The sequence below is a fragment of the Pseudomonas sp. B392_1p genome (genome assembly GCF_052245235.1).
Taxonomy (GTDB): domain Bacteria; phylum Pseudomonadota; class Gammaproteobacteria; order Pseudomonadales; family Pseudomonadaceae; genus Serpens; species Serpens gallinarum.
On sequence record NZ_JBQPXM010000009.1, the window covers coordinates 1 to 56,133 of the forward strand.

The 56,133-nt window shown below is 61.8% G+C and carries 52 protein-coding genes and 1 tRNA gene (1 of these 53 only partly in view); 18 read left to right on the forward strand and 35 right to left on the reverse strand.

From position 1 onward, the window contains the following. Window position 1: 1 nt before the first annotated feature. A tRNA-Ala gene (locus ACTV8E_RS13455) sits at window positions 2-77 on the reverse strand. 331 nt (window positions 78-408) lie between these two features. On the opposite strand from ACTV8E_RS13455, the gene ACTV8E_RS13460 reads away from it, so the two are divergent. Together ACTV8E_RS13460 and ACTV8E_RS13465 are read left to right on the forward strand one after the other, a co-directional pair. Continuing rightward, window positions 409-1,116 (forward strand): endonuclease, encoded by a 708-nt coding sequence (locus ACTV8E_RS13460; protein ID WP_443199804.1) that lies wholly within the window; start codon window positions 409-411, stop codon window positions 1,114-1,116. Between the two features lie 61 nt (window positions 1,117-1,177). Further along, window positions 1,178-2,056, forward strand: a complete 879-nt coding sequence (locus tag ACTV8E_RS13465; protein WP_251836851.1) for a carboxylate/amino acid/amine transporter — start codon at window positions 1,178-1,180, stop codon at window positions 2,054-2,056. Between the two features lie 60 nt (window positions 2,057-2,116). Here the strand turns inward: ACTV8E_RS13465 and ACTV8E_RS13470 are convergent, their stop codons facing one another. The 5 genes from ACTV8E_RS13470 to ACTV8E_RS13490 form a co-directional block, all read right to left on the reverse strand. Further along, the gene (locus tag ACTV8E_RS13470) at window positions 2,117-2,902 is read right to left on the reverse strand and encodes an amidohydrolase (RefSeq protein WP_443199805.1); all 786 of its coding nucleotides are present in this window, start codon (window positions 2,900-2,902) and stop codon (window positions 2,117-2,119) included. Window positions 2,903-3,064: 162 nt separating this feature from the next. Continuing rightward, window positions 3,065-4,474 (reverse strand): threonine synthase, encoded by a 1,410-nt coding sequence (thrC, locus tag ACTV8E_RS13475; RefSeq protein ID WP_443199806.1) that lies wholly within the window; start codon window positions 4,472-4,474, stop codon window positions 3,065-3,067. Between the two features lie 99 nt (window positions 4,475-4,573). Further along, on the reverse strand, window positions 4,574-5,878 hold the full coding sequence (locus ACTV8E_RS13480; RefSeq protein ID WP_443199807.1) for a homoserine dehydrogenase: 1,305 nt from the start codon (window positions 5,876-5,878) through the stop codon (window positions 4,574-4,576). An 87-nt stretch (window positions 5,879-5,965) separates the two neighbouring features. Next, the gene (locus ACTV8E_RS13485) at window positions 5,966-6,475 is read right to left on the reverse strand and encodes a GFA family protein (RefSeq protein ID WP_443199808.1); all 510 of its coding nucleotides are present in this window, start codon (window positions 6,473-6,475) and stop codon (window positions 5,966-5,968) included. A 61-nt stretch (window positions 6,476-6,536) separates the two neighbouring features. Then, window positions 6,537-7,262 (reverse strand): DsbC family protein, encoded by a 726-nt coding sequence (locus ACTV8E_RS13490; protein ID WP_273538672.1) that lies wholly within the window; start codon window positions 7,260-7,262, stop codon window positions 6,537-6,539. A 270-nt stretch (window positions 7,263-7,532) separates the two neighbouring features. On the opposite strand from ACTV8E_RS13490, the gene ACTV8E_RS13495 reads away from it, so the two are divergent. Continuing rightward, entirely contained in the window at window positions 7,533-8,201 is a 669-nt protein-coding gene (locus ACTV8E_RS13495; protein WP_443199809.1) for a hypothetical protein, read from the forward strand. 56 nt (window positions 8,202-8,257) lie between these two features. Here ACTV8E_RS13495 and ACTV8E_RS13500 read toward each other — a convergent pair whose 3' ends face one another. The 6 genes from ACTV8E_RS13500 to ffh form a co-directional block, all read right to left on the reverse strand. Then, the gene (locus ACTV8E_RS13500; RefSeq protein WP_443199810.1) at window positions 8,258-8,674 is read right to left on the reverse strand and encodes an acyl-CoA thioesterase; all 417 of its coding nucleotides are present in this window, start codon (window positions 8,672-8,674) and stop codon (window positions 8,258-8,260) included. 130 nt (window positions 8,675-8,804) lie between these two features. Beyond that, window positions 8,805-9,155 carry a 50S ribosomal protein L19 gene (gene rplS, locus ACTV8E_RS13505; RefSeq protein WP_251836859.1) on the reverse strand — a complete coding sequence of 117 codons (351 nt, stop codon included), beginning with the start codon at window positions 9,153-9,155 and terminating at the stop codon, window positions 8,805-8,807. A 44-nt stretch (window positions 9,156-9,199) separates the two neighbouring features. Continuing rightward, window positions 9,200-9,943 carry a tRNA (guanosine(37)-N1)-methyltransferase TrmD gene (gene trmD, locus ACTV8E_RS13510; protein WP_251836860.1) on the reverse strand — a complete coding sequence of 248 codons (744 nt, stop codon included), beginning with the start codon at window positions 9,941-9,943 and terminating at the stop codon, window positions 9,200-9,202. A 2-nt stretch (window positions 9,944-9,945) separates the two neighbouring features. After that, window positions 9,946-10,482, reverse strand: coding sequence for a ribosome maturation factor RimM (gene rimM / locus ACTV8E_RS13515; protein WP_251836861.1), 537 nt, complete (start codon window positions 10,480-10,482; stop codon window positions 9,946-9,948). Between the two features lie 9 nt (window positions 10,483-10,491). Next, window positions 10,492-10,743 carry a 30S ribosomal protein S16 gene (rpsP, locus tag ACTV8E_RS13520; RefSeq protein ID WP_251836862.1) on the reverse strand — a complete coding sequence of 84 codons (252 nt, stop codon included), beginning with the start codon at window positions 10,741-10,743 and terminating at the stop codon, window positions 10,492-10,494. Window positions 10,744-10,937: 194 nt separating this feature from the next. Beyond that, the gene (gene ffh, locus ACTV8E_RS13525; RefSeq protein ID WP_443199811.1) at window positions 10,938-12,317 is read right to left on the reverse strand and encodes a signal recognition particle protein; all 1,380 of its coding nucleotides are present in this window, start codon (window positions 12,315-12,317) and stop codon (window positions 10,938-10,940) included. A gap of 141 nt (window positions 12,318-12,458) precedes the next feature. Between ffh and ACTV8E_RS13530 the strand changes: the two genes are divergently transcribed. Together ACTV8E_RS13530 and ACTV8E_RS13535 are read left to right on the forward strand one after the other, a co-directional pair. Beyond that, the gene (locus ACTV8E_RS13530) at window positions 12,459-13,262 is read left to right on the forward strand and encodes a cytochrome C assembly family protein (RefSeq protein WP_251836864.1); all 804 of its coding nucleotides are present in this window, start codon (window positions 12,459-12,461) and stop codon (window positions 13,260-13,262) included. A 13-nt stretch (window positions 13,263-13,275) separates the two neighbouring features. Beyond that, window positions 13,276-14,565, forward strand: a complete 1,290-nt coding sequence (locus ACTV8E_RS13535) for an HlyC/CorC family transporter (protein WP_443199812.1) — start codon at window positions 13,276-13,278, stop codon at window positions 14,563-14,565. On the opposite strand, the gene ACTV8E_RS13540 is transcribed toward ACTV8E_RS13535, so the two are convergent. The 5 genes from ACTV8E_RS13540 to ACTV8E_RS13560 form a co-directional block, all read right to left on the reverse strand. Next, window positions 14,531-15,268 carry an SGNH/GDSL hydrolase family protein gene (locus tag ACTV8E_RS13540; protein WP_443199813.1) on the reverse strand — a complete coding sequence of 246 codons (738 nt, stop codon included), beginning with the start codon at window positions 15,266-15,268 and terminating at the stop codon, window positions 14,531-14,533. The two genes, ACTV8E_RS13535 and ACTV8E_RS13540, sit on opposite strands and share 35 nt — an antisense overlap. A 3-nt stretch (window positions 15,269-15,271) precedes the next feature. Then, window positions 15,272-16,453 (reverse strand): formate-dependent phosphoribosylglycinamide formyltransferase, encoded by a 1,182-nt coding sequence (gene purT / locus ACTV8E_RS13545; protein ID WP_443199814.1) that lies wholly within the window; start codon window positions 16,451-16,453, stop codon window positions 15,272-15,274. Window positions 16,454-16,518: 65 nt separating this feature from the next. Further along, window positions 16,519-16,710, reverse strand: coding sequence for a DUF1289 domain-containing protein (locus ACTV8E_RS13550; protein ID WP_443199815.1), 192 nt, complete (start codon window positions 16,708-16,710; stop codon window positions 16,519-16,521). After that, window positions 16,710-17,234, reverse strand: a complete 525-nt coding sequence (locus tag ACTV8E_RS13555; protein WP_443199816.1) for a gamma carbonic anhydrase family protein — start codon at window positions 17,232-17,234, stop codon at window positions 16,710-16,712. Before ACTV8E_RS13555 ends, ACTV8E_RS13550 begins: the two co-directional genes overlap by 1 nt. A 65-nt stretch (window positions 17,235-17,299) precedes the next feature. Next, window positions 17,300-17,899 carry a CoA pyrophosphatase gene (locus ACTV8E_RS13560; RefSeq protein WP_273535895.1) on the reverse strand — a complete coding sequence of 200 codons (600 nt, stop codon included), beginning with the start codon at window positions 17,897-17,899 and terminating at the stop codon, window positions 17,300-17,302. Between the two features lie 142 nt (window positions 17,900-18,041). Here ACTV8E_RS13560 and ACTV8E_RS13565 point away from each other — a divergent pair, with 142 nt between their 5' ends. Beyond that, window positions 18,042-18,611, forward strand: a complete 570-nt coding sequence (locus ACTV8E_RS13565; protein ID WP_443199817.1) for an NUDIX hydrolase — start codon at window positions 18,042-18,044, stop codon at window positions 18,609-18,611. A gap of 19 nt (window positions 18,612-18,630) precedes the next feature. Continuing rightward, window positions 18,631-19,128 (forward strand): L,D-transpeptidase family protein, encoded by a 498-nt coding sequence (locus ACTV8E_RS13570; RefSeq protein WP_443199818.1) that lies wholly within the window; start codon window positions 18,631-18,633, stop codon window positions 19,126-19,128. 28 nt (window positions 19,129-19,156) lie between these two features. Here ACTV8E_RS13570 and ACTV8E_RS13575 read toward each other — a convergent pair whose 3' ends face one another. Together ACTV8E_RS13575 and purL are read right to left on the reverse strand one after the other, a co-directional pair. Next, on the reverse strand, window positions 19,157-19,468 hold the full coding sequence (locus ACTV8E_RS13575; RefSeq protein WP_443199819.1) for an NGG1p interacting factor NIF3: 312 nt from the start codon (window positions 19,466-19,468) through the stop codon (window positions 19,157-19,159). A gap of 180 nt (window positions 19,469-19,648) precedes the next feature. After that, window positions 19,649-23,545 carry a phosphoribosylformylglycinamidine synthase gene (purL, locus tag ACTV8E_RS13580; RefSeq protein ID WP_443199820.1) on the reverse strand — a complete coding sequence of 1,299 codons (3,897 nt, stop codon included), beginning with the start codon at window positions 23,543-23,545 and terminating at the stop codon, window positions 19,649-19,651. A gap of 168 nt (window positions 23,546-23,713) precedes the next feature. Here purL and mltF point away from each other — a divergent pair, with 168 nt between their 5' ends. From mltF to cysW, 4 genes are all read left to right on the forward strand, one after another. Then, complete coding sequence (gene mltF / locus ACTV8E_RS13585) at window positions 23,714-25,174, forward strand: membrane-bound lytic murein transglycosylase MltF (RefSeq protein ID WP_443199821.1); 1,461 nt, start codon at window positions 23,714-23,716, stop codon at window positions 25,172-25,174. Between the two features lie 233 nt (window positions 25,175-25,407). Further along, window positions 25,408-26,421 carry a thiosulfate ABC transporter substrate-binding protein CysP gene (gene cysP, locus ACTV8E_RS13590; RefSeq protein ID WP_443199822.1) on the forward strand — a complete coding sequence of 338 codons (1,014 nt, stop codon included), beginning with the start codon at window positions 25,408-25,410 and terminating at the stop codon, window positions 26,419-26,421. 95 nt (window positions 26,422-26,516) lie between these two features. Beyond that, window positions 26,517-27,365: a sulfate ABC transporter permease subunit CysT gene (cysT, locus tag ACTV8E_RS13595; protein WP_443199823.1), complete on the forward strand. Its 849-nt coding sequence runs from the start codon at window positions 26,517-26,519 to the stop codon at window positions 27,363-27,365. Further along, a complete protein-coding gene (cysW, locus tag ACTV8E_RS13600; RefSeq protein WP_443199824.1) occupies window positions 27,362-28,192 on the forward strand; it encodes a sulfate ABC transporter permease subunit CysW in 831 nt (276 codons plus the stop codon). The genes cysT and cysW overlap by 4 nt, the downstream gene beginning before the upstream one ends. Window positions 28,193-28,491: 299 nt before the next feature. Here cysW and ACTV8E_RS13605 read toward each other — a convergent pair whose 3' ends face one another. The 8 genes from ACTV8E_RS13605 to ACTV8E_RS13640 all read right to left on the reverse strand — a co-directional run bounded on the left by ACTV8E_RS13605 (window position 28,492) and on the right by ACTV8E_RS13640 (window position 39,419). After that, on the reverse strand, window positions 28,492-29,676 hold the full coding sequence (locus tag ACTV8E_RS13605) for a hypothetical protein (RefSeq protein ID WP_443199825.1): 1,185 nt from the start codon (window positions 29,674-29,676) through the stop codon (window positions 28,492-28,494). Between the two features lie 49 nt (window positions 29,677-29,725). Next, window positions 29,726-30,199 carry a tRNA adenosine(34) deaminase TadA gene (gene tadA / locus ACTV8E_RS13610; protein ID WP_443199826.1) on the reverse strand — a complete coding sequence of 158 codons (474 nt, stop codon included), beginning with the start codon at window positions 30,197-30,199 and terminating at the stop codon, window positions 29,726-29,728. A gap of 129 nt (window positions 30,200-30,328) precedes the next feature. Then, window positions 30,329-31,699: a multicopper oxidase family protein gene (locus ACTV8E_RS13615; RefSeq protein ID WP_443199827.1), complete on the reverse strand. Its 1,371-nt coding sequence runs from the start codon at window positions 31,697-31,699 to the stop codon at window positions 30,329-30,331. A gap of 150 nt (window positions 31,700-31,849) precedes the next feature. Next, window positions 31,850-33,814 (reverse strand): BCCT family transporter, encoded by a 1,965-nt coding sequence (locus ACTV8E_RS13620; protein WP_443199828.1) that lies wholly within the window; start codon window positions 33,812-33,814, stop codon window positions 31,850-31,852. 469 nt (window positions 33,815-34,283) lie between these two features. Further along, complete coding sequence (locus ACTV8E_RS13625; RefSeq protein ID WP_443199829.1) at window positions 34,284-35,267, reverse strand: LLM class flavin-dependent oxidoreductase; 984 nt, start codon at window positions 35,265-35,267, stop codon at window positions 34,284-34,286. 362 nt (window positions 35,268-35,629) lie between these two features. After that, complete coding sequence (guaA, locus tag ACTV8E_RS13630; RefSeq protein WP_443199830.1) at window positions 35,630-37,210, reverse strand: glutamine-hydrolyzing GMP synthase; 1,581 nt, start codon at window positions 37,208-37,210, stop codon at window positions 35,630-35,632. 86 nt (window positions 37,211-37,296) lie between these two features. Beyond that, window positions 37,297-38,766: an IMP dehydrogenase gene (gene guaB / locus ACTV8E_RS13635; protein ID WP_443199831.1), complete on the reverse strand. Its 1,470-nt coding sequence runs from the start codon at window positions 38,764-38,766 to the stop codon at window positions 37,297-37,299. A 104-nt stretch (window positions 38,767-38,870) separates the two neighbouring features. Beyond that, window positions 38,871-39,419: a sugar ABC transporter ATPase gene (locus ACTV8E_RS13640; RefSeq protein ID WP_443199832.1), complete on the reverse strand. Its 549-nt coding sequence runs from the start codon at window positions 39,417-39,419 to the stop codon at window positions 38,871-38,873. A 103-nt stretch (window positions 39,420-39,522) separates the two neighbouring features. Here ACTV8E_RS13640 and xseA point away from each other — a divergent pair, with 103 nt between their 5' ends. The 3 genes from xseA (at window position 39,523) to ACTV8E_RS13655 (ending at window position 43,265) form a co-directional block, all read left to right on the forward strand. Beyond that, the gene (gene xseA, locus ACTV8E_RS13645) at window positions 39,523-40,902 is read left to right on the forward strand and encodes an exodeoxyribonuclease VII large subunit (RefSeq protein WP_443199833.1); all 1,380 of its coding nucleotides are present in this window, start codon (window positions 39,523-39,525) and stop codon (window positions 40,900-40,902) included. Window positions 40,903-41,114: 212 nt separating this feature from the next. After that, the gene (locus ACTV8E_RS13650; RefSeq protein WP_443199834.1) at window positions 41,115-41,933 is read left to right on the forward strand and encodes a peptidoglycan DD-metalloendopeptidase family protein; all 819 of its coding nucleotides are present in this window, start codon (window positions 41,115-41,117) and stop codon (window positions 41,931-41,933) included. 36 nt (window positions 41,934-41,969) lie between these two features. After that, window positions 41,970-43,265: a mechanosensitive ion channel family protein gene (locus tag ACTV8E_RS13655; protein WP_443199835.1), complete on the forward strand. Its 1,296-nt coding sequence runs from the start codon at window positions 41,970-41,972 to the stop codon at window positions 43,263-43,265. 210 nt (window positions 43,266-43,475) lie between these two features. Here the strand turns inward: ACTV8E_RS13655 and ACTV8E_RS13660 are convergent, their stop codons facing one another. Further along, window positions 43,476-45,596 carry a TonB-dependent copper receptor gene (locus ACTV8E_RS13660; protein ID WP_443199836.1) on the reverse strand — a complete coding sequence of 707 codons (2,121 nt, stop codon included), beginning with the start codon at window positions 45,594-45,596 and terminating at the stop codon, window positions 43,476-43,478. Window positions 45,597-45,652: 56 nt separating this feature from the next. Beyond that, complete coding sequence (locus ACTV8E_RS13665) at window positions 45,653-46,027, reverse strand: DUF2946 family protein (protein WP_443199918.1); 375 nt, start codon at window positions 46,025-46,027, stop codon at window positions 45,653-45,655. A 345-nt stretch (window positions 46,028-46,372) separates the two neighbouring features. On the opposite strand from ACTV8E_RS13665, the gene leuA reads away from it, so the two are divergent. Next, window positions 46,373-48,043 carry a 2-isopropylmalate synthase gene (gene leuA, locus ACTV8E_RS13670; protein WP_443199837.1) on the forward strand — a complete coding sequence of 557 codons (1,671 nt, stop codon included), beginning with the start codon at window positions 46,373-46,375 and terminating at the stop codon, window positions 48,041-48,043. Between the two features lie 180 nt (window positions 48,044-48,223). Here leuA and ACTV8E_RS13675 read toward each other — a convergent pair whose 3' ends face one another. Next, complete coding sequence (locus tag ACTV8E_RS13675; RefSeq protein ID WP_443199838.1) at window positions 48,224-48,781, reverse strand: nitroreductase family protein; 558 nt, start codon at window positions 48,779-48,781, stop codon at window positions 48,224-48,226. A 150-nt stretch (window positions 48,782-48,931) separates the two neighbouring features. Between ACTV8E_RS13675 and ACTV8E_RS13680 the strand changes: the two genes are divergently transcribed. After that, a complete protein-coding gene (locus ACTV8E_RS13680) occupies window positions 48,932-50,752 on the forward strand; it encodes an acyl-CoA dehydrogenase C-terminal domain-containing protein (RefSeq protein ID WP_443199839.1) in 1,821 nt (606 codons plus the stop codon). A gap of 86 nt (window positions 50,753-50,838) precedes the next feature. Here the strand turns inward: ACTV8E_RS13680 and ACTV8E_RS13685 are convergent, their stop codons facing one another. Next, window positions 50,839-51,582, reverse strand: coding sequence for an adenosylcobinamide-GDP ribazoletransferase (locus tag ACTV8E_RS13685; RefSeq protein WP_443199840.1), 744 nt, complete (start codon window positions 51,580-51,582; stop codon window positions 50,839-50,841). Window positions 51,583-51,695: 113 nt separating this feature from the next. Here ACTV8E_RS13685 and ACTV8E_RS13690 point away from each other — a divergent pair, with 113 nt between their 5' ends. After that, a complete protein-coding gene (locus tag ACTV8E_RS13690; RefSeq protein ID WP_443199841.1) occupies window positions 51,696-52,772 on the forward strand; it encodes a DUF2157 domain-containing protein in 1,077 nt (358 codons plus the stop codon). Continuing rightward, on the forward strand, window positions 52,762-53,601 hold the full coding sequence (locus ACTV8E_RS13695) for a DUF4824 family protein (RefSeq protein WP_443199842.1): 840 nt from the start codon (window positions 52,762-52,764) through the stop codon (window positions 53,599-53,601). Before ACTV8E_RS13690 ends, ACTV8E_RS13695 begins: the two co-directional genes overlap by 11 nt. Window positions 53,602-53,629: 28 nt before the next feature. Here ACTV8E_RS13695 and cobC read toward each other — a convergent pair whose 3' ends face one another. From cobC to bluB, 4 genes are all read right to left on the reverse strand, one after another. Beyond that, window positions 53,630-54,199: an alpha-ribazole phosphatase family protein gene (cobC, locus tag ACTV8E_RS13700; protein ID WP_443199843.1), complete on the reverse strand. Its 570-nt coding sequence runs from the start codon at window positions 54,197-54,199 to the stop codon at window positions 53,630-53,632. Continuing rightward, a complete protein-coding gene (cobT, locus tag ACTV8E_RS13705) occupies window positions 54,196-55,248 on the reverse strand; it encodes a nicotinate-nucleotide--dimethylbenzimidazole phosphoribosyltransferase (protein ID WP_443199844.1) in 1,053 nt (350 codons plus the stop codon). Before cobT ends, cobC begins: the two co-directional genes overlap by 4 nt. Next, a complete protein-coding gene (gene cobU / locus ACTV8E_RS13710) occupies window positions 55,245-55,766 on the reverse strand; it encodes a bifunctional adenosylcobinamide kinase/adenosylcobinamide-phosphate guanylyltransferase (protein WP_443199845.1) in 522 nt (173 codons plus the stop codon). Before cobU ends, cobT begins: the two co-directional genes overlap by 4 nt. A gap of 107 nt (window positions 55,767-55,873) precedes the next feature. Then, a protein-coding gene (gene bluB / locus ACTV8E_RS13715; protein ID WP_443199846.1) for a 5,6-dimethylbenzimidazole synthase crosses the window boundary here: on the reverse strand, window positions 55,874-56,133 show its final stretch. It continues 391 nt past the right edge of the window; only the last 260 of its 651 coding nucleotides appear in the window; its start codon lies off the right edge, out of view; the stop codon is at window positions 55,874-55,876.

Here is a 56,133-nt window from a genome sequence, read left to right on the forward strand (position 1 = left end):
TTGGTGGAGCTAGACGGGATCGAACCGTCGACCTCTTGCATGCCATGCAAGCGCTCTCCCAGCTGAGCTATAGCCCCGTGTCGTGGACGGGGCGCATATTAGGTGTGTACCGCTTAGCTGTCAACAATATTTTTCCCCGCATTGCGATTTTTTTTACCGCTAGAACAAACACTTATGAAAGGCGCCGGGATTAAGCGATCGCTCGGCGCAGCCGTTGCGCATGCGCTTGATTATGCGTTGCCCAGCCCGAACGCCGGTCCCCAGCGCTGCTTTGGCCCGCACTGACATCCTTCAACCAGTTTCTGCAATATGCCTTCAAACTGCTGCTGTACATGACTTTTGCTTTAGAAACGATAGAATCGGTCACCACGCAAGGATGCCTTTCTCAGTTTGTAGTCGAGAGCCATCATGCGCCTGCTGTCCGTTCTGCTATTTGCCCTGCTGTCCTTCTCCACCGCCCATGCCGATGCGCCACGCACCTTTGTCGAAGCCAAGAAGATCGCCTGGAAGCTGTACGCCGATCATCCCGTTGATTTCTATTGCGGCTGTACCTACAAAGGCAATCGGGTTGACCTCGATAGCTGCGGCTACACGCCTCGCAAGCAGCTCAAGCGCGCCCAGCGGCTGGAGTGGGAGCACATCGTCCCCGCCTGGACGATTGGCCACCAGCGCCGGTGCTGGCAAGAAGGCGGACGCAAGAATTGCACCGCCAACGACCCGGTTTTCAGCCGCGCTGAAGCCGACCTGCACAACCTGGTGCCTGCCGTCGGCGAGGTGAATGGCGACCGCAGCAACTACGGCTTCGGCATGCTCAGTCAGAAACCCAGCCAATACGGCGCCTGCCCCTTTGTGGTCGATTTCAAGCAGCGCACCGCCATGCCGCCGGACTACACACGCGGCGCGATCGCACGTATCTATCTGTACATGAGCGATCGCTACAGACTGCGTCTGTCCCGGCAGGACCAGCGCCTGTACGACATCTGGAATCGCCAGTACCCGGTCAGCGACTGGGAGCGCTGGCGCAACCGCAACATTGCATGCGTGCAGGGCAATGCCAATCCTTACGTGGGCGAAGTCGATTTGCGCAGCTGCACCAAGACCCTGGCCAGCAATTGACGAGCATCTGTTACCTATCGCCGCAAACGGGTAATGTCAGCGCCCTGCTTGGGAGCCATGCATGGCCTATCTGATTTTCGTCACCCTGCTGTGGGCGCTGTCCTTCAACTTTATCGGTGCCTACCTGGCCGGTCAGGTGGACAGCTACTTCGCCGTCCTGACCCGTGTGGTGCTGGCCGGACTGGTATTTTTGCCACTGACTCGCTGGCAGGGCGTGGCGCCGCGCTTTATCGGCGGCGTCATGCTAGTGGGTGCCCTGCAGTTTGGCGTGACTTATATCTGCCTGTACCTCAGCTTCAACGTGCTCAGCGTACCGGAGGTGCTGCTGTTCACCGTGCTCACCCCACTGCACGTGGCGCTGATCGACGACGCCTTGAACCGCCGCTTCAACCCCTGGGCACTGCTCGCCGCCGCTGTGGCTGTATTGGGCGCCGCGCTGATTCGCTACGACAACGTGGGTAGCGAGTTCCTCGGCGGTTTCTTACTGCTGCAGATCGCCAACGCAACCTTTGCTGCTGGGCAGGTACTGTATAGACGCCTGGTGGTGCGTTACCCCTCGGACGTGCCCTTGCACCGTCGTTTCGGCTATTTCTTCCTGGGTGCACTGATCGTCGTGCTGCCGGCATGGCTGGCATTGGGTGATCCAGAGCGCTTGCCCACGACCGACCTGCAGTGGGGCGTCTTGATCTGGATGGGATTGCTGGCCACGGCACTCGGCCAGTTTTGCTGGAACAAGGGTGCCACCCTGGTGGATACCGGCACCCTGGCTGTGATGAACAATCTCAGCGTACCGGTCGGCCTGTTGATCAATCTGCTGGTGTGGAACACCGATGAGAACCTGCTGCGCCTGACCATTGGCGGCCTGATCATTGTTGGTTCGCTGTGGATCAACCGACTGGGCCGCCGCTCAGGCGCCCCGACTTGCACCAAGCCTGCATAGCGGGGATATCGTACTAACCCTGCAGGACCCAAGCTGCTCGCGCAGCGTTGGTCCTGCATCTCAGCCCTTGAGGACGAACTCATCGGCATCCATATAGGCTGGGAAACGCGTGCGGAAGCTCTCCAGCGCGGCGGCCTTCAGACCGACCCGAAATACGCCGTCACCCTCTCCCACACTCAGCAGGCTGTCGCCCATGTAATCCAGCACCTGACTGTCACCGCTGTACGCATAGCCCTTACCGTCGATGCCCACGCAATTCACCGCAGCGACATAACACAGGTTTTCGATGGCCCGTGCCGGCAACAAACGATTCCAGGCATTGCGTCTGGCCGCCGGCCAGTTGGCGACGTACAGCAACAGATCGGTACCCTCGGGATCTCGGCTCCACACCGGAAAGCGCAGGTCGTAGCAGATCAATGGGCGCACCCGCCAACCCTTGAGCTCGAATACCACCTGCCGATCGCCTTCCGTGAAATGCTCATGTTCGCCGGCCATGCGAAACAGATGACGCTTGTCGTAATGCAGCACCTCGCCATCCGGCTGCGCCCAGAGCAAGCGATTACGGTAACTCCCGTCTGCGGCCTGCACAATCAGGGTGCCGGTAATGACCGCATTCAACCGCGCAGCCTGCTCGCACAGCCAAGCGTGGGTTGGCCCTTGCTCCGACTCGGCCAGCGCGGCGGACTCCATGGAAAAACCGGTGGTGAACATCTCCGGCAGGATCACCAGATCGGCGCCGCGCGCCTGCTCCAGCAACGCGGTGAAACGCGCGCGGTTGGCGGCAGCGTCGTGCCAGGCCAGGCTGGTTTGCACCAGAGCCAGTTGCAGGTCGGGTTTATCGCTCATCTCGACTCCTTAACAGCAAAGACAACCGGCAATCACGGCTGTCGGAACCATCGGGCCAAATCTACACAGGAAACGCCCGCCGCACACCGTCCAGGCGAACGACCATCGCATGGCAAAAACAACAAGGCCCGCCAAAAGCGGGCCTTGTACAGGGCGCAGTGCTTACAGCGGCTTGCCGCGGTTGCCGTGCTGGCTGACGAACGCCTGTATTACTTTAAGATCGTTGGCCAGTACGTGAAGGCGCTCTTCACGCTGGAACAGATCGGTCAGGTGCGGCGGTAGTTCCGGCGCTTGGCCGACACCGGCCTTGATCACCGCATCGGGGAATTTGACCGGATGCGCGGTACCCAGGGTGACCATCGGTATCGCCAGGCTGCGACGGCACTCACGCGCAGCATGCACGCCAATCGCGGTGTGCGGATCGAGCAGTTCGCCGCATTCCTTGTACACCTGAGCAATGGTCTCGCAGGTCTGTTCGTCATTCACGGCCAGGGAGTCGAACAGCTTGCGCGCTTCAGTCCAGCGGTCCTGTTCGACGCTGAAGCCGCCACCCTGCTTGAAGGTGTCCATCAGCTCGGCAATCGCCGCGCCGTTACGACCGTGCAGGTCGAACAGCAAACGTTCGAAGTTCGAGGACACCATGATGTCCATCGACGGCGATAAAGTCGGATGCAGGGTGTCCTTGACGTACTGGTTGCCGCTCATGAAGCGGTGCAGGATATCGTTGCGGTTGGTGGCGACGATCAGCTGGCTGATTGGCAGACCCATGTTACGCGCCAGATAGCCGGCGAAGATGTCACCGAAATTGCCGGTCGGCACCGAGAAGGCCACGGAACGCGCCGGGCCGCCGAGCTGGATGGCGGCGTGGAAGTAGTAGACGATCTGGGCCATGATCCGCGCCCAGTTGATCGAGTTGACCGCCACCAAACGAGTGCCCTTCAGGAAGCCCTGATCGGCGAAGCTGGCCTTGACCATCTCCTGGCAGTCGTCGAAGTTGCCGTCGATGGCGATATTGTGGATGTTGTCGCCCTGGATGGTGCTCATTTGGCGGCGCTGCACCTCTGACACGCGGTTGTGCGGGTGCAGGATGAAGATGTCAACGTTCTCGCAGGCCTTGCAGCCTTCGATGGCCGCCGAGCCGGTGTCGCCTGAGGTGGCGCCAATGATCACCACGCGTTCGTTGCGCTTGGCCAGCACATAATCGAGCAGACGACCCAGCAGTTGCAGGGCGAAGTCCTTGAACGCCAGGGTCGGGCCGTGGAACAGCTCCAGCACCCACTCATTGCCGTTCAGCTGCCGCAGCGGCGCCACAGCGCTATGGGCAAACACACCGTAGGTGTCTTCGAGGATCTTCTTGAAATCGGCATCGGGAATGCTGCCGGCCACAAACGGGCGCATCACCCGGAAGGCCAGCTCGTGATACGGCAGGCCAGCCCAGGACGCGATTTCTTCCTGGGTAAAGCGCGGCAGGTTTTCCGGCACATAGAGACCGCCGTCGCTGGCCAGTCCGGCGAGCAGCACATCTTCGAAATTCAAGGCCGGTGCCTGGCCGCGGGTACTGATATAACGCATATGTTCAAACCTTCGGCTTGAGCTGCACGCTAAGCTGGACGCTGCAAGAAAGCTCACCTGCTCTCTTGTGGCTAGCAGCCTGTGGCGTGCAGCTGCTGTTTAATTGAGTTGCTCGACCCGGATACGCACCACATTGCCGCTGATATCGGCCAGGGCTTCCAGGGCGGAGATAGCATCGTCGATGCGTTGCTCCTGCACGCGGTGGGTCACCAGGATCATCGGCACCAGGCCATCCTGCTCCTCGGCTTCCTTCTGCATGATCGACTCGATATTGATGCCGCGATCAGACAGGATGCTCGCCACCTGGGCCAGCACGCCGGGACGATCCTTGGCCTGGATGCGCAGGTAGTAGGCGCTCTCGCAATCGGCAATCGGCAGGATCGGGTGCGCAGACAAGGCAGCGTCCTGAAAACCCAGCGCCGGCACGCGATGCTCGGGCGAAGTCGCCAGCGCACGGGCTACATCCACCAGGTCAGCCACCACAGCCGAGGCGGTGGGCTCCATGCCGGCGCCAGCGCCGTAATAGAGGGTCGAACCCACGGCATCGCCATTGACCATCACCGCGTTCATCACGCCATTGACGTTGGCCAGCAGGCGGTCGGCGGGGATCAGCGTCGGGTGCACGCGCAGCTCAATGCCCCGCTCGGTGCGGCGGGCAACGCCCAAATGCTTGATGCGGTAGCCCAACGCTTCGGCATAGTTGACGTCGGCGGTGGTGAGCTGGGTGATGCCTTCGGTGTAGGCCTTGTCGAATTGCAGCGGAATACCAAACGCAATGGACGCCAGGATGGTTAGCTTGTGAGCGGCATCGATGCCTTCCACGTCGAAGGTCGGGTCTGCTTCGGCGTAGCCCAGGTCTTGGGCTTCCTTGAGTACATCCCCGAAGGCGCGGCCCTTTTCACGCATTTCGGTAAGAATGAAGTTGCCGGTGCCGTTGATGATGCCGGCCAGCCAGTTGATGCGGTTACTGGCCAGCCCCTCGCGGATCGCCTTGATCACCGGGATACCGCCCGCAACGGCGGCCTCGTAAGCGACGATCACGCCCTTTTCGCGGGCTCGGGCAAAGATCTCGTTGCCATGTACGGCAATCAGCGCCTTGTTGGCGGTGACTACGTGCTTGCCATTGTCGATGGCCTTGAGCACCAGCTCGCGTGCAATGGTGTCGCCGCCGATCAGTTCGACGACTACATCGATGTCCGGGTTGCTGACCAGCTCGAACACATCGGCCGTAATGGGGGTTGCACCGGTGTCGCACTTCGGATTGGTGTCGCGCGCGGCAACCTGGGCGACTTCAATGCTGCACCCGACACGGCGGGCGATCTCCTCGGCGTTGCGTTTGAGAACATTGAAGGTACCGCCACCGACGGTGCCCAATCCACAGATGCCTACTTTCACCGAATTCACGCTTGACTCCCCATGGTTGCCGCGCCGAGCGCCCGAAAAAACCGGGCGCACAAAAGAGTTGCACATTACGAAGCGCACGGCTTTTAGTCAATTGGCGCGGTCCGGGCGGCGCTTACTCCGCTCATTTTTTTCCAGGCCAAGACGCTCGTGCCAGCCTGCCAGCGATTCATCCGGATAGTCGAGGAACGTCTTGTCGCCCGGCACACGCTGCACCTCCACCCAGCCAGCCTTAGAGCCGAGCATCATGTGCACATGCTGGGGCGGCACCGGTAATTCGCTATCGATGGCCGAAGCGTGCGGATGGACCAGTTCCGGCCAGGTGGGATCCCAAAGCCACAAGGCGCTGCCACAGTGCCGACAGAAATGCCGCCGCGCACTGCTCAGTTGCCCATCAGCCAACCGCGCCTGATAAACGCTCAGATGCTCTTCGCCACTGATCTGCAGGCTGGCGTAGTCGCCGCCCAGGTTGATCGCGTAGCCGCCTCCACCCGCCGTCTTGCGGCAAATCGAGCAGTAGCAGCGCATGAAGGGATAAGGTTGATGCGACGTCAGGGAAAAACGCACCGCACCGCAATGACAGGAGCCCAGCAGTTTCATCACACCCTCCACAAGGCAAAGCACCTGTGGAGTGGAGCGAAAACCCATGCAAAGGGTTCAGTCAGTTGGCCTGCAGCGCTACCTTGGCCAGCTGCGCCGCCGGCTGATAGCCGGGGATCATCTGTCCATTGGCGAGAATGATAGCCGGCGTGCCTTGCACCCCGATCATCTGGCCCAGTTGGTACTGCTTCTCAACAGGGTTGTCACAACTGGCAGCCGGCACGGACTTGCGCGACTTGGCCTGAGTCATGGCGGCCTGCCGATCCTTGGCGCACCAGACATTAACCATGGTCTGGTAGGTAGGCGAATTGATGCCTTGGCGGGGGAAGGCTACATAACGCACTTCAACGCCCAAGCGATTGAGCTCCGCCACTTCACTGTGCAGTTTCTGGCAGTACCCGCAATCGGTGTCGGTAAATACGGTGATGTGGGTTTTGGGCTGCTTGGGTGCGAAGACCACCATCTCGTCGCGCGGCAAGGCGTTGATCTGCTTGGCGATCGCCGCCGCTTCAGCCTGCTCGGTCAGGTTGCTGACCGCACCGTCCTTGATTTGGTAGAGGTAACCCTGCAGCAGAAACTCGCCACTCTCACTGGCATACAGCACCCGCCCACCCTTGAGCTGAACCTGGTAGATACCCTTGAGCGGGCTTTCGGCTATGGATTCGATCGGCAGATCCGGTTGCAGCGCGGTCAGCGACTGGCGGATTGCGTGATCAGGATCACCAGCCAGAGCCAACGGAGCAGCAGCCACCAGGGCCAAGGCAGCAAAAAAAGAGGAAACGCGCATGGATACTCCAGGAAAAGGGCGTTACAAAACAGGCAAAGCCTACCACAGCATCCCCACTGAGCATTAACTGCACGTCCAGATGCTCTTGTGTAGAACTTCGTCAGCAAACGGCGCAGCCCACTGCCCGACCGACGGTAACTGCGTCAGTAAGCTCTAGCGCAGGGCTTACATGATGCACCCAATTCACCCCTAACTTTCAGTCGGTGACAGAGATCACAGTTTCCAGCCAGCATGATCGCACCAAGCCAGCATTTATCGGACGTAGCGACCATGGCCAACCAACAGCATTCATGCCTCGGGCATATTCTGCTCACCAAAGGGCTGATCAATCAGGCGCAGTTGGATTCTGCCATCCGGATGCAAACCGAGAGCGGCCGGCGATTGGGCGAAATCCTGGTCCAGCAGGGCCTTCTGACCAACCGGCAGTTGAGCAGCTCGCTGAGCAAACAGAGCCGCCTGCGCCTGGCTGCGGGACTGATAGCCGTCCTATTGACACCGCTGCAGCCAATCCTGGCATCGCCACGACTCACCTCGCCTACTCCAGCGCCTGCAGCGCAAGGCCTACAGCCTTTGAGCGAGGAACAAATGCGCGCTGCTGCCGCACAAGGCCTGGAAGATGGTCTGCCCCTGCTGCTGATGCAGGCCGAAAGCAATAAGGGGACATCCACCCCCAAGCAACTGTCCAGTTGGCTGCCCCCGATTCTCGACATCCTGGAAGCGCAAACCAGCCTGCACGATATCCGCTACGACACGGACCAACTGAGCACGTCACTCAATGCCGACGGCTCACTGAATGTGCGCCTGCCCAGTTCAATCGGGGAAGTACGCTTCGATAACATCCGCGTGGCCGGCGCGCCAAGCAGCCGAAGCTTCGGCTGCATCAGCTTGCAGAACATCGACCTGTCAGGATCCAGCCTGAAAATTCAGCTGCGCCACTAAAATATCACTGCCCTCAGTCGTGGCCAGCCTGCGCTCAGCAGAAGGCCACCCTGCAGTTACTCGTCGCCATTGACCGGCAGTACCGCCACCGGGCGATTATCCTCGCCAACCGCCACGAAGCTGAACACACCCGTAATCGCATGCTCGCGACCATCGGAGTACATGCTCTCCACGTATACATCCACCTGCACCTTGAGGCTGCTGTTGCCAACCTTAACGACACGCCCCACCAGATCCACGATGGAACCGGCCGGGATGGGGTGCTTGAAGTCGATGCGATCGGAAGACACTGTCACCAGCGCCTTGCGGCAAAAGCGCGTGGCTGTGATGAACGACACCTCGTCCAGCCATGCCAGGGCAGTACCGCCGAACAGCGTGCCATGGTGGTTGGTGGTCGGCGGGAATACCGCCTTACTGATGCTGGTGACCGACAATTCGATGCGACGCTGGATTTCTTCATCTCGGGTAGTCATGGCAACCTCTTCGCAAAGACACAGGGACTGCCAACCTTGGCGTACGCCAAGAGCCGGACATTGTTTAGACAGAAAAAGCACAAACGAAAAAGCAGCCCGCAGGCTGCTTTTTCGTGGAGAAAAGGGGCTGTTAAGCCAGCTTTTCCTTGATGCGTGCTGCCTTGCCGGACAGGTCGCGCAGGTAGTACAGCTTGGCCTTGCGCACATCGCCGCGACGCTTGACGGTGATGGTTTCAACAAGCGGAGAGTAGGTCTGGAAGGTACGCTCCACGCCCACGCCGCTGGAAATCTTGCGCACGGTGAACGCGCTGTTCAGGCCGCGGTTACGCTTGCCGATGACCACGCCTTCGAAGGCCTGGAGACGGGAACGGTCGCCTTCCTTTACTTTCACTTGCACGATCACGGTGTCGCCCGGGGCGAAGGCCGGAATCTCTTTGCTCATCTGTTCAGCTTCGATCTGCTGAATAATCTTGTTGGTCATCTCTGTGCTCCTAAGACAAGCTGCTGTAGCCTGCCATCGATACGTCATCTATCGTCCCGCTGGCGAAGGAATTCCGCCAACAGCTTTTGCTCTTCTCCAGAAAGCGAGCGGCTTTCCAGAAGATCGGCGCGTCGTTCCCAGGTCCGCCCAAGGGCCTGCTGCAAACGCCAGCGCCGGATGTGCTCGTGATTGCCGCTTAGCAGCACATCAGGAACACGTTTGTCCGCATACACTTCCGGTCGCGTGTAGTGCGGGCAGTCGAGCAGGCCGTCGGTAAACGAATCCTCCTCAGCGGAATCTGCGTGGCCCAAGGCCCCCGGCAGCAACCGCGTGACTGCATCGATCAGCACCATGGCCGGCAGTTCGCCACCGGACAGTACATAGTCACCAATCGACCATTCCTCATCGACGTGCTCTTCAATGAAGCGCTCATCGATGCCTTCGTAACGACCAGCGATAAGGATCAATGCATCCTCATTCGCCAGCTCGCGCACGGCCGCCTGCTTCAGCTGACGTCCCTGCGGCGAGAGGTAGATTACCTTCGCCCGCTCCCCGGTGGCTTGCTTGGCCGCAGCCAGCGCGCGCTCCAGGGGTTGTATCTTCATCACCATCCCAGGGCCGCCACCGAAAGGACGATCATCCACCGTTTGATGGCGATCTTCGGTAAACGTGCGCGGATTCCAGCAGTTGAGCTTGAGCAATCCCTGCTTGACCGCACGACTGGTGATGCCGTATTCACTGATGGCGGAGAACATCTCCGGAAAGATGCTGATGACTTCGACCTGCATGGTCAGAAGTCCGCATCCCAATCGACTCGCATTTCGCCGGCATTCAGGTCAATCGTCAGTACGCACTGCTCCGTATAGGGCAACAGGCGCTCACGATCATCCAGACTGTCCACGCAAGGCTTGACGACCATCACGTCATTCGCGCCGGTTTCCAGCAGATGGTCGATACGACCGAGCAATTGCCCCGCCTGATCAATCACCTTGAGCCCTTCGAGCTGGTACCAGTAGTACTCACCCATGCTCAGCTGTGGTAGTTGGCTGCGAGGAACACAGATCTCGAATTCGGCCAGTAGACGCGCCTCTTCTCGATCATCGAGCCCTTTCAGCTTGGCCACCAGGATCTTGCCTTGCAGGCGACCCCAAACCAGCTCTGCCTGTCGTACATCGGCACCGCGCCGCAGCGTCCAGTGGCGATAGTCCAGCAGGTTGTCTATTGGATCGGTAAAGGAATAGACCTTCACGTCACCCCGCACACCGTGCACCGAAACAATTTTGCCAAGAACGATCAGGTCCTCGGCCGGAGCCGGCGTCGTATTCATAAGGAGTGCTTAGGCAGCAGCCTGAGCAGCTTCCTTCAGCAGCTGAGCAACGCGCTCAGACGGCTGTGCGCCCTGGCTCAGCCAGTAAGCAACGCGCTCCTGGTTGACGGACAGCTTCACTTCGGCGCCCTGTGCGACCGGGTTGAAGAAACCAACGCGCTCAACAAAGCGGCCATCGCGCGCATTGCGGCTGTTGGTTACGGTCAGGTGGTAGAAAGGGCGCTTTTTGGAGCCGCCACGGGCGAGACGGATGGTTACCATATGAACTTCGTTCCTGTAGTCGGTGCTGCAAAACTAGAATGCAACTTGGGCACATGGCCCGAAAGGCCGCATATTCTAAGTATTCTCCGGGGTTTTGCAAATATTCTTTGCACTGCCCCGGCAAGTCGACCTGCTGCAGCGTAAGCAGATCGGCAAGGCTGTGATGCATTGCCGGCGAAACCGCCGGCAATGCATCAGAACTTGGGCATTCCGCCGCCGGGCAACATGCCACCCATGCCGCGCATCATTTTCGCCATGCCGCCCTTAGCGGTGAATTTTTTCATCATCTTCTGCATCTGCTTGTGCTGTTTGATCAGCCGCCCGATGTCCTGCACCTGCGTGCCGGAGCCCATGGCGATGCGCCGCTTGCGCGAGCCGCTGATGATTTCCGGATCGCGACGCTCGGCCGGCGTCATGGAGTTGATGATCGCCTCCATCTGCTTGAACTGTTTCTCGGCCGCGCCCTGTTGGGCATTACCCATCTGCGCCAGGTTGACGCCCCCCATCGACGGCAGCTTGTCCATCAAGCCACCGAGGCCGCCCATATTCTTCATTTGCTGCAGCTGGTCGCGAAAGTCTTCGAGGTCGAAGCCCTTGCCTTTCTTCAGCTTCTTGGTGAGTTTTTCGGCCTTTTCCCGGTCCAGGGTCTGCTCGGCCTGTTCGATCAGGCTGAGCACATCGCCCATGCCAAGAATGCGCGAGGCAATGCGGTCGGGGTGAAACGGCTCCAGGGCGTCGCTTTTTTCGCCCATGCCGAGGAACTTGATGGGCTTGCCGGTGATATGGCGAACCGACAGCGCGGCACCGCCACGGGCGTCACCGTCGACCTTGGTCAACACCACGCCGGTCAGCGGCAGCGCATCGCCAAAGGCCTTGGCGGTATTGGCGGCGTCCTGGCCTGTCATTGCGTCGACGACAAACAAGGTTTCCACCGGTTTGATCGCCGCATGCAACGCCTGGATTTCGCCCATCATCTCGACATCGACGTGCAGGCGGCCGGCGGTATCCACCAGCACCACGTCGATGAATTTGAGCTTGGCTTCGCGAATGGCCGCTTCGGCAATCGCCACCGGCTTCTGGCTGATATCGGAGGGGAAGAAGGTCACCCCGACTTCGCCGGCCAGGGTTTCCAGCTGCTTGATCGCAGCGGGGCGATAGACGTCAGCCGAAACCACCATGACGGATTTTTTCTTGCGCTCCTTGAGGAAGCGCGCCAGCTTGCCAACCGTGGTGGTCTTGCCCGCACCCTGCAAGCCCGCCATCAGCACCACCGCTGGAGGTGCGGCGTGCAGGTCGAGGTCCTCGTTGGCCGCACCCATGAGCTGCTCCAGCTCGGCGCGGACAATCTTCACGAATGCCTGGCCCGGCGTCAGGCTGCGCGACACCTCGGTACCGACTGCCCGATCCTTGACCTTGTTGACGAAGTCTTTCACCACCGGCAACGCGACGTCGGCCTCGAGCAAGGCCATGCGCACCTCGCGCAGGGTGTCCTTGATGTTGTCCTCGGTCAGCTTGGCCTTGCCGGTGACGGTACGCAGGGTATGCGAAAGGCGGTCGGTAAGATTTTCGAACATGCGCGGTCCTTCGAAGGGCGGTTGCGGCAGGCCGGGGAGTATATCAAGTGCACGGCTTCCCATCACCACCAGCGGTCTTTCGTGTTCGAGGCGTTCTATGCCACACTCACATCCTTCTCAGGCCAGCTTTTAACGGATCTAATGCAACCTCTGCTGCCCAGCCTCGCCGCTGCCTGTCTTTATGCCGGAGCTACCGCTTATCACGGTTTGCGCGTCGGCCAGCGCGGCACCCCCGCCCAAGCACTGTTGACCCTGCTTGGCGTCCTCGCCTTGCTCGCTCACGGCGCCAGCCTGTTTCAACAATTGTTCACCCCCCTGGGACTTACGCTGGATTTCTTCCGCGCCGCCAGCCTGATTTCCGCGGCAGTCATTGCGGTGATCCTGCTTGCCGCCCAGCTCATTCCGGTGCATAACCTGCTACTGCTGCTGTTCCCGCTCGGTTGCCTGACGGTCCTGCTGGCACAGTTTGCACCAACCGGCACAGCCCAACTGGTTAACGCCTCCACCGGCATCTTCAGCCATATCCTGCTGTCCATCCTCGCTTACGGCTTGCTGACCATTGCCATGTTCCAGGCATTGCTGCTGCTTTTGCAGGATCACCAGCTCAAGCACAAGCACCCCAGTGCACGATTGATTCGCAGCTTCCCGCCCCTGCAAACGATGGAAAGTCTGTTGATCGGCTTCATCTGGGCCGGTTGGACGCTGCTCAGCCTGTCGCTACTGACGGGTTGGCTATTCGTTGAAAACCTGTTCGCCCAGCACCTGATGCACAAAACCTTGCTGTCTTGCTTCGCGTGGGTGGTATTCGGCGTTCTGCTGTGGGGTCGGCACCAGTTGGGTTGGCGCGGCCACAAGGCGATTCGCCTGACCCTGGCAGGTTTCTGCCTGCTGATGTTGGCCTACTTTGGCAGCAAACTGGTTCGCGAATTCATTCTGCATATCTAAGGCCTGACAACGCTTGGAAAATCTACACCCTGGTTTTCTCGTCGGCCTGCTGGTTTTTCTTCTGCTGTGCTCGGCGTTTTTCTCCAGCGCCGAAACCGGCATGCTCAGCCTGAACCGCTATCGCCTGCGCCACCTGGCCAAGCAAGGGCATAGGGGTGCGCTACGTACAAGCGCTTTACTGGCACGCCCCGACCGCCTGCTGGGCACCATTCTGGTCGGTAACAATTTCGTCAACATCCTCGCCTCGTCCATCGCCACCGTGCTGGCCATTCAGCTATGGGGCGAAGCGGGTATTGCCATCGCCACCCTCGGCGTCACGCTGCTGCTGCTGATATTTGGAGAGATCACTCCAAAGACCTTGGCCGCCCTGCACCCGGAGCTTATTGCATACCCCGTCAGCCGGCCCCTGTCAGCACTGCAGAAAGTGCTTTCCCCAGTGGTCGCACTGCTCGGCTGGATAAGCAACGGCCTGCTTCGGCTTAGCGGTCTAGACCCGACCCGCAAGCGCAGCGACAACCTGTCCAATGAAGAACTGCGCAGCGTGGTGCGCGAGGCTGGCCAGGGCCTGTCGCTGGATCGGCGCAACATGCTGCTAGGCGTGCTGGATTTGGAAACCATCAATGTCGATGACGTTATGGTCCCACGCAACGAAGTGCTCGGCATCGACCTGGAAGACAGTCTCGATGAAATCCTTGAGCAGCTGCGTCAGTCCACCCACACCCGCCTGCCGTTGTTTCGACGCGATATCAACCAGGTCGAGGGTGTGGTGCACATGCGCCATATAGCCGGCTTGCTCAGTCAGGGTCGACTGACCAAAGAGAGCCTGCTGGCCGCCAGCCTGGAACCTTACTTCGTACCCGAAGGCACGCCACTGGCCACTCAACTGCTGAATTTCCAACAATTGAAACGCCGCTTTGGCCTGGTGGTCGATGAATATGGCGACGTGCTGGGTGCGGTAACGTTGGAAGATATTCTTGAAGAGATCGTCGGTGAGTTTCACAGCCGCGACAATCAGCGCGACAACGAGGTCACCTTACAGGCAGATGGTACGCGCATTATCGAAGGCGCCGCCTCGATTCGCGACCTGAACCGCTTGCTTGGTTGGGCACTGCCCTGTGAAGGACCCAAAACACTCAACGGCTTGATCACCGAAGCCCTTGAAAGCATTCCGGACTGTGCCGTTTGTTTGCAGATTGGCGATTACAGGTTGGAAATCCTGTCCACCGAAGATAATCGGGTAAAGCGCGTGCGCGCCTGGGAAAGCAGCCTCAAGCTGATGGCGGACAACGACACTCCGCTATGAATTGATCGGCCAGCATTTCGGCCCAAACCCGGTAGCCCAGCGCTGAGGGGTGGTAGCCATCCTCGGCCAGATACTCCGCGCTAAAACTCAAACCCCCAGGGAAATGGTGCGCCGACAGTCGAGCAGCGAGCCGGCGAGCCCAGCCATCCATCAAGGCCGCACGCCAACCGAGCACGGTACGCAACAGCCAGGGCAGCGCTTGGAAATGCTGCAAGGGCGGCACAGCGCTGAGGGCCACCTGTGCCCCACCGCCCTGCAAGGCGACAATCATCCGCCCCAACCCCGCAGCCCAGCGGCGGCGACTGCTCAGCCCGGTGGTGTCATTGACGCCGAACACCAACACCGCCCAGTCCGCAGGTTCACTGAGCGCGCGCGGCAGCAGACGCTGGACGGCCAGGTGAACCCCAATGCCGTTTTCACCACAAACCCGCCACGCCACCGGGTGCTCCAGGCGAGCGGCAAGCGCTTGAGCCAACTGCCCCGCCAAGGCATTTTCCAGGCATGCCACACCCACGCCCACCACCGTCGATTCACCCACCAGCAACAGACGCAACGGCTGGCCGGGTAGAGAATCACCCGCCAGCCCCTGGGGTTCACCGCTCGCCACTGGCAATCGCAAGGCGGTGCGCCGCGTATACCAGGCCTGCGGTAGCAGCAACGGCAATAACGGCACCGTCACGGCCCACCACAACAGGTTACGCATTCATCAAAGCTCGACGTCGACCGCCTGAGCCGCGCGGGTAGCCTTGGCTCGCGCCAGCTCCACCGACTCATCGCGGGCCAGGGCCACACCCATACGCCGCTGCCCGGCGACTTCCGGCTTGCCGAACAGGCGCAGTGCAGTATCGGGCTCACTCAGCGCAGCGGCCAGGTTGCCGAAGCTGGCTTGCCGCGAATGACCATCCACCAGCACCACGGCCGAAGCTGACGGGCCGAACTGGCGAATCGCAGGAATCGGCAGGCCAAGAATGGCCCGCGCATGCAAGGCGAACTCGGAGAGGTCCTGGGAAATAAGCGTAACCAGACCCGTGTCATGGGGGCGCGGCGAGACTTCGCTGAACCACACCTGATCGCCCTTGACGAACAGCTCAACGCCAAACAACCCGCGACCGCCCAGCGCCTCGGTCACCCGACTGGCGATGCGTTCGGACTCGGCCAGCGCCTTGGGGCTCATGACTTGCGGCTGCCAGGACTCGTGGTAATCGCCTTTGACCTGGCGATGCCCGACCGGGGCGCAGAAACTCGTGCCGCCGACATGGCGCACGGTGAGCAGCGTGATTTCGTAGTCGAAGTCGATAAAGCCTTCGACGATCACTCGCCCCTTGCCCGCACGGCCGCCTTCCTGGGCATAGTCCCAGGCGGCCTGCACATCGCCGGCGCCTTTCAACAGGCTTTGCCCTTTACCGGACGAGCTCATGATCGGCTTGACCACGCAGGGGAACCCCAACGCCTCGACTGCCGCGCGGTACTGCTCAACCGAATCGGCGAAGTAATACGGCGAGGTGGGCACACCCAGCTCTTCTGCGGCCAGGCGGCGAATGCCTTCGCGGTTCATGGTCAACTGCGCGGCCCGGGCAGTGGGGATCACTGTGAAGCCTTCCTGCTCCAACTCCACCAGGGTCGCGGTGGCAATCGCCTCGATCTCCGGCATCACATAGTGCGGTTGTTCTTGTTCGATCACTTTCCGCAACGCCGCGCCATCGAGCATGTCGATGACATGACTGCGGTGGGCAACCTGCATGGCTGGGGCATCGGCGTAGCGGTCCACAGCGATGACCTCAACGCCCAGGCGCTGCAATTCAATGGCTACCTCCTTGCCCAGCTCACCAGAGCCACACAGCAAAACACGGGTCGCACTTGGCGAGAGCGGAGTTCCAATACGGGGCATGGGGTTTCCTTCAACTGATGGTGCGTATCAGGCGCCCGGCTCAGCCAGTGCGCCAGACACCTCTACTAGAGTAACTGCCCGCTGGCACGGGCACGCTCGTGACAACGCGCCAGTACGGTGCGGCGCTCTTCGTCATCCAGCCAATTCCAACGAGTGATTTCGGCAGCCGTACGCTGGCAACCGATACAAATATCCTCGTCATCGAGTGCGCAGATATTTACGCAAGGCGAGGCAACGCGGCGTTCGGGTTGGGACATCATTCTTCCTGTTCAAGCAGCTCGCGGGCGTAGCGCTGAGCATTGTGTACATAGTGGGCTGCGCTGGCTTCCAGCATCTTTTTCTGCTGCTCGGTCAATTCACGGATCACCTTGCCAGGCGAACCCATGACCAACGAACCATCGGGAATCACCTTGCCTTCGGGGATCAACGTATTGGCACCGATCAGGCAATACTTGCCGATCTTCGCGCCATTGAGAATCACCGCGTTGATGCCGATGAGGCTGTAGTCACCCACCGTGCAGCCGTGCAGCATGGCCTTGTGGCCGATGGTCACGCCAGTACCGAGCGTCAGCGGATAGCCCATATCGGTGTGCATCACGCTGCCGTCCTGCACATTGCTGTTTTCGCCGATCTGAATCAATTCGTTGTCGCCACGCAGCACGCAATTGAACCAGACACTGGCCCCGCGCTCCAGGCGCACCTTGCCAACCAGCGTGGCATTGGGGGCGATCCAGCTTTCAGGGTCGGCTTCCACACCAAATTCCCCCAGGCGATAGTTCACGGCAATGCTCCTTTTTGTTGTTGATGTTTTGGCAGGTCAATTTTTTGTCGCTTGGCGAAAGCACATCAGGCAATCACATAGGATGCCGGCGCCTCAAGCAGGTCGATATTGGCGTCGTACAGCACGTTGATCAGCTCGACGATCATGATTGCCGTCAGGCCCCAAATCTTGAACTCGCCATAGCGGTAGCAGGGTACGTAAAAGCTCTCACCACGAAAATCGATGCGGTGGGTAACTTCAGTGGGTGTATCGAGAAAAAAACGCAACGGCACGGAAAACACGGCGGCAATTTCGCCGTCGTTGGGCCGGTATTCAACATAATCCGGCACCAGACCGACGTAAGGCGTGACCTTGATGCCATGGCGCGACACCAGTGTGCTCAACGGCCCGACCATCTCCACCAATCCGGGAGGCAGCCCTACTTCCTCCTGAGCTTCGCGTAGCGCCGTGTGCATAAGATCGCGGTCTTCCGGGTCGCGCCGACCACCGGGAAAAGCCACTTCGCCGCCGTGAGTCGACAGCCCGCTGGCACGCAACGTCAAGACCAGTTCGGGCTCATCGCCACGGGTTATGGGCATCAATACCGCAGCCTCGGGAAAACTGCCTGAGGTCATCAATAATTGCGGGCTGTAGCCGCGTATACGCTGGAGCAATTTGTCCTGCATGTTCGCCCTCGTCCTCTTATTCCGGGTCCATCATGGCATGAAGCACAAACGCGCCCAAGACCCTTCTCATCCACGGGTCGCCTACGCTTGCTGCGCCGGGCATGCAAGGCCAAGATTGCAGACAGACCCTAAAGGAGAGACCATGAAGTTCTGCCCAGAGTGCGGTGACGTGGTGACCCTGCGCATTCCCCTCGGCGATAACCGCCTGCGTTTTGTCTGCACGAGTTGCGAGACGATCCACTACCAGAATCCGCGTATCGTCGCTGGCTGCCTGCCCGTATGGGGCGAGCAGGTGCTACTGTGCCGGCGCGCCATCGAACCGCGGCGCGGCTTGTGGACACTGCCGGCCGGCTTCATGGAAAACGGTGAAACCGTGCAGCAGGCCGCCGAACGAGAAACCCTTGAGGAAGCCTGCGCGCGGGTACGCAATCTCAGGCTGTATACCCTGTTCGATCTGCCGCATATCAATCAGGTGTACATGCTGTTTCGCGCCGAACTGAGCGATCTTGATTTTGCCGCTGGCGAAGAAAGCCTGGACGTACGGCTTTTCCATGAGCGTGACGTTCCTTGGTCGGATCTGGCTTTTCCGACCATAGGCCGCACCTTAGAATGCTTTTTTGCCGATCGGCATCTCGCCGAATTCCCCGTGCGCAACGAGCCGATCGAGCCGCTGCTGGCCTACCTGCAGAAACACCACCGAATCTCTTCATAACGCTGTGGAATCGATCTCGATGCGCTGGATGCTCACCCTGTTGCTTTGCTGCAGCCCCCTGGCCTTTGCCTCCTTGACGATCACCCACATTCCACGCATCGATAAGGTGCTGGTGATCAAATCCGACCGTCAGCTGCATTTGATCAGCCGCGGCAAAACCTTGAAGAGCTACAAGGTTTCACTGGGCAAGCAACCCGTCGGCCATAAACTGTACGAAGGCGACAAGCGCACCCCTGAAGGCTTGTATTGGCTCGACTGGCGCAAGCACAGTGATAAATTCAACCTGGCCATGCATATCTCCTACCCCAACATCCGTGACTCGGCCCGAGCACGACGCGAGGGCGTTCAGCCTGGCGGGGCGATCATGCTGCACGGCACCCCGCTGGATGACGACTATCCGGAGTGGTATTTCCATGGCCTGGATTGGACCGAAGGCTGTATTGCCCTGAAAAACGACGACATGCGCGAGATCTGGGACCTGGTCAGCGATGGCACGTTGATTGAAATCAGGCCTTGAAACACGTGAACCCGTCTTCAACGGCCGGCTAGAACACCTCGAGCCGGTACACTTCGTAGGCCGGGGTTTCATAGGGGTGGGTTTGCTTCAGGGCCACCACCGCCGACTGGATTAGCTCATCGGCGACGACCATTTCCACCTTCCATTCCTCGACCGCTTCAACTACCCCGCTTTCGCCAAGGGAAGGATTACTGCCTGGCAATGGACGGAACTGGCCCTGGCCCAGCACCTGCCAGCAACACTGCTCGTAATTGCCGATGCGCCCGGCGCCGGCGGTGAACAGAACGTCCTTGACCGCCTGCACATGGCTGTCCGGCACGAAGAAGCAGAGTTTGTACATGCGTCGTTCTCCTCGATGAATTTCTGCTGGCGTCAGCGGCACCGTTCTGTAGCGCGGCCCCGCCCGTAGCAGGACGCTGTCCGGCAGCCCGCCGCCATTTTGCCAACGGGCTTGTCGCCTCCAAAAAACAAAAGGCCATATTTTTCAATATGGCCTTTGTTGTGACTCAGGATCGGGCGATCAGTCCACCCATACCCGCGCATTGCGGAACATGCGCATCCAGCCGGCGTCTTCCTGCCATTCATCCGGGCGCCAGGAGTTCTGCACAGCGCGGAACACGCGCTCCGGGTGCGGCATCATGATGGTGACGCGACCGTCCTTGTTGCAAAGGCCGGTGATACCGCGCGGCGAGCTGTTCGGGTTCGCCGGGTAGCTTTCGGTGACCTTGCCGTGGTTGTCGATGAAGCGCAGCGCCACGTTGCCGGAAAGGTCCGCCTGCAACAGGGCCTCTTCACTCTCGTACTCGGCATGGCCTTCACCGTGGGCGATGGCGATCGGCAGGCGCGAGCCAGCCATGCCCTGCAGGAAGATCGATGCCGATTCCTGCACTTGAACCATGGCCAGGCGCGCTTCGAACTGCTCGGAGCGGTTGCGCACGAAGCGCGGCCAATTTTCGGTGCCGGGAATCAACTCGTACAGGTTGCTCATCATCTGGCAGCCATTGCACACGCCCAGAGCAAAGCTGTCCTTGCGTTCAAAGAACGCCTGGAAACCATCACGGGCACGGGCATTGAACAGGATCGACTTGGCCCAGCCTTCACCGGCCCCCAGTACGTCGCCGTAAGAAAAGCCGCCGCACGCCACCAGACCCTTGAACTGCTCCAGGCTGATGCGTCCAGACAGGATATCGCTCATGTGCACATCGATGGTGCTGAAGCCTGCACGATCGAAGGCCGCGGCCATTTCCACCTGACCGTTGACGCCCTGCTCGCGCAGGATGGCCACTTGCGGGCGCAGGCCCTTCTTGATGTAGGGCGCAGCGATGTCCTGATTCACATCGAAGGACAGCGTGGCGGTCAGGCCCGGATTCTCCTCGTCGAGAAGGACCTCGAATTCCTGATCAGCGCAGTCGGCGTTATCGCGCAGGCGCTGGATCTGATAGCTGGTTTCGCTCCACTGACGCTGCAACAGACGACGCTCGCCGCCAAATACCGGCTGGCCGTTGTAACTGATGGCCACGTGCGGACCGTTGACCGGTTTGCCGATCACCGCCACGCAGTCGCCCAGGCCAGCAGCGCTGAACTGCGCCAGCACTTCGGCGGTGTGGTCCTGATGCACCTGGATCACTGCGCCGAGTTCTTCGTTGAACAGCACGGCGGCCAGTTCTTTGGCGTCGTCGACCAGTGCATCCAGGCACAGGTCCAGGCCGCAGTGACCGGCGAAGGCCATTTCCAGAGCGGTGGTCAGCAGACCGCCGTCGGAGCGGTCGTGATAGGCCAACAGGCGGTCGTCCTGGTTCAGTCCCTGGATCACCGCGAAGAACGCTTTGAGATCTTCTGCATCATCGACATCCGGTGTCTGGCGACCGAGCTTGCCGTACACCTGGGCGAGGATCGAAGCGCCCATACGGTTCTGGCCACGACCCAGATCGATCAGGATCAGGTCGGTTTCGCCCTTGTCCAGGCGCAGTTGCGGTGTCAGGGTCTTGCGAATATCGGTGACCGGCGCAAACCCTGTCACGATCAGCGACAGCGGCGAGGTCACGCTCTTCTCCGCGCCCTCATCCTGCCAGCGGGTCTTCATGGACATCGAGTCCTTGCCCACCGGGATGGTGATGCCCAGCTCCGGGCACAACTCCATGCCGACTGCCTTGACGGTGTCGTACAGGCGGGCATCTTCGCCCGGATGACCGGCAGCGGCCATCCAGTTGGCGGACAAACGGATGTCGCCGAGCTTGCCAATGCGCGAAGCCGCCAGGTTGGTGACGGTTTCACCAATGGCCATACGCCCGGAAGCCGGTGCGTCCAGCAGTGCCAGCGGCGTGCGTTCGCCCATGGCCATGGCTTCGCCGGTGTAGACATCGAAACTGGTCGCAGTCACAGCGCAGTCGGCGACCGGTACCTGCCAGGGGCCGACCATCTGGTCGCGCGCCACCAGACCGGTAATGGTGCGGTCGCCAATGGTGATCAGGAAACTCTTGCTCGCGACAGCCGGGTGGCGCAGCACACGGCTGGCCGCTTCTTCGATATCCACCTGGGCAGCAGCGAAATCGTCGCCCTGCTCCGCTTCGCGGTTGGCGCTGCGGTGCATGCGCGGCGCCTTGCCGAGCAGCACGTTGAGCGGCATGTCCACGGGCTTGTTGTCGAAGTGGCTGTCGGCCACGGTCAGGTGAGGCTCCTCGGTGGCCTCGCCAACCACTGCGAAGGGGCAGCGCTCGCGTTCGCAAATGGCAGCAAAACGCTCGAGATCAGCGGCATCCACCGAGAGCACATAACGCTCCTGGGATTCGTTGCACCAGATTTCCAGCGGGCTCATGCCCGGCTCATCGTTGGGCACGTTGCGCAGTTCGAAGCGACCGCCGCGGCCGGCGTCGTTGACCAGCTCCGGGAAGGCATTGGACAGACCGCCCGCGCCGACGTCGTGGATGAACTTGATCGGGTTGTTTTCGCCCAGCTGCCAGCAACGGTCGATGACTTCCTGGCAACGGCGTTCCATTTCCGGGTTTTCGCGCTGCACCGAGGCGAAGTCCAGATCAGCGGCACTGGCGCCGGTGGCCATCGAGGACGCAGCACCGCCGCCCAGACCGATGAGCATGGCCGGGCCGCCGAGGACGATCAGCTTGCCGCCCACCGAAATCTCGGCCTTCTGCACGTGGTCTTCACGGATGTTGCCCATACCGCCAGCCAGCATGATCGGCTTGTGGTAGCCGCGCACTTCTTCGCCGCGCGGGCTGTTGACCGCCTGCTCGAAAGTACGGAAATAGCCGGTCAGCGCCGGACGACCGAATTCGTTGTTGAACGCAGCGCCGCCCAACGGGCCTTCGATCATGATGTCCAACGGCGTGACGATGCGCTCGGGCTTGCCATAGGGCACTTCCCAGGGCTGTTCGAAACCGGGGATGTTCAGGTTGGAGACGGTGAAACCGGTCAGGCCAGCCTTCGGCTTGGCACCGCGCCCGGTGGCGCCTTCGTCGCGAATCTCGCCACCCGAGCCGGTGGAGGCACCGGGGAACGGCGCGATGGCTGTCGGGTGGTTGTGGGTTTCCACCTTCATCAGGATATGGACGGGTTCCTGATTGGCGGCGTACTCGCCGGTCTGCGGGTTCGGGTAGAAACGCCCGGCGGTGTGGCCGACGATTACGGCGGCGTTGTCCTTGTACGCGGACAGCACACCCTCGCTGTTCATCTGGAAGGTGTTCTTGATCATGCCGAACAGGGACTTTTCCTGACTTTCGCCGTCGATGTCCCAGCTGGCATTGAAAATCTTGTGACGGCAGTGTTCGGAGTTGGCCTGGGCAAACATCATCAATTCGATGTCATGGGGATTGCGGCCCAGGTCACCAAAACTCTTGACTAGGTAGTCGATCTCGTCTTCCGCCAGGGCCAGGCCCAATTCGGCGTTGGCCTTTTCCAGCGCGGCGCGACCGCCGCCCAGCACATCCACGACGGTCAGCGGCTTGGGCTGGGCATGACTGAACAGGCCGGCGGCTTCTTCGAAGCGCTGCAGCACCATTTGCGTCATGCGGTCATGCAACAGTGCCGTTACCTGGGCAATATCGGCGGTGCTCAGATCGCCGGCCACGTAGTAGGCGATACCACGCTCCAGGCGCTGAATCTTGCCCAGGCCGCAGTTGTGGGCGATATCGCTGGCCTTGCTCGACCAGGGCGACAAGGTGCCGAAGCGCGGCACGCTGAGGAACAGCCGACCCGCAGGCTCCTGCACCGGAACACTGGGACCGTACTTGAGCAGACGTGCCAATACGGCCTGCTCAGCATCGGTCAACTCACCGGCCACATCGGCAAAGTGTGCGAACTCGGCGTACAGCCCAGTCACCGCTGGAACCTTGCTGGTCAGTTGCTCAAGCAATTTGCCGTGGCGGAAGGCAGAAAGGGCGGGAGCGCCGCGCAGGATCAACATTGTCGGAACAGCCTCGGAAGGGGGAGCGGGAAACGACGCATTCTACCCTATGCCGACGCTCTAGGCTAAAGCCTGCTACAGGCGGATTCGAAATCGTGCTGCCGCTATCAGAGGGTTTTTCCGCTGTCTAGATATGGCCCACCGCCGGCATTGCGTATAATGCGCGTCATGTTTGCCCAATCTGCGTTCAGCATGCGCTACACCTGCCGGCTATTGGCAACCAGTCTCTTCCTGATACTCATGGGCTGCGAGGCCAAACAGCCTCCTACCCTTGAGCGCGTAAAGGGGGAAGGCATGCTGCGCGTGATTACCCGCAACAGCCCTTCCACCTATTTCCAGGACCGCAACGGCGGCAGCGGTTTCGAATACGAATTACTGGAACGCTTCGCCAACGACCTGGGCGTCGAGCTGCGCATCGAAACCGCCGAGAACCTGGACGACCTCTATACCCGTCTCAACGAACCCGGCGGTCCGGTTCTGGCCGTTTCCGGACTGATCACGGGCAAGTCCCGCCTCTCCCAAGTTCAGTTGTCGCGCCCTTACCTGGACGTCACCTCGCAGGTCATCTACCGCAACGGACAGACTCGCCCCAGACGCCCCCCTGAGCTGGTCGGCCTGCCTATCATGGTGGTCAAAGGCAGCAGCCATGCCGAACAGCTGGCTGAGCTCAAGACCTTGCTGCCGAGACTGGAGTACGAAGAATCCGATGCAGTTGAGGCCGTCGACCTGCTGCGCATGGTGGATGAAGGTCAATTGGCGCTGACCGTGGTGGACTCCAACGAGCTGGCCATCAATCAGGTGTACTTTCCACGCATTCGTGTGGCTTTCGACCTGGGCGACACCGGCACCCTGAACTGGGCAGTGGCCGCAGGCGAAGATCGCAGCCTACTGAACCGGATCGATGCCTTTCTCGAGCGCGTCGAAAAAGAAGGCTTCCTGCAGCGCCTGAGTGAACGCTACTACGGGCATCTTGAGGTACTCGGCTTTGTCGGCGCGAATACCTTTGCCAAACACCTGCAGCAACGGCTGCCGCGCTATGAGCAGCAATTTCGCCGCGCGGCCGACGAATACCGTATCGATTGGCGCCTGCTCGCCGCCATCGGCTATCAGGAATCCCATTGGAAGCCCAACGCCGTGTCCAAGACCGGCGTACGCGGCCTGATGATGCTGACCCAGAACACCGCCAAGGCCATGGGTGTCTCCAATCGACTCGACCCCACGCAGAGCATCCAGGGCGGCGCCAAGTATTTCGCCCACGTCTATCACGGCCTCCCCGACAGCATCGTCGAGCCGGACCGCACCTGGTTCGCCCTTGCCGCCTACAACGTGGGCGGTGGTCACCTCGAGGATGCCCGCAAGCTGACCCAGGGTGCAGGGCTGGACCCGAATAAATGGCTGGACGTGAAAAAGATCCTGCCGCGCCTGGCACAAAAGAAGTGGTACACCAAGACACGCTACGGTTATGCCCGCGGCGGCGAGCCGGTGCATTACGTGGCCAACATTCGCCGTTATTACGACATCCTCACCTGGTCCACCCTGCCCCAACTGGAAGACACCCAACTTGCCGAGCGAGGCTTCCATATTCCTGGCATCCACAAGCCTGAGCTGATCATCGAACCCCCGCTCTGACCACGGCCGGCGACGGCCTCCCCAATTTCAGCTTGCGGTATTAATCGCGCTTCGCAGTGCGAGCCGTGATTCACTGCCATTCGCCTTTCACCTGCCTGCTTATTCAATAAAAACATATGAGTATGCGATTTTCGTATTTTCATAGCATATAGCTATCGCGCAGAATGCCTTCCATCGCTGACCAAACCCGGTCACATCAATTCACGCCCCTGCGGCTGTGCGAGGAAGCCTTAATGTTCAAGAAACTGTTGCTGGCCACCGCCCTGACGTCCACGCTGTTCGGCGCCACCGCCCAGGCCGACAGCACCCCGCTGCTTAACGCCTCCTACGACGTTGCGCGCGAACTGTTCACTGAAATCAACCCGAAGTTCATCGCTCATTGGAAAGCCACTACGGGCGATGACATCAAGGTTGACCAATCCTTCGCCGGCACCTCCAAGCAGGCGCAAGACATCATTCAGGGCAAGAAGGTCGACACCGTCACCTTCAACCAGGTGACAGACGTGGACATCCTCGCCAAGCGCCGCCTGCTCAATGCCGACTGGGCCACCGAGTTCCCCAACAACAGCTCGCCCTACTACAGCACCATCGGTTTCCTGGTGCGTGAGGGCAACCCGAAGAACATCCAGAGCTGGGACGACCTGGTGCGCGATGACGTGAAGGTGGTGTTCCCCAACCCGAAAACCTCCGGCAACGCTCGTTACACCTACCTGGCGGCCTGGCTGTTTGCCAACGAGAAGTTCAACGGCGACGAAGCCAAGATCAAGAAGTTCGTCGGTAAGCTGCTGCACAACGTGGAAAACTTCCCCACCGGGGGCCGTGGCGCCACCGTGGCGTTTGCCCAGAACGGCCAGGGTGATGCCCTGCTGACCTTTGAATCTGAAGTGATCAACATCGCCAAGCATCCCGACTTCGCCGCGGGCAAGTTCCAGCCGGTGATTCCGCCGCTGAGCGTGCTGGCCGAGTTCCCGGTGGCCATTGTCGACAAGGTGGTCGACCAGAAGGGCACCCGCAAGCAGGCCACCGAGTTCCTCAACTTCCAGTACACCCAGGATGTGCAGCAGCTGCTGACGACCTTCAACCTGCGCGTGCACCATCCGGAAGTGGTCAAGGCCACCGAGGCGCAGTTCGCCAAGGTCAAGCTGATCAACCCCACCGAGGTGCTCGGCAGCTGGGACGAGATCACCGCGAAGCATTTCGGCAGCAACGGCGTACTCGACCAGCTGCTGGCGCAAAGCCCCAACTGAGTTTCGCTCCTGTAAACTACGCCGCCCGCAGTGGGCGGCGTCGCTTTTTGTAGCGAGCCGCTGCGTCTTTTTTTCAGTAGGACAAGCGATTTCCCGTGACGCTTAATACCTTCCGCTTCTTTCATCAGGCACCCACCCTGCCAGGTTTCGGGCTGAGCTTCGGCATCAGCACCCTGTACCTGTCGCTGGTCATCCTGTTTCCGATTTCCGCCTTGCTGGTGTACGTCAGCGACCTGTCCTGGGCACAGTACTGGCAAGCGATCAGTGATCGCCGCGTGGTGGCCAGTTACTGGGTCACCGTCAGTGGCGCCTTCTACTCGACCATCGCCGCGACGCTGATCGGTCTGTTACTGGCCTGGATCATTACCCGCTACGACTTTCCGGGTCGCCGTCTGGTGGATGCCCTGGTGGACCTGCCTTTCGCCCTGCCCACCTCGGTGGCTGGCCTGACCCTGGCCACATTGCTGGTACCCGGTGGCTGGCTGGGCCAGTGGTTCGATGCAGTGGGCATCAAGATCGCCTACGCCTACCCCGGCATCCTGATCGCCATGACATTTACCAGCCTGCCCTTCGTGGTGCGCACGGTGCAGCCGGTCCTCCTGGAAATGGGCAACGACTACGAAGAAGCCGGCCGCACCCTGGGCGCCAGCAAGTTGCAGATCTTTTTCTACGTGATTCTGCCGACCCTGTATCCCGCCCTGATTACCGGCGCGGCGCAATCCTTCGTGCGCGGCCTGGGTGAGTTCGGCGCGGTGATCATGATCGCCGGCAACATGCCGTTCAAAACCGAAGTGTCCTCGCTGATGATCTTTGTCCGCCTGCAGGAATTCGACTACGGGGCCGCTTCGGCGATCGCCTCGGTCATTCTGCTCGCCTCCCTGGCCATGCTGTTCACCCTGCAGGTGATCCAGAGCCACATCTTCCGCTGGCAGCGCAAGAAATGAAAAAACCCGTTTATTGGCATCAATGGCTGCTCATCGGCCTGGGCCTCGCCACCGTCACCCTGCTGCTGCTGGTCCCGCTGGCGCTGATCTTCACCAAGGCGCTGAGTGGCGGCCTCGGCCTGCTGTGGTCGAACCTATCCGAAGACTACATGCTCCACGCAATCATGCTCACCGTGCTGGTAGCGGTGGTCACCGTGCCGATCAACCTGGTGTTCGGCATCTGCCTGGCCTGGTGCGTGACCCATTACGATTTTCGCGGCCGCCGCCTATTGTCCACCCTGATCGACATTCCCTACGCGGTGTCCCCCGTGGTGGCTGGCCTGTGCTACCTGGTGATTTATGGCGTCGAAGGCGTGGTCGGCCAGTGGTTTTACGATCGCGATATCCAGCTGATGTTCGCCTGGCCGGGCATCATCATGGTCACCGTGTTCGTCACCGCACCCTATGTGGCGCGCATCCTGATCCCGACCATGCAATCACAGGGCACCGAGGAAGAAACCGCCGCACTGACGCTGGGTGCCAGCGGCTGGCAGATCTTTCGCCACGTGACCCTGCCGAACATCAAGTGGGCGCTGCTGTATGGCGTGGTGGTCACCAACGCCCGCGCAGTCGGCGAGTTCGGCGCGGTGTCGGTGGTGTCCGGCACCATCATGAACCAGACGCTGACCCTGCCGCTGCTGGTCGACCAGTTGAACAACGACTACAAGACCGCCGCCGCCTTTACCGCCGCTGCCCTGCTCGCCTGCATGGCGCTGCTCACCCTGCTGCTGAAGACCTTCATGGAATGGCGCCAGCGCCAGGCGATGCTCAAGGCCGAAGCCCAGTAACCAAAAGAAGCCCCGCATCTGCGGGGCTTCTTCTAGGGTCTGTTCCCGTTTCGCGCACGGCCGCGACGGAGCCCGTTTTTTCGCGACACAAGGCACGAGTCGCGCAGTTTGGTCGTTCCAAATAAGCGACGAGAAACGCTGGATCGCGCAAAAACGGGCCCGTCCCTTCGGGTTGCGCGGCAAATGGCGCCATGCGGCGTTGCGTGACTTGGCAAGGGAACAACCATTGCCTGCGTCCCGCGCCTGGCCTGGCGTCATTTGACGCAGCAACGCGGCTCGTGCCGAAGCGGGAACAGACCCTAGGCGCGATGCACGCTGGGCATCTTCATCTCGGACTGCCAGATCAAGCGGAACCCCCGGATCAGCAAATAGATAAACAGCACCGGCAGCAAAATCGACTTGAGAATGAAAAAGGCCATGAGGCGAATCAGCGTGTCGATCACCGCCTCGAGCTTAGCCTTGATGCCTTTGTAGGTTTCCACGTCTGTCAGGCTGGCGGCGGAACGGCCCCAGCCGGAGACTTTGTCGCTGAAATGCGACCAGAAACCATCCTGGGATTTCTCCTTGGCCTGCGCCAGCGCCAAGCGCTCCTTCTCCACGCCCAGCAGCCGGCGCTCCTTGCTCGCCAACGCCTCGTGCGCCGCTTCCCACTCAGCTTCAAGCGCGCCCAAACGCTCCACCATGGCCTGATGCTCAACGCTACGGTTCATGCCCAGGCGCTGGCTCAAACTGCTGTCGCGTTCTTGCTCGGCCAATGTCTGACGAGCCTGCTCCATGTCTGGCTTCGAACGCTCGATCTGCTCCAGCAGCACATCTCGCTCAGCCTGCAGGGTGTTCTGCTGGGCTTGCAACGCGCTCAACGCACCATCCTCCAGCGCTTCCAGAGGAACACCCTGCATGCCCAATACATCGACTTGGCTGGGTAAGGCATCCAGCAGAGCCACATCGTCACGTACCGGGTCGCTGAGAAACGCATGGTCCACCGCGGCATTCAGTAAAACGCTTAGCGCCAGGGCCAAGCGCAGAAACACGCAGCATAGAAACGCCCGGAACAGCAGGAGCGTGCCGCGAGACGTCGGGACCAGCAGCGAACAGACCAGCACCACAGCGGCGATCCCCGTCAACGCGACAGTGAACAGCTTGTGGGACACCACGCCGAGCATGACCTTCTGGATGACCAGCGAGCCAATAGCCCACTGCATCACCTTAGAAAACTGCTCGACCAGATCATTGATCGGGTCCAGCAGCTCGCCCGGATGCACGCTGGCCACCATCACGCTGATTTCGACCGACTGGAGTAACGAAATCAGGGCATTCAGTACCCGTGCGACGGCGAACGCAGTGGCCGCCTGTAGCAAGGCGCCGTCTAGGTATTCAGTCGACAGTTGCTCCAGCACGCCTGCCCAGGAAACGGCGACCGACAACGCCACACCGACCGCTGCCAGCACCCACAGGCCGCTGACGGCCCTTTTTATCTGTTCCATGAAAATTCCTTGGCACTCTTTGATACACGCGCTTCAACGCGTGAAGGGATTACCGACGCGCCTTGAAAAACGCCTTGAGAATCGCCCCGCACTCCTCGGCCAGCACGCCGCCCTCGACCAGCACGCGGTGGTTGAGGAAGTCCTGACTGAAGAATTGACCGCGGCTGACCGCCACTCCAGCACGCGGCTCGGTGGCGCCATACACCACGCGCTCCACGCGCGAATGCACGATCAACCCCGCGCACATGCTGCACGGTTCCAGGGTCACGTACAGAGTGCTACCCGGCAGGCGGTAATTTTGCAGCGCTTCGGCGGCGGCACGGATCGCCACCATCTCGGCATGGCCGCTGGGATCGTGGCGGCTGATGGGTGAGTTGAACCCCTGGCCGATGATTTCGCCGTCCTGCACCAACACCGCCCCCACCGGCACCTCGCCCAGTTCAGCGCCCTTGGCAGCCAGAACCAGCGCTTCGCGCATGAAATGCTCGTCACGGGAACGGTCGATGATCTTGATTCTGCGCATGGTTCTACCGGCAAGCGGAAAGCGGCGATTGTAAGCTTCGAGCGGCAAGCTTCAAGCGGCACGTTAAAGCGAAGGCCCGGCTCTGCTTATGGGCTTCTTGTAGCTTGCGGCTTGCAGCTTGCCGCTGCGTCACACCACCTCAATGGCCGCCATCAGCCCGGTTTCCATATGGTCGATGACGTGGCAATGGAACATCCAGATGCCGGGGTTATCCGCCACCAGCGCCACTTGGGCGGTTTCGTTCTTGCCCAGCAGGTAGGTGTCGGTGAAATAGGGTGTGATTGTCTTGCGGTTCGAAGACAGCACCTTGAAGCTCATGCCGTGCAGGTGAATCGGGTGCTGGTACTGGCTGAGGTTACGCAGCTCGAAAATGTAGTGGCCGTCTTTGTTCAGCGTCGCGATGGGCCGCTCGACGCAGCTCTTGTCATCGATGTCCCAGGCCTGGCCGTTGATCTGCCAGAAGCTGTGGGCACCGCCCTGCTCTACGCCCACCGACACTGCACCCGCCCACTCGAAGTTGAAGCGCATCTTTTCGGCACGGCTCAGGTCCGGTTCGGCAATCGGGTTGGCCTGCAGCGCCGGCGGCCAACTGCCGGGGGTCTCACTGCTAGCCACACTTTTCAGTGTCGCCAGACGCAGCGGGCCATTGCGCAGCGGAATCTCCCGCCCGGCTTCCGGCACCCGTACCCCCAGCTCGATGCGCATGCCCGGCCCCAGCCAGTATTCCTTACCCAGCGGGCGTGGCTCGACGGGATTGCCATCCAACGCATAAATGCGCGCCTCGACACCCGGCAGCATCAGTCGGTAGGTCAGGGTGTTGTCCAGATTGAGTAGGCGCAGCCGCACGACCTGCCCGGCAGGGAGTTCGAGGGTCGGGTTGTGCGTGCCATTGACCGAGGACAACAGCCCCGGCGTGCCGCCCCGCGCCGCTTCGCGCGGCACGCTGAAGGCCGTGAAAGCGCCCTGCTTGTCCACATGCCAGTGCTTGAGGCTCAGGGTGCGCTCATGGCGAAAACCGCTCGGCGCACGCTCTTCGACAATCAGCGGGCCCACAAGGCCCCGGCCCAGTTGTTCGCCACTGGCGGTGTGCGGGTGATACCAGAAGCTGCCGGCGTCCGGGCAGATGAAGTCGTAGTCGAAATACTCGCCCGGCAGCACCGGCAATTGCGATAGGTACGGTACGCCATCCATTTCCAGCGGCAGGCGAATTCCATGCCAGTGGATGGTGGTCGCTTCACTCAACCGATTGATAAAGCGCACCCGCAACCGCTCCCCCTGCCGACACCGCAGCTCCAGACCCGGCGCCTGGCCGCCGTAGGCCCAGGCCGGCGTCTTGAAGCCGGGCACAAGCTCCACATCCAGAGGCGCGGCGATCAGCTCGTAGTCATGGGTTGCGACGTCTTCCGGCCGACCCAGCCAGTAGCGCACGCCGCCGGCGCTGAAGCCGATGACACCGAGGCCGGCCAGGCCAGCGAGGAGTTGTCTGCGAGTAACGCTCATGACTGCCCTGCCATCGGTTAAAGATGAGATATTTTCTCACCTGCCGATGAACAGGGCGAGTCAAATTCCTCGGTCAGACCTCCCGCCCCTTGCGACAAATTGTCCCGACCAGCTTTGACCATCCGCCAACGCCCGCCCGGTTCGATCCTTTTAACGCACCACATGCACGAAGTGCCGGTGCCGCTCGTACTGGTCGAGGATATCGCCGATCACGCCTTCACGGCTCCAGCCCATGATGTCGTAATCCTGCCCGCCCTCATTTAAATACACCTCGGCGCGGAAATATTTGCGCTCTTCGTTCTCTTCATCGTCGCTGACGATAAAGCTGGGCTGCACCAGGGAACGGGGGCGCACGCCGTAGCTGAAGTCCGGCTCATTGGCATGGCGCACCACCAGCCGTATCGTTTCGGTTCCTGAGCTGTCTACCTGCACATCAAACCCCTGCTTGCGCAGCTCTTCGGCCACCGCCTCACAAGCTGGGCTGACCACTTCTTCGATAAAGCGCATCACATGGCTACGCCGCGGCATCATCACCATGCTGCGTAGCCGTCGCTGCCAGCTGTCCGCCTGGCCATGGGCCTGTGACAGGCTCAGCGACTGATAGCGCACACGCCGCTTGGTGGCGTCGCGCCTCAATGCCTTGAACAGCCCCCAAGTGGCCACCAGCAGGAAAATGGTATACGGCAAGGCACTGGCAATGGTGGCGGTCTGCAGGGCGGTCAGGCCGTCGGCCAATAGCAGCGAAATAGCCACCGCCGCCATGGTTCCGGCCCAGAACAGCTTCTGCCACAACGCCGTATGGCTGCTGCCCCCCGATGCCAGCATATCCACTACCAAGGCACCGGAGTCGGCCGAAGTGATGAAGAACACAAATACCATTACGATCGCAAACATCGACAGCACAAAGCCCAGCGGGAACTCTTCAAGGAACGCGAACAAAGCCATCGCACTGTCCGCCTGGACCGCCTCGCCGAGGCTCGCGATTCCCTCGATATGGATCATGTAGATCGCCGCATCGCCAAACACCGTCATCCACATCAGCGTGAAGCCGGCTGGCACCAGCAGCACGCCACCCATGAACTCACGAATCGTTCGTCCCTTGGAAATGCGCGCGATGAACATTCCCACAAACGGCGACCAGGCAATCCACCAGCCCCAATAGAACAGCGTCCAGCCGCCGATCCAGTCGGTCGGGTTGTAGGCATACAGGTTGAAAGTCTTGTAGACGATCTCCGACAGGTAGGCGCCGGTATTTTCCACGTACGCCTTGAGCAGGAAGACGGTCGGCCCGACCATCAGGATGATCAGCATCAGCAACAGCGCGAGCAGCAGATTGGTTTCGGAGAGGATACGGATACCCCGGTCCAGCCCAGTGACCAAGGACAGCGTGGCCAGGCCCATGGCGATTACGATCAGAATGATTTGCACGCCGACGCCAATCGGTACGTCGAACAGGTGATTCAGGCCGCTGTTGATCTGCGCCACGCCAAACCCCAGCGAGGTCGCCACACCCAGCACCGTACCCAGCACGGCGAAGATATCCACCGCGTGGCCGATGGGGCCATAAATGCGCTCGCCAATCAGCGGATACAGCGCCGAACGCATGGTCAGCGGCAACCCGTGCCGGTAGCCGAAGTAGGCCAGGGTCAGGGCAACAATGGCGTAAACGGCCCAAGCGTGCAGCCCCCAGTGGAAGAAGGTGATCTTCATCGCCTCGCGGGCCGCGTCTGCAGTACCGCCCTCACCAACCGGCGGCGCCAGGTAATGCATCACCGGCTCGGCCACGCCGAAGAACATCAGGCCAATGCCCATCCCGGCCGAGAACAACATGGCGAACCAGCTGTAATTGGCAAAGTCCGGCTCGCTGTGATCCGGGCCCAGCTTGATGTCGCCGTAGCGGCTGATTGCCAAGAACACACTGGCCATCAGGAAAATGGCCACTGCCAGGATGTAGAACCAGCTGGCATTGACTGTGATCCAGGCCTGCGCCTGGCCGAACACCTGCTGGGCGGTGTCCGGCATAAGGACTGCGAACAGCACCAATGCAAAGATCAATACAGCCGAGGGGTAGAAGACGTGGGGATTGATCGTGGAGGCCTTGCGTTCACTGTCCATAACGCACTCCTGGGGCTAGGCAAAGCAAAAGAATTGCATAGATGACAGTGAAAACGAAGCGGCAGTTCACGGCCACCTCACTGCTCGGTCCGTATCGCTCAAGCCATTGGTGGAGGGATCATGCCACCGTTTTCTTACACCGCCGTTACCCTGCCTGACACCGCAGCCCGGGTGGAGGACTCTACCGCGGGCCGAAACGAGCGTGAAACGTTGTCAGCTGACGTAGGGGGACGTCGCTCGCTGCAGGCGGGTGAGCTGTAAACCGGATGCTCGACGAGCCACCCCTCGCCAGCGCAGTATTCCCGCGCGGCGAGCTGCCCAGTCACTGCGCCTTGCTATCCCAACTCGCCGCAGCGGGCGAATCCTCCGAACTGGCTGCTCACACGGCCCACCACCGTGCGCACGTATCTGCCAGTTAAGCCTGCCCGACGGCGCTGGCAACATTTAATGCAGACACACAGCCAGGAACTTAGGGTTTCATCGCCTCTGCGATCAGTTCGAGCGAACGCAGGCGCGCCTGATGCTCATAAACATCGCAGACGATCATCACTTCATCGGCGCCCGTTTCGGTAATGAAGTCTTGCAACCCGGTACGCACGGTTTCTACTGAACCAAAAACCGAACGCGCCAGCATGTTCTTGGCCTGGGCCTTTTCACGCCCCGACCAGTAGGTCTCGATATCGTCGATGGGCGGCTTGCTCAGCCCGCGCCGCGCGCTTAACAGATCGGCGAAAGACATCTGCTGGGTAGTCGCGAGCCGCTTTGCTTGGGCGTCGGTATCGGCGGCGATAACGTTGATACCGGCAACCGCATAGGGCTTGGCAAGTTGTTGCGACGGCTTGAAGCGGCTGCGGTAGATCTCCAACGCAGGCATCAGCAGGTCGGGTGCAAAATGCGAAGCGAACGCATAAGGCAGCCCGAACTCGGCCGCCAACGCCGCCCCGAAATGGCTGGACCCGAGTATCCACAGCGGTACGTTTGTGCCGGTGCCCGGTACCGCAAGAATGCGTTGCTCGGGTGTGGCCGGCCCTAGAAACGCCTGAAGCTCCCGGACATCCTGGGGAAAGTGGTCCGATGCGTTGGCGGGGCGGCGCATGGCGCGCACCGCCACCTGATCGGTGCCCGGCGCCCGGCCAAGGCCCAGGTCGATGCGCCCGGGGTAGAGCCGCTCCAGCGTACCGAACTGCTCGGCAATAACGTAGGGCGCGTGGTTGGGCAGCATGATGCCGCCGGCGCCGACCCGGATCGTCTTGGTACCCCCTGCGATGTGGGCGATGACAATGGAGGTGGCGGCACTGGCAATGCCTTCCATGTTGTGGTGCTCGGCCACCCACACGCGCTTGTAGCCCAAGCGCTCCGCATGGGCCGCCATGTCGCGCGCATTGTTGAGGGCCGCACCCGCGTCCGTATCTTCAGTCACGCGGACCAGTTCAAGGATGGAAAATGCTGTCATTTCGGATTACTCCCGATAGCTGAATGATGAATCGCCTCACGTGTCTCGTGGGCCGGGCATGTCCGCCGCCGAGCTGTCGATGAGATAGCCAAGGGCGGTTATCTCATCGATCCCCTCCGGGGGTGTGCCGTAATCGCCTGCTTTGTCGTGAACAGAGGCGGCGCTCAGCACGCTGCTAAACAGTGCTGGCGCGAAAACTGTCGACCGTGCTGCGTCGTCTGCCTGGGCACGCGACAAAACTCTGCGGTGAGGATATCTCTTATTCGCCGTCCATTTCGATGCAATGCAAATACCAAAAAGCCCGCAATTACGCGGGCTTCGGGTGTATTGCTAATGGGTGCTGGCCAATGCCAGACGCCCAATCACTCCCACTCGATGGTGGCCGGCGGCTTGCTCGACACGTCGTAGGTGACGCGGGAGATGCCTTCGATCTCGTTGATGATGCGGTTGGAGACCTTCTCCAGCAGCTCGTAGGGCAGGTGCGCCCAGCGAGCGGTCATGAAGTCGATGGTTTCCACGGCGCGCAGGGCAACAACCCAGGCGTAGCGACGGGCATCGCCCACCACGCCGACGGACTTCACCGGCTGGAAGACCACGAACGCCTGGCTGGTCTTGTGGTACCAGTCGAAGTTGCGCAGCTCCTCGATGAAGATGTGGTCGGCTTGACGCAGCAGGTCGGCGTATTCTTTCTTCACTTCGCCAAGGATGCGCACGCCCAGGCCCGGGCCCGGGAACGGGTGGCGGTAGACCATGTCGTAGGGCAGGCCCAGCTCCAGACCGATCTTGCGCACTTCGTCCTTGAACAGTTCGCGCAGCGGCTCGACCAGCTTGAGTTTCATGTCGTCCGGCAGGCCACCGACGTTGTGGTGCGACTTGATGACGTGGGCCTTGCCATTCTTGGTGCCAGCCGACTCGATCACGTCCGGGTAGATGGTGCCCTGGGCGAGGAACTGGATGTTGTCCAGCTTGCTCGACTCGGCATCGAACACGTCGATGAAGGTGCGGCCGATGATCTTGCGCTTCTGTTCCGGGTCGCTGACGCCGGCCAGGTTGCCGAGGAACTGCGCTTCGGCGTCGGCGCGGATGACCTTGACGCCCATGTTGTCGGCGAACATCTTCATGACCGTGTCGCCTTCGTGCAGGCGCAGCAGGCCGTTGTCGACGAATACGCAGGTCAGCTGATCGCCAATGGCACGGTGCAGCAGCGCGGCAACCACCGAGGAGTCCACACCGCCGGACAGGCCGAGCAGCACGTTCGCATCGCCGATCTGCTCACGCATCTGGCGGATGGCATCTTCGACGATGTTGGACGGCGTCCACAGCGGTTCGCAGCCACAGATGTCGAGGATGAAGCGCGACAGAATGCGCCCGCCCTGCTTGGTATGGGTGACTTCCGGGTGGAACTGCACGCCGTAGTAGCCACGGGCATCGTCCGCCATGGCGGCGACCGGGCAGCTCGGGGTGCTGGCGATGACATGGAAGCCGTCGGCCATCTGGGTGACCTTATCACCGTGGCTCATCCACACGTCGAGGCCGAACAGGCCGTCTTCGTCGATGTGGTCTTCGATGCCGTCCAACAGACGCGACTTGCCGACGATGTCGACACGGGCATAGCCGAACTCACGCAGGTCGGAGCCTTCTACCTTGCCGCCCAGCTGTTCGGACATGGTCTGCATGCCGTAGCAGATGCCGAACAACGGCACGCCGAGGTCAAATACCGCCTGCGGCGCGCGCGGGCTGTCGCTGGCATGCACCGACTCCGGGCCGCCGGCCAGGATGATGCCGCGCGGGTTGAACGCGCGAATCGCCTCGTCGCTCATGTCAAACGGGTGCAGTTCGCAGAACACACCAATCTCGCGCACGCGGCGAGCGATCAGTTGGCTGTACTGAGAACCGAAGTCAAGAATCAGAATGCGGTGGGCGTGGATGTCAGGGGTGGCCATTTTCTTCACCTGGTATAAATAACTGAAGGCTGAAGGCTGAACGAAAAATCTGCTCGTCCAGCCTCCAGCCTCCAGCGAAAGTTCGCTTAACCGACGCGGTAGTTCGGCGCCTCTTTGGTGATCTGCACATCGTGCACGTGGGACTCGGCCATGCCGGCACCCGTGATGCGTACGAACTGCGGAGTGGTGCGCATCTGCTCGATGTCGGCGCTGCCGGTATAACCCATCGAGGAGCGCAGGCCACCCATCAACTGATGGATGATCGCGGCCAGGGCGCCCTTGTACGGCACGCGGCCTTCAATGCCTTCCGGCACCAGCTTCTCGGCACCGGCCGAGGAGTCCTGGAAGTAACGGTCACTGGAGCCTTGCGACTGGGCCATGGCACCCAGCGAGCCCATGCCGCGGTAGGCCTTGTAAGTACGCCCTTGATACAGCTCGATCTCACCCGGTGCTTCTTCGGTACCGGCGAACATCGAACCCATCATGACGGTGTTGGCACCGGCCACGATGGCCTTGGACAGGTCGCCCGAGAAGCGGATGCCGCCGTCGGCGATCATCGGCACACCCGTGCCCTTCAGCGCGGTGGCCACGTTGGCGATGGCGCTGATCTGCGGCACGCCGACACCGGCGATGATGCGTGTGGTGCAGATCGAGCCCGGGCCAATACCAACCTTGACCGCATCAGCACCGGCTTCCACCAGCGCCAGCGCAGCTTCGGCAGTGGCGATATTGCCGCCGATCACCTGCAGCTCGGGGAAGTTCTCCTTGACCCAGCGCACGCGGTCGAGCACACCCTTGGAATGCCCGTGGGCAGTGTCCACCACCACGACGTCAACGCCGGCAGCGGCCAGGGCCGCCACGCGATCCGGAGTTTCCGGGCCAGTACCAACGGCCGCGCCGACGCGCAGGCGGCCCTGCTCGTCCTTGGACGCCAGCGGGTAGGTCTTGGCTTTTTCCAGATCGCGGAAGGTCACCAGGCCACGCAGGTTGAACGCCTCATCGACCACCAGCATCTTCTCGATGCGGTGCTCGTACAGCTTGGTTTTGATCTCGTCCAGGCTGGTGCCTTCGAGCACGGTGACCAGCTTGTCCTTGGGCGTCATGATCGCCGCGACACTGTCGCCGGTGTTCGGGGTGTAGCGCAGGTCACGGCCGGTGACGATACCCACCAGTTCCTTGCCGACCACCACCGGAAAACCGGAGAAGCCCAATTCGTGGGCCTTGCTCAGCAGCTCGCTAATCTTGGTGTCCGGGTTGACCGTGGCCGGGTCACGCACAATGGCGGTCTCATGGCGCTTGACCTTGCGCACCTCAGCAGCCTGCTGCTCGAGGGTCATGTTTTTGTGGATGATGCCGATGCCGCCTTCCTGGGCCATGGCGATGGCCAGACGGGCTTCGGTCACGGTGTCCATGGCCGCGGAGATCAACGGGATGTTCAGTTCGATGCCACGCGTCAGGCGGGTCTTGAGGCTGACGTCCTTGGGCAACACCTCGGAATAACCGGGGATCAGGAGGACATCATCGAAAGTCAGGGCTTCTTGGCTGATACGCAGCATGGCGGGGGGCTCCCAGGCGGGAAAATCGGAAGCGCGGCATTATACGCCCGACGGCAGGCCGCACTCAACGCACAATACGGCCCGTCTCGCCGACGGACACTGAATCAGGTCGAAACCTGCACACATTCGATCGGAAAACCCAATCGCTCGGCGAATTCATCAAGGAATCCACGGCGGAAATAAGCACCCGGCCAGTTATTGAAGATGAAGCCCAGGTCAGAAAACGCACAGGCCTCGTCGAAAGGAAAACCGTTGATATCGTCTTCGTGATCGCATTCGGGACAAATGAAATTATCGGTCTCGCCCGGCATCCACACTTCCAGGTGTTCCACCAGCACTTCGCCCACTTTCGCCCGGCATTCCGGGCAGCGGGCTTCACCCCGGAAAGCATCCTTGGGTGTATAGATGCAGCGCTTGGTGACCACCTGCACGCCATTGCAGGGTTCATTGACGGGCAGAAGCGTCAGCCCGGCCGGCTCGATCACCTCGCTGGCACGCGGACCGATGGCATGAGCCCACTGCCCATTTACCCCGCAGCGGGTCAACTGCGCCTCAACGACACCCCGCTCGATCAGCCAGCGCAGCATGACGCGCGCCCTGGCCTCCGGCCCGGGGTAACTGGAGATTTTCGGCACGATGATGAATTGACTCATGGCAGGGATCTGGCTGGGGAATATAGGCGCAGCTTAAACCTCTGGCGGACGGGATCAAACACTGCTTGAAGTGCGCCAGCGCTCTTGCCGTATCATGCACGCCATGTATACCGACCCTTTCCAACGCCTGAACCTCGACCGCGACGTGTTGACCGTCAGCCAGCTGAACAACCGTGCCCGGCTGTTGCTGGAAGACGTGTTCGCCCAGGTCTGGGTCGAGGGCGAGATTTCCAACCTGGCCAAGCCGGCGTCCGGGCACCTCTATTTCACCTTGAAGGACAGCCAGTCCCAAGTGCGCTGCGCGCTGTTCCGGCAGAACGCCCTGCGCGTGCGCCAGGCGCTGCGTGACGGCCTGGCGGTGCGCGTGCGCGGCAAGGTCTCGCTGTTCGAGGGGCGCGGCGATTATCAGCTGATCCTCGACAACGTCGAGCCCGCCGGTGACGGCTCCCTGCGCCTGGCCTTCGATGCGCTGAAAAGCAAACTCGCCGCCGAAGGCCTGTTTGCCACCGAACGCAAGCGCGCCCTGCCCGCCCACCCACAGCGCATCGGCATCGTCAGCTCGCCGAGCGGTGCGGTGATCCGCGATATCATCTCGGTGTTCCGCCGCCGCGCGCCGCATGTTGAGCTGACGCTGATCCCCACCGCCGTACAGGGCCGCGATGCCACGGCGCAAATTGTTCGCGCCCTGCAACTGGCCGACCGCCAGGGTTTCGATGCGCTGATCCTGGCCCGCGGCGGTGGCTCGCTGGAAGACCTCTGGTGCTTCAACGAGGAAGCCGTGGCCCGCGCTGTCGCCGCGTGCGCCACCCCTGTTGTCAGCGCCGTGGGCCATGAAACCGATGTATCGATCAGCGACTTCGTCGCCGATGTGCGGGCACCGACACCTTCTGCCGCAGCCGAACTGTTGGCGCCCCACAGCGCCGACCTGCGGCTGCGCCTGGAAAGCCTGCGCCGCCGCCTGCGCCTGTGCCTGCAGACGCGCCTGCATCGCGACCGCCTGCACCTGGAAGGCCTGACCCGGCGATTGCGCCATCCCGGCGAGCGCCTGCAGCAACAAGCCCTGCGCATTGACGATCTGGAGCGGCGCCTGCAGCATGCGCTGCACCGGCGTATGACCAGCAGCCGGGAACGCTTGTCGCGCTTGGAAAACCGTCTCAATACCCAGCACCCCGGACGGCAACTGGCCTTGTTGCGACAGCGTCTGGAGGGACTTGCCGAGCGCCTGCCGCGTGCCACGCAAGCCTCGCTCCGCCAGCGACATCAACAACTCGCCGGCCTGGCCCAATCGTTGCAAATTGTCAGCCCACTGGCGACCTTAGGCCGCGGTTACAGTATCCTGCTCGACGATAAAGGCCACGCGATCCGCAGCGCCGCGCAAACCCAACCCGGCCAGAAACTGCGCGCCAGACTGGGCGAAGGCGAGCTGGATGTGCGCGTGGAAGACAATCATCAGACGCCCGTTACCCTGTCGCTGCTGGATTGATCCGCGACAGGGCAATCGCGCCATGGAGTTACTGTGCGGCGAGCATTCGATGAAAAGCGCTGGAGGGTGGAAAGCTAGACGAGAAACCCCGTTGCTAGCGTGCTCGGGCTGCTGTTTCGTTCAGCCTCAAGCCTTAAGCACTGTTTTTTTTCGACTCTTCGAGCGCATAGCGCAATTGCCCTACCCTACGAATCTCCCATCCTGGATCTTGCATGCGTTTACTGCTTTCCCTGCTGCTCTGCTTTTCCCTGCCGGTCCATGCCGAAGGCTTTATCACCCGCCTGCTCAACAAACCGGTGCCCGGTGGCGTGGCGGTGATCGCGCTGGGTGATGCGCCCCAGGCGCCGCGCGTGCGCTATCAGGACAAGCCGGCCCTGGTGATCAAGGAAGACGGCCAGCGCTGGATCGCCATCGTCGGCATCCCGCTGTCGGTAACAGCCGGTACCCAGCAGATCGACGCCAACGGCCAGCCGCTGAGCTTTCAGGTCGAGGCGCGCCACTACCGTGAGCAACGCATCACCTTGAAGAACCAGGAACAGGTCAGCCCCAGCCCGGCCAATCTCAAGCGCATCGAGCGCGAGCTGGCCGAGCAGCGCGACGCCTACCGTCACTTCAGCCCGCGCCAGCCGAGCAACCTGCTGTTCGACAAACCGGTGGACGGCCCGCTGTCGTCACCCTTCGGCCTGCGCCGCTTCTTTAACGACCAGGAACGCAACCCGCATTCCGGCCTGGACTTCGCCGCGCCAGCCGGCACGCCGATCAAGGCACCGGCCGCTGGCCGAGTCATCCTCACCGGCGATTACTTTTTCAACGGCAAAACGGTCTTCATCGACCACGGCCAAGGACTGATCAGCATGTTCTGTCATCTGTCGCAAATCGGCGTGCAGGTCGGCGACGAACTGGCGCGCGGTGAAGTCCTCGGCAAGGTCGGTTCCACCGGCCGCTCCACGGGCCCGCACCTGCACTGGAATGTCAGTCTCAACGACGCCCGCATCGATCCGAGCATTTTCATCGGCGCTTTCACGCCCTGACGCTCCCACCCTTCATTCACTCGACGAGGAATCTTCATGCCCGCCGAACTATCCCCCTGGCTCGATTGGCTGCAAGAGCAGCCCAAACTGTATGCCGCGCTGTGCGCCTGCCTGCTGGTGTTCGTTGCCTGGCTGGCCAACTGGCTGGTCAAGGCCCTGCTGGTGCGCGGCGTGCACCGCGCACTCGGCACGACCGCAGTAGGCAAGCACATCGAGGACAACGACCAGAGCGTCGTCCGCCGCCTATCCAACATCGTCCCGGCGTTGATACTTTCCAGCGGTGTAAAGCTGATCCCCGAGCTGCCCACGGCGCTGGTCACCGTGGTGGAGAACGTCAGCCACGCCTTTATCGTGGTGACCATCGCCATGGCCATCGGCGGCGTACTCACACTGATCAATACGATTTACCAGCAACGTCCCGACGCCCATCGCAAACCGATCAAGGGCTACCTGCAGGTGGTGCAGATCGTTATCTATGCCATCGCCACCATCCTGGTGATCGCCACCCTGATCGACCGCTCGCCGCTGATCCTGCTCTCCGGGCTGGGTGCCATGGCCGCGGTCTTGATGTTGATCTTCCAGGACACCCTGCTGTCGCTGGTGGCCAGCGTGCAGATCAGCTCCAGCGATATCGTCCGCGTCGGTGACTGGGTGGAAATGCCGGCCCTGAACGCCGACGGCGATGTGATCGACATCGCCCTGCACACAGTCAAGGTGCAGAACTGGGACAAAACCATCACCAGCATCCCGACCAAGCGCTTTATCAGCGACTCGTTCAAGAACTGGCGTGGCATGCAGGAAAGCGGTGGCCGGCGCATCAAGCGCAGCCTGTACCTGGACCAGCAGAGCGTGCATTTCCTCAATATGGAGGAGCGCAAGCGGCTGTATCGCTTCAATCTGCTGGAGGAGTACCTGGTCAACAAGCGCCAGGAAATCGATGACTGGAACGCCAAGCTGGAAGAAGCCGGCAAGGAGCCGGTCAACACCCGGCGGGTGACCAACCTCGGCACTTTCCGCGCTTATGTACAGCATTACCTGCAACGTCATCCGGGCATTCACCAGGGCATGACCCTGATGGTGCGACAGCTGGCGCCGACCGCTGAAGGCCTACCGCTGGAAATCTACTGCTTCACCAACACCGTGGCCTGGGTGCAGTACGAAGGCATTCAGGCGGACATCTTTGACCACTTGCTGGCGATCCTGCCGGAATTCGGCCTGCGCGTGTTCCAGGCTCCGGGCGGCGCTGATTTCCGCGAATGGCGCGACTCGTTTGGGCAACTGGCCAGCCAGCCCGACGCCCAGTTGCTGCAGTTGGACAAGCAGGCGCTGTAAGCTCTCAGCCGACGCCGTCCCATGGAGGGACGTCGCCGGGAATGCAATGGCGCAGCTTGGCGCTGGGCACGCAGCCGGAACGTCGGGCTTCGGGCTGCCCATTGCGTCCTCCTTGACGCCAGCCCCGGTTTCCGCCGGACAGACAAGCATGCCCAGCGCCAAGCTGCGTCGAGGAGCGGGGAAATACCCGCTCCCCGGTTTTCGGCTGCGTCAGAAACTCAGGTCCATCCGCGCCCACAGGGTGCGGCCCGGCTCATTGATGCGCTCGCTCGCCGATAAACCCACACCGGCATTGCCGGCCTGGTTGAGGTGCTCGCTGTAGGCCTTGTCCAGCAGGTTATCCACCCCGGCGCTCAGCTTGAGATTGCTGTTCACCCGGTAGGCGCCGTTTAGCGAGAGCACGCCAAAGCCCGAGCTTTCGTCAAAGTCCTTGCTGGTCACGTTGCCTTGCATTTCGGCCACGCGATTTTGCGCGGCCACGAGACGCCACAGCCCGGCGGCGCTCCAGTCGCCCTGTTCATAGGTCACGCCCAGGCGCGCTTCCAACGGCGGGATCTGTGGCATGGCGCGGTTGTCGGTGGTGTTTTCCCCCCAGGCATAGGCCAGGCTGGCGTCGGTTTTCCAGTTTTCGGTCAGTTTGTAACTGCCGCCCAACTCGGCTCCGGCGATGCGGGCGTCGATGTTATCCACCCAGGAGATGGTGTGCAGCGGGTTCGCTCCCGGCCCGTAGGAGAACAGAATGTAATCCTTTACCACGCCGGCATAAGCCGAAACCCAGGCTTCCAGCGGGCCTTCGGCGTACTGCAGACCGATATCCAACTGCGTGGTCTTTTCCGGATCAACCGTCTCGTACGCGGTAGGCTTGCCGACCTGGTTGGCGGCCGAGAACAGCTCCCAGTAGTCCGGGAAGCGCTGGCTGTGGCCCAGACCTACGTAAGCGGTAGCCGGCATGCGGGCGAGCTCGTGCTCGTAACGCAGGAAACCACTGCTCAGGGTGTCATCACGCTCGTCATCGGCTGTGGGGTTAGCCCGACAGGCCATGCCCATCATGTTGCACAGCTGCGCACGTTCATCGGTTACAGATATCCGGTCAACTCGCAGGCCGCTAATGATTCGGCTATCGCCGGCCAGCGTGCGTGTCAGTTCGGCAAACGCACCATACTGGCTGAACTCGGCATCCTTGACCCATGACATGTCCTTATAGGTGTCAATGCCAGAACCACTGCGTTTGCGGTGCTGGTTGGTCTGCCCATCGACGCCTGCCACCAGTTCGTAGGCGTTCCACTGCCAGGTTCCCGCTAGACGCCCGCCCAGGGTGCGGCGATCCACGTTGGTGGCCATGGGGTTGCGCATGGGCATCATCACATCGTTGGGATTGGGCTGGCGCAGGGTGTAGTTGTCCATCACGTGGTCGGCGTAGTTGTAATACACCCGCGCTTCGACCTTCTGCAGCACCTCGCCGATATTGTCCTGCTCGATACGCAGCGCCAGGCTTTCGCGCTCGAACTGGCTGCCATCCATACCCCGCCCGGCGTAAGCCGCCTCGCCGTCACCCACGCCTGCGGTCAGCTCCAGCAGGGTGTCCTCGGCCGGCATCCAGCCGAGCACCAGGTCGCTGCTCCATTTATCGAATTGCCCATGTACGGCATCGCCGTTGCCGTCCTGGTAATCGTCCGCCTCGGAACGATTGGCCAACAGGCGCACATAGCCTGCTTGTCCGCCCGCAGCGGCATCCATATTGCGGTCGAAACGACCATCGGACCCCACCAACAGGCTGGCATCGACACGCCCACCCGGTTCGCTGAAACGCTCCGGATCACGCTCGAAAAGAATGGTCGCCGCCGAGGCGCCCGGCCCCCAAAGCACGCTCTGCGGTCCCTTGATCACCGTGAGCTGATCGTAATTCTCGGGGGTGATGTAGGAACTCGGCGAGTCCATGCGGCTCGGGCACGCGCCGAGCATTTCGCCGCCATTGCTCAGCAACTTGAGGCGCGAACCGAACATGCCGCGAAACACCGGATCGGCGTTGGAACCGCCACCTCGCACGGCGGAGAAGCCGGGAATGGTTTGCAGGTAATCGCCGGCATCGCTGGCCGGCACCGGCTGGCGGGGAATCTTTGGGTCGGTGGTTACCACCAGGGACGCAGACGGAGCCACGCCAGTGATGACAGTGGGCGCCAACTGATGGTGCGTGTGTTCCGTGGCCAGGGCACCCGCACTGAGCGAAACCAGCAAGGCACCATGGGCCAGCTGCCAGCGCAGGCGGGACGTTGTAAACGAGAAAGCAACGGGCGCGCACGCGGGCGCCACGCAACGGGAGTTACGAGTCATAAAAAAGTCTCACACAGAATGTTCGGACAAGCCGCCACAGCGGCTCGACTGCTCGATCAGGCGTGCAAGAACGGGGGCGCGCGCGGATGGCCGCTGCCGCGGCGCGGCGCCGGGGGGTGCGGGTGTTCCGGCAACGCCAGGAGGAAGGTTGGCGGGTGCTTGGGCAGCACCAAATCCACGGCCAGGCTGAGGGGTGGATTGAGGGTCAACAGCTCGCAATAGCCGCACATCTCCAGCGCGGCCAGCCAGGCCGGCTGATTGGGCGAAGCCTGGTGATGCTGGCCGTGGGCGGCCGATGGCGTCTGCACTGGCGCGGCATGGCTGGAATGCCCGTGTGGATCGTGCTCGTCATGCAACGCACCGGCAACCAGGGCATTTGGTTGCGCAGCCTGGATCGCGGAGTACAACGGCCCGGCATGGATCATCAGCATGGCGAACAGGCCAAGCCAGATCCCTACCGATCTCTGCCGTAATGCGCTCACAACCAATCCTTCAAAGCCTATTGCCCTACCAGGGTGACCCATAATCGCACGTCGCTTTCTTCATCCGCCTGCGGCGCGATGCCGCAAAGTACTTGAACAAGCCAAACGACACTTTCCCTTCTATAACAGCTAATAATTGCTCTGAATTGCTTTTTTTGGCTTAAATCACCAATTTTCAAACAATGCTTGCCAGAACCACCAAGCAGCCACTAGCGTTGCGCACATTATCTTCCAATAAGCCATGCCACTGTTTAACTCAGGGCATAGCTTCGCTGCCGCAACAGGAACGTCGCCATGACCATGCTCAAGAATCCGTCGCAGAAATACCGCGCTTTTACGCCGATCAACCTCCCTGATCGCACCTGGCCGAACCAGGTCATCGACAAGGCGCCAATCTGGCTGAGCTCCGACCTGCGCGACGGTAACCAGTCGCTGATCGAGCCGATGGATGGGGCGAAGAAGCTGCGCTTTTTCAAGACCCTGGTAAGTGTTGGCGTCAAGGAAATTGAAGTGGGCTTCCCGTCCGCCTCGCAGACTGATTTCGACTTCGTGCGCACCCTGATCGAAGGCGGCCACATCCCGGACGACACCACCATCCAGGTGCTCACCCAGGCCCGCGACGACCTCATCGAGCGCACCTTCGAGTCCCTCAAGGGCGCCAAGAAGGCCATCGTCCACTACTACAACGCCACCGCGCCGAGCTTTCGCAAGATCGTCTTCAACCAGGACAAGGCGGGCGTGAAGGAAATCGCCATCAAGGCCGGCCAGACCATCAAGCGCCTGGCCGAAGCCCACCCGGAAACCGACTGGCGCTTCGAGTACTCGCCGGAAGTGTTCAGCTCCACCGAGACCGAGTTCGCCGTCGAGGTGTGCAACGCGGTGATCGAGGTGTTCCAGCCGACCCCGGCGAAGAAACTCATCCTCAACCTGCCGGCCACCATCGAAGCCGCCTCGCCCAACGTGTACGCCGACCAGATCGAATGGTTCGGCCGCCACATCGACAAACGCGACAGCGTGTTGCTCAGCCTGCACACCCACAACGACCGTGGCACCGGCGTGGCCGCCACCGAACTGGGCCTGATGGCCGGCGCCGACCGTGTCGAAGGCTGCCTGTTCGGCAACGGCGAGCGCACCGGCAACGTCGACCTGGTCACCGTCGCCCTCAACATGTACACCCAAGGCGTCGATCCGGAGCTTGATTTTTCCGACATCGACGCGGTGCGCAAGGTGGTCGAGGAGTGCAACCAGTTGCCGGTGCACCCGCGTCACCCCTATGTCGGCGACCTGGTGCACACCGCCTTCTCCGGCTCGCACCAGGATGCGATCCGCAAGGGCTTCGCCCAGCAGGACCCGGACGGCATCTGGGAAGTGCCCTACCTGCCGATCGACCCGGCCGACATTGGCCGCAGCTACGAGGCGGTGATTCGCGTCAACAGCCAATCCGGCAAGGGCGGCATCACTTTCCTGCTGGAACAGGAATACGGCATCAGCCTGCCGCGCCGCATGCAGATCGAATTCAGCCAGGTGGTGCAGAAGGAAACCGATCGCCTCGGCCTGGAACTGACCGCCGAGCAGATCTACAGCCTGCTCGAGCGCGAGTACCTGCAGGCCACCGCTCCCTACGCGCTGCAACGTCACCGCCTGCAGGAGGAGAACGGCATCAGCGTGCTCGATCTGGAAGTGACCGACAGCGGTGACACCCAGACCTGGCGCGGCACGGGCAAGGGTCCGCTGGAAGCCCTGGTCGCCGCCCTGCCGGTGGCCGTCGAAGTGATGGACTACTCCGAGCATGCCATTGGTGCCGGCAGCCAAGCCCAGGCCGCCGCCTACATCGAGCTGCGTCTGGACGGCGGTCGCTCGCTGCACGGCATCGGCATCGACGGCAACCTGACCACCGCCAGCATCCGCGCCCTGTTCAGCGCCCTCAACCGCGCCCTGGCGCAGGTGGAAGTGCAGCCGGCGTAAGCGCTTGAACAGCCCTGAACGCACAAGGCCGATCCCTGACAGGATCGGCCTTGTGCGTTCAGTAGAAGCAAGCTTGCTCACCCAACCAGAGCATCGCCAGTGCAGGCAGACGCCTACAAGTAGGATACGGTCCGTAGGATGGCGTTGAGCGCAGCGATACCCATTAAGCCCGGTCCCTGCTCAACCCTGCCAAGCACTCACGAACACCTCAGGATTCAATTCCAACGGGATGCGTCGCTCCCCTTCGACGCTACCCAGATACACAAACCCGACAATCTGCTCGCTGCTGCTCAGCCCCAGCCCGGCCTTGACCACCGGATCATGGGACAAGTCGCCCGAACGCCACATGGCACCCAGCCCCAGCGCATGCGCAGCCAATATGATGCCGTGAGCGGCGCAACCGGCGGAGAGGACCTGCTCACTGAGGGGAATCTTCGTGTGGGCCTTGGGCGAGGCGATTACCGCCACCAGTAACGGCGCCCGCAGCGGCAAGGCGCGTGCCCGGTCGAGCTGCTCGGGTTTGACCTGGGACCCTGCGGCGACCGCCTGGACGAACAGCTCACCGAGTCGCTGCCGTGCTTCGCCTTCGATGGTCAGGAAACGCCAGGGATGCAATTGGCCATGGTCCGGCGCGCGCAAGGCGGCCCGAAACAGCAGGTCGCGTTGCGCGGCGTCCGGCGCCGGCTCATACAGACGCGGCACCGAAACACGGTTGAGCAGAAGATCGAGAGCCTCCATTGGGCCACCTCCAAAAAAGATGCAGCGCGTATTCTAGTGCCTTCTGCCGTGCAGTTGTCCGAACTGACAATCGCCCTCGTTAACCGTGCCAAGGCATCACCCGCCCTTGCGCCGTATAACTCGCGCACGTTCCATTGCCGAGACCCGACCATGCCGTCCTACAAAGCGCCGCTGCGCGATACCCGTTTCCTGCTTAACGAGGTGCTGGATTTCCCCAGCCATTACCAAAACCTGATCAATGGCGGCGAGGCCACTCCGGACATCGTGGATGCCATCCTCGAGGAGTGCGCAAAACTTTGCGAGGACGTGATTGCGCCCCTCTACCACAGCGGTGACGAGGAAGGCTGCCATCTACAGGATGGCGAGGTGCGCACGCCCAAAGGCTTCAAGGAAGCGTACGCCGCCTACATTGCCGGCGGCTGGCAGGGACTCTCGCACCCGGTGGAGTACGGTGGCCAGGGCCTGCCGATGAGCCTCGGCGCGCTCAAGCAGGAAATGCTCGGCACCGCCAATTGGCCGTTCGCCATGTATCCGGGGTTGTCGCTGGGGGCGATGAACACCATCATGCAACACGGCAACGAGGAACAGAAAAACACCTTCCTGCCCCCGCTTACCGAAGGCCGCTGGGCCGGCACCATGTGCCTGACCGAGCCGCAATGCGGCACCGACCTGGGCCAGGTGAAGACCCGGGCCGACGTGAACGCCGACGGCAGCTATGCGCTGACCGGCACCAAGATTTTTATCTCCAGTGGCGAACACGACCTCACCGAGAACATCGTGCACATCGTCCTTGCCCGCCTGCCCGACGCCCCCAAGGGCACCCGCGGCATCTCGCTGTTCATCGTACCGAAGTTCCTCGCCAACCCGGACGGCAGCCTCGGTGCGCGTAACGGCGTGACCTGCGGCGCGCTGGAAAAGAAGATGGGTATCAAGGCCTCCTCTACCTGCGTGATGAACTTCGACGCCGCCACCGGCTACCTGATCGGCCCGCCGCACAAAGGCCTGGAATGCATGTTCACCTTCATGAACAGCGCCCGCATCGGCACCGCCATCCAGGGCGTGGCCACCGCAGAGTTGGCTTACCAGGGCGCCCTGACCTATGCCCGCGAACGTCGTTCCATGCGATCGCTGTCCGGCACCAAGGAGCCGCAGCAGGTCGCCGACAGCCTGATGCACCATGGTGATGTGCGCCGCATGCTGCTCACCCAGAAAGCCATCGCCGAGGGCGGTCGCACACTGGTCTACCTCGCTACCCAGTATGCCGACAAGATGATCGAAGGCATGCTCGTCAACGATCAGACTCAGTACGCTCACTGGGACGACAAGCTCGGCTTCCTCACCCCGATTCTTAAGGGCTGCCTGACTGAGTTGGGGCTGGAATCGGCCAACCTGGGCATGCAGGTGTTTGGCGGCCACGGCTATATCAAGGAACACGGCATGGAGCAGATCGCCCGCGATGCGCGTATCGCCACGCTCTATGAAGGCACTACCGGCATTCAGGCCCTCGACCTGCTCGGCCGCAAGGTGCTGCTGATGACCCAGGGCAAGGCGGTGCGCGACTTCACCCGCGAGCTGAACACGCTGGCCTGGTCACTGCTCAAGGAAGAGCCGCAGATGCGCGGCAAGGCGCTGACCCTGCTCAGACTCAGTGCCCAATGGAACCTATTGACCCTGCGCATCGCATTGCGCGCGCGCAAGCAGCGCGATCTGGTCAGCACCGCCAGCCATGACTTTTTGATGTACGCCGGCTACGTCGCCCTGGCCTGGTCATGGCTTCTGCAGGAACGCACCGCCCGGCAAAAGCTACGCGCCGGTGGCCAGGACTCGCCCGAGTTCTACCGCGCAAAAATAGCCACCAGCGACTTCTATTTTCAGCGGCTGCTGCCCCGCGCCAAAGGACATGCCAGCGCCATGCTCAAGCCCATCGGCTCGATCATGGATCTGCCGGGAGAGCATTTTGCTTTTGAGTAAAGCCATGGTCCAGCACACGTATGCACGGAGCCGTAGCCGGAGCCATAGCCATCTTATGGGCGCGGCATTTTCAGCGTGTTCAATGTTTAAATATTGAGCGCCAGCCCCACCAGCACCGCACACTCCACCAGCTCCAGCAGCGCCCCGGCCGTATCGCCGGTGGTGCCGCCGAGGCGATTCATCAGGCTACGGCACACCAGATAGAACACCGCAGCGGCAATCAGGACGGCCAACAGCCCACTCCAGCCGGCCAGCAGCAGAATGCCCAACGCGGTGGCCAGCAGGACTTTCTGCCCGGCATCACGCGGCAGGTGGTCGGCCAATGCCTGCCCCAGGCCCCCGGGCCGCACATAGGGGGTATTTATAAACAACGCCAGCATGGCGGCCCGTCCCAGTAGCGGCGCCAGCAACAGCGCCAGGCCTGAGTCAGCGCTCAGCAGAACCCAAAGCGCGGCAAACTTGAGCAACAGCAGCAGCACCAGGACGACCACGGCAATCGGCCCACTGCGCGGGTCTTTCATGATCGTCAGAGTGCGCTCACAGTCACCGAAACCGCCCAGCCAGGCATCGGCCGTATCGGCCAGACCGTCCAGGTGCAGGGCACCGGTCATGCCGACCCAGAGCGTCAGCAACAAGGCCGCCACCAGCAGGTTTGCGCTGTCGTCCAGCAACCAGCCGCCACACACCAGCACCAACCCGATCAGCAAGCCAACCAGCGGATACCAGAGCAGCGATCGTCCCTGTTCCTCCGGTGCCGGCATACCGGGCAAGCGGATTGGCAGGTTGGTGAGAAATTGCAGGGCGATCAGCAAGGGCAGCGGAGTCTTCACACGGATGTCCGGTTGAGGGCGGAGGCCCCGAACCTTACACAATGCGCATACGGCCGGTACAGGCTGGGTTACAGTCAGCCTCTATTTCCCAACGCCTCGACGCAAGGACCGCCATGCCCCTCAGCCGCGACCAGGCCCAGCAACGTGCCGACGATATTCAGGCGTTTCGCCGTGAACTCGAGCGTTTGCAGCAGGAGCAGGCCCTGAGCCTGACAGCGCCTCAGCACAGGCAACTCGATGCCCATCACGCTCGACTTCTGGACGATTATCGGCATGTCTTCGACATCGACCCCAACCAGCACGCCAGGCAACTGTCCCTCGGCATGCGCATCGCCTCGCTGCTCGGCGCCCTGGCACTGGTGGCCAGCGTACTGTTCCTGTTCCACCAGTTCTGGGGCTATTTCGATACCGCCCTGCAGGTCGCCTTGCTGGTAGGCGCATCCGTCGCCAGCCTGCTTCTGACGTTCGCCGTGCGCCAGCGCGATGCCTCCGGTTATTTCAGCAAGATGATCGCCCTGCTCGCCCTGGCCTGTCTGGTGCTCAATACCGTGATGCTGGGGCAGATTTTCAATCTCACCCCGAGCGACAACGTCCTGCTGGCCTGGGCCGCCTACGCCCTGTTGCTGGCCTACGCCTGCGAGGCGCGGCTGCTGCTGGCCGCAGGACTGATCTGCCTGCTGGGGTTCATCGCCGCCAAGATTAATGCCTGGAGCGGGTTCTACTGGCTGAACCTGGAATTCCCTGAACACTTTTTCCTCGCCGGCCTGCTCTGCTTTCTGGCGCCCCATTGGCTCCCAAAGGGCCGCTTCGACAGCTTTGCGTCGACCTATCGATTATTTGGCCTGCTGGCGCTGCTCGGGCCGGTTCTCGTGCTGGCCCACTGGGGCGCGGGCAGTCACCTGCCCTGGTCCATCGAGCTAATCGAAGGCGGTTACCAGGTGCTTGGTTTCGCCGGTTCCGCGCTGGCGATCTGGCTCGGCGCCCGGCGCGACTGGCCGGAGGTGGTGAATACCGGCCTGTGCTTCTTCATCATATTTCTCTTCAGCAAGCTGTTCGACTGGTGGTGGGAGGTGATGCCCAAGTACCTGTTCTTTCTAATGCTGAGCCTGGTGGCGGTGCTGATTCTGTTGATCCTGCGCCGGCTACGGGCGTCCCAGGTCAAGGCTGAGGGAATGCCCAATGACGCGTGAAACCCGGCATTACCTGCTGGCCGGCCTGGGGCTGATCCTCGCCATCAACCTGATCACCCTCGGCGGGGTGGCGTACAACCGCAGCGGAGAAGCGGAAAGCCGACTGCTGCTGAGCGAACGCGAACTGCCACGACTCAACCCACGTTACTCACCCGAAGACACCGCCGTCACCCTGAACCTGACCTGGCAGATGGTCCCGCGTGCCGAGGACGACGAGCCCTTTCGTCATGGCCTGAGCGAACGGCAGATGCTTCAGTTGGGCTATGTGAAGCGTCCACCCGAGGCCTGCACGCCCCGCTGCCCGCGCGCTGCCGAACGCGAGGCGCTGGTGGTGCTGGAACTGGATGGACCGATTTATCGGCAGCAACTCGAACGCCACCGGCAACGCCTGACACGCGCAGAACAGGCCGCAGTGTTATTGCCGGAGGATAAATCCCTGCGCCAGCGCGCCGAACATGCGCTGCACGCCCTGCAGCAAGTGGAAACAGCTAGCCGCCTGTACCTGGTCGATGTGGGCCTGGAGCTGGATGATCTGCGCCAGCGCTACCCCAACCGCCAGCAATACGCGATCGTGAAAGGGCTGGTCCGCCCCTGGCAGAACGCTGAGAGCGGTCTGAGTGGCAGTGTCTCGTTGCGCGGTGCAGACCGGATCAACCTGCCCCGGAGTTGGCGCTCGAGCTTGCCCGAACAGAGTGACGATGCCAGCCAGGACAAGGCGCGCTACGCCGTCGAAGTCTCCTTAGGCAAACGCCTGGAGCCGTGGGTCAGCGACGTGTCCGCAGGCAGACAATCGCTCCCCTCCGTGGAACGCCACCCGGTGGATCGATAAGCGCGATCCACCTACGTTTCGACAGGATTCAGCCCTCGCGCAACGCCAACCCAGCACCGATCCACAACCGGTGCAGAGCGCCGTGGCCGACTTCCACCTGTAACAACTGCGCCTCCGGCAGGCCGCGGGCGCGGGCCAGCAGCAAGCGCATCACCCCGCCGTGGGTCAGCAACAAGGCGCGCTGCCCGGCCAGTTCCCAGTGCAGGCGCTCCACCGCTCCCAGCACGCGGCTGGCGAAATCGAGCAGCGGCTCGCCGTCTGGCGGTGTAAAGCCGTAGGGGTCGTTCCAAAAGGCACCCAGGGCGTGCTCGTCTTCGAGCATGATCTGCGCCGCGTTGCGCCCTTCCCAAGCGCCGAAATGCAGCTCGCGCAGGTCCGCCTCGATCTGCAATGGCAGACTCGTCTGCTGCGCCAGCTCCTCGGCAAAGGCCCGGCAGCGTTGCAACGGCGAGCTGACCAGCACATCCCAGTCGCCACCAACCGCCGCGGCGCGCAGCTGCTGCCAGCCACGCGCGCTGAGCGGCACGTCACTGCTGCCGAAAAAGCCGCTACCCGCGGTGGTTTCACCGTGGCGCAGCAGGTCGAGGCACAGGCTCATGCCAGTTTTCCGGCCACTGCCGCTTCGGCGAAAGTCGCCATCTCGCCGTGCAGAGCACAGGCCAGACGCAGCAGCGGCAGCGACACACCGGCGCCACTGCCTTCACCCAGGCGCATGCCCAGTTGCAACAGCGGCTGGGCATCCAGCGCCGCCAGCAACGGTGCATGGCCCGGCTCGGCGCCACTGTGGGCAAACAACAGCCAGTCGGCCACGCCCGGATTCAGGCGCACGGCAATCAGCGCGGCGGCGGTGCAGATCACCCCGTCCACCAATACGGTGATGCCCTGCTGAGCGCAGCCCAGATAAGCGCCGACCAGAGCCGCAATTTCCAGCCCGCCGAGGCGTTGCAGCCAGTCGTAAGCGTCGCGCTCGCCGGCATGCAGAGCCAGGGCACGCTGAATGGCGTCACGCTTGCGGCGCACGCCGTCGCTGTCCAGACCGGTGCCGGCGCCCACCAATTGTTCCAACTGCACACCCAACAATGCACAGGCCAGGGCGCTGGCCGCCGTGGTGTTACCAATGCCCATTTCGCCGCCGATCAACAGCTGGCAGCCTTCAGCCGCCGCACGCACTGCGACGTCGCGGCCCACAGCCAACGCCGCGTCGCACTGCGCCGTCGTCATGGCCGGTCCCTGGGTGAAGTTGGCAGTGCCGGCGGCCACGCCGTGTTCCGCCACGCCCGGCAAATTGGCAGGGGCCACGGTGCCCAGGTTGTGCACTTCCAAGTGGGCATTCTGTTGCCTGGCCAACACGCTGATGGCAGCGCCGCCGGCCAAGAAATTCTGCAGCATTTGCACCGTCACCGCCTGCGGATAGGCGGACACACCCTCGGCGACAACACCGTGGTCGCCGGCAAAAATGGCGATCCACACGTTATCGAGCTGCGGTTTTTCGCGTCCCTGCTGGGCCGCCAGGCGCACGGCCAGGGTTTCCAGCAGCCCGAGGGAGCCCGCCGGCTTGGTCAGTTGCGCCTGGCGGGCGCAAGCGGCGGCTTCAGCCGTGGCATCAAGGGGGCGGCAGGGTTGCTGCCACCAGGGAAAATCAGTCACAGGGGGTCTCCTTTGAGCACCATCGGCAATCCGGCGACGGTGAAAACGACACGCTGGCAACGTTCGGCCAGCGCCTGATGCAGCCAGCCGGCCTCATCGACATAGCGACGACTCAGCTCGCCGAGGGGGACGACGCCCAGGCCAGTTTCGTTGCTGACCAGAACGATGTGTCCCGGCAAGCGCGGCAGGGTTTCCAGCAGCGCCTCGCGCTGGGCGGCCAGACGGGCATCGTCCTCCAGCATAAGCAGGTTGGTCAGCCACAGGGTCAGGCAATCCACCAGCAGGCAGCGGTCGGGGCCGGCATTGTCGCGCAGCACACGGGCCAGTTCGAGCGGCTCCTCGATCAGCCCCCACGCGGTGGGGCGACGTTCGCGGTGATGGGCAATGCGCGCGCGCATCTCGCCATCCAGCGCCTGGCTGGTGGCGATATAGGTCACCGCCAGGCCGCTGTCGGCGGCCAGTTGCTCGGCCAACCGGCTCTTGCCGGAACGGGCGCCGCCGAGGATCAGTTCATACATGCGGGGGTTCTCGTTCGGTTTTTCGGGTTCAGGCGCTCAATATCGCGCTCAGGCCGCCCATGGTAATCCACCCGCCCAACGCAATAACGCCTCACGGGCAACTGGGTTCACGCGTGCTCGCCCCAGCGGTCAGTGAAGACCAATTCCTCCAGCGGACGTGCCTGGGCCCAACCTTCCTGTACCAACATCGGTTCGGCGTAGAACTCCTGCACCGGCCCCAGGCACAGCACCGCCATCGGCTTGCTACCGGCTGGCATGTGCAGCAGTTCGGCCAACGCTGCGGGATCGAACAACGACACCCAGCCCATGCCCAGGCCTTCGGCACGGGCCGCCAGCCAGAGGTTCTGGATGGCGCAGGACAGCGAGG

Excerpts from the sequence above, each read along its gene's own strand:
- ACTV8E_RS13460 (WP_443199804.1), top strand. The coding sequence starts at position 409 with ATGCGCCTGCTGTCCGTTCTGCTATTTGCCCTGCTGTCCTTCTCCACC.
- ACTV8E_RS13465 (WP_251836851.1), top strand. The coding sequence starts at position 1,178 with ATGGCCTATCTGATTTTCGTCACCCTGCTGTGGGCGCTGTCCTTCAAC.
- ACTV8E_RS13470 (WP_443199805.1), bottom strand. The coding sequence starts at position 2,902 with ATGAGCGATAAACCCGACCTGCAACTGGCTCTGGTGCAAACCAGCCTG.
- thrC (WP_443199806.1), bottom strand. The coding sequence starts at position 4,474 with ATGCGTTATATCAGTACCCGCGGCCAGGCACCGGCCTTGAATTTCGAA.
- ACTV8E_RS13485 (WP_443199808.1), bottom strand. The coding sequence starts at position 6,475 with ATGAAACTGCTGGGCTCCTGTCATTGCGGTGCGGTGCGTTTTTCCCTG.
- ACTV8E_RS13490 (WP_273538672.1), bottom strand. The coding sequence starts at position 7,262 with ATGCGCGTTTCCTCTTTTTTTGCTGCCTTGGCCCTGGTGGCTGCTGCT.
- ACTV8E_RS13495 (WP_443199809.1), top strand. The coding sequence starts at position 7,533 with ATGGCCAACCAACAGCATTCATGCCTCGGGCATATTCTGCTCACCAAA.
- ACTV8E_RS13500 (WP_443199810.1), bottom strand. The coding sequence starts at position 8,674 with ATGACTACCCGAGATGAAGAAATCCAGCGTCGCATCGAATTGTCGGTC.
- rplS (WP_251836859.1), bottom strand. The coding sequence starts at position 9,155 with ATGACCAACAAGATTATTCAGCAGATCGAAGCTGAACAGATGAGCAAA.
- trmD (WP_251836860.1), bottom strand. The coding sequence starts at position 9,943 with ATGCAGGTCGAAGTCATCAGCATCTTTCCGGAGATGTTCTCCGCCATC.
- rimM (WP_251836861.1), bottom strand. The coding sequence starts at position 10,482 with ATGAATACGACGCCGGCTCCGGCCGAGGACCTGATCGTTCTTGGCAAA.
- rpsP (WP_251836862.1), bottom strand. The coding sequence starts at position 10,743 with ATGGTAACCATCCGTCTCGCCCGTGGCGGCTCCAAAAAGCGCCCTTTC.
- ffh (WP_443199811.1), bottom strand. The coding sequence starts at position 12,317 with ATGTTCGAAAATCTTACCGACCGCCTTTCGCATACCCTGCGTACCGTC.
- ACTV8E_RS13530 (WP_251836864.1), top strand. The coding sequence starts at position 12,459 with ATGCAACCTCTGCTGCCCAGCCTCGCCGCTGCCTGTCTTTATGCCGGA.
- ACTV8E_RS13540 (WP_443199813.1), bottom strand. The coding sequence starts at position 15,268 with ATGCGTAACCTGTTGTGGTGGGCCGTGACGGTGCCGTTATTGCCGTTG.
- purT (WP_443199814.1), bottom strand. The coding sequence starts at position 16,453 with ATGCCCCGTATTGGAACTCCGCTCTCGCCAAGTGCGACCCGTGTTTTG.
- ACTV8E_RS13550 (WP_443199815.1), bottom strand. The coding sequence starts at position 16,710 with ATGTCCCAACCCGAACGCCGCGTTGCCTCGCCTTGCGTAAATATCTGC.
- ACTV8E_RS13560 (WP_273535895.1), bottom strand. The coding sequence starts at position 17,899 with ATGCAGGACAAATTGCTCCAGCGTATACGCGGCTACAGCCCGCAATTA.
- ACTV8E_RS13565 (WP_443199817.1), top strand. The coding sequence starts at position 18,042 with ATGAAGTTCTGCCCAGAGTGCGGTGACGTGGTGACCCTGCGCATTCCC.
- ACTV8E_RS13570 (WP_443199818.1), top strand. The coding sequence starts at position 18,631 with ATGCGCTGGATGCTCACCCTGTTGCTTTGCTGCAGCCCCCTGGCCTTT.
- ACTV8E_RS13575 (WP_443199819.1), bottom strand. The coding sequence starts at position 19,468 with ATGTACAAACTCTGCTTCTTCGTGCCGGACAGCCATGTGCAGGCGGTC.
- purL (WP_443199820.1), bottom strand. The coding sequence starts at position 23,545 with ATGTTGATCCTGCGCGGCGCTCCCGCCCTTTCTGCCTTCCGCCACGGC.
- mltF (WP_443199821.1), top strand. The coding sequence starts at position 23,714 with ATGTTTGCCCAATCTGCGTTCAGCATGCGCTACACCTGCCGGCTATTG.
- cysP (WP_443199822.1), top strand. The coding sequence starts at position 25,408 with ATGTTCAAGAAACTGTTGCTGGCCACCGCCCTGACGTCCACGCTGTTC.
- cysW (WP_443199824.1), top strand. The coding sequence starts at position 27,362 with ATGAAAAAACCCGTTTATTGGCATCAATGGCTGCTCATCGGCCTGGGC.
- ACTV8E_RS13605 (WP_443199825.1), bottom strand. The coding sequence starts at position 29,676 with ATGGAACAGATAAAAAGGGCCGTCAGCGGCCTGTGGGTGCTGGCAGCG.
- tadA (WP_443199826.1), bottom strand. The coding sequence starts at position 30,199 with ATGCGCAGAATCAAGATCATCGACCGTTCCCGTGACGAGCATTTCATG.
- ACTV8E_RS13615 (WP_443199827.1), bottom strand. The coding sequence starts at position 31,699 with ATGAGCGTTACTCGCAGACAACTCCTCGCTGGCCTGGCCGGCCTCGGT.
- ACTV8E_RS13620 (WP_443199828.1), bottom strand. The coding sequence starts at position 33,814 with ATGGACAGTGAACGCAAGGCCTCCACGATCAATCCCCACGTCTTCTAC.
- ACTV8E_RS13625 (WP_443199829.1), bottom strand. The coding sequence starts at position 35,267 with ATGACAGCATTTTCCATCCTTGAACTGGTCCGCGTGACTGAAGATACG.
- guaA (WP_443199830.1), bottom strand. The coding sequence starts at position 37,210 with ATGGCCACCCCTGACATCCACGCCCACCGCATTCTGATTCTTGACTTC.
- guaB (WP_443199831.1), bottom strand. The coding sequence starts at position 38,766 with ATGCTGCGTATCAGCCAAGAAGCCCTGACTTTCGATGATGTCCTCCTG.
- ACTV8E_RS13640 (WP_443199832.1), bottom strand. The coding sequence starts at position 39,419 with ATGAGTCAATTCATCATCGTGCCGAAAATCTCCAGTTACCCCGGGCCG.
- xseA (WP_443199833.1), top strand. The coding sequence starts at position 39,523 with ATGTATACCGACCCTTTCCAACGCCTGAACCTCGACCGCGACGTGTTG.
- ACTV8E_RS13650 (WP_443199834.1), top strand. The coding sequence starts at position 41,115 with ATGCGTTTACTGCTTTCCCTGCTGCTCTGCTTTTCCCTGCCGGTCCAT.
- ACTV8E_RS13655 (WP_443199835.1), top strand. The coding sequence starts at position 41,970 with ATGCCCGCCGAACTATCCCCCTGGCTCGATTGGCTGCAAGAGCAGCCC.
- ACTV8E_RS13660 (WP_443199836.1), bottom strand. The coding sequence starts at position 45,596 with ATGACTCGTAACTCCCGTTGCGTGGCGCCCGCGTGCGCGCCCGTTGCT.
- ACTV8E_RS13665 (WP_443199918.1), bottom strand. The coding sequence starts at position 46,027 with ATGCTGATGATCCATGCCGGGCCGTTGTACTCCGCGATCCAGGCTGCG.
- leuA (WP_443199837.1), top strand. The coding sequence starts at position 46,373 with ATGACCATGCTCAAGAATCCGTCGCAGAAATACCGCGCTTTTACGCCG.
- ACTV8E_RS13675 (WP_443199838.1), bottom strand. The coding sequence starts at position 48,781 with ATGGAGGCTCTCGATCTTCTGCTCAACCGTGTTTCGGTGCCGCGTCTG.
- ACTV8E_RS13680 (WP_443199839.1), top strand. The coding sequence starts at position 48,932 with ATGCCGTCCTACAAAGCGCCGCTGCGCGATACCCGTTTCCTGCTTAAC.
- ACTV8E_RS13690 (WP_443199841.1), top strand. The coding sequence starts at position 51,696 with ATGCCCCTCAGCCGCGACCAGGCCCAGCAACGTGCCGACGATATTCAG.
- ACTV8E_RS13695 (WP_443199842.1), top strand. The coding sequence starts at position 52,762 with ATGACGCGTGAAACCCGGCATTACCTGCTGGCCGGCCTGGGGCTGATC.
- cobC (WP_443199843.1), bottom strand. The coding sequence starts at position 54,199 with ATGAGCCTGTGCCTCGACCTGCTGCGCCACGGTGAAACCACCGCGGGT.
- cobU (WP_443199845.1), bottom strand. The coding sequence starts at position 55,766 with ATGTATGAACTGATCCTCGGCGGCGCCCGTTCCGGCAAGAGCCGGTTG.